The sequence below is a fragment of the Bifidobacterium sp. LH_512 genome (genome assembly GCF_056356435.1).
In genome coordinates this window covers 1,326,080-1,383,750 of sequence record NZ_JBKEUE010000001.1, presented here as the reverse complement: position 1 = coordinate 1,383,750, position 57,671 = coordinate 1,326,080, and the positions used below count along the sequence as shown (strand labels likewise).

The window sequence follows — 57,671 nt, the reverse complement described above, 5'->3', positions numbered from 1 at the left end:
TTGACCGTTCAAACTGTGTCCTCACGCTTTCCGCGACTGCACGTGGATCCTCCAACATGTCGCCCGCTGCGGAATCGGCATTCAAGTCTGCATTCAAATCTGCGCTCAAGTCAGGCATAGGCCCAATCATTGCAGCCAATTCTTCATCTGAAATATTCATTACGGCGCCGCTGCCAACGTTGCCAGCATCATCGCCCGCAAGGCCGCCAAAAGCGGGGTCGGCAAGCAGTGCATCCATCGTCGCAAGCGCCTTATTCAACGCATCATATGCGAACATGCTCGTATCATCCCATTGCGCAAACGACAGACAGCACGACAGCAATTCGATCATCTGCATCGGATTGAGGCGGAAATCCTCATTGCAGGCAACCTGTGTGATCGTGCGTAATGCGGCCTCGCCGGTCATCGGATCCGCATGACAGGCCACTGAATCCAAGTACAGACGCGTGTTTTGAATCAGTTCTTTCAAATAATCGAAGCCCTCATTGTCGCGGTCGGCGACATTACCAACGAATTTCGCGGTCAAGGCAATGGCCGTCGCCAAATTTGCGGCCGCTTCCGTCCAACGCGTGCTCATCAGCGCATTGCCGACGACGGCGTCCACGCCGGATAACGCCTGTGAATCCATATGAAATGTCGGCATGTCGATACGCGGCATTTCCACGCCGTCTTCGGTTCGTACAGCCGTCGGCACAATGGACGTCATCGAATCGAAATACCATTGCATGGGCAGACGAATCACCATTTCGGCATCGTGCGGGGAAGCAACAGGCATGTCCTGCCGGTCTGCGTTCGTCTGTTCGGATGTTTCGCGAATCAGATGATGCCATAGGAACGTCGGACCATCGAATTCACAGGATGCCAGCCAGCCATTATTGATGAAATCATTCAAATCATCGAATTCTTGGCGCAGATTCACATGTTGCATATTGTCTGTCATGAGGTTCCCGACTGATTGTGAAATTGATGGCTGTGGATTGATGCTTCTGTCGATATTTCGGATGTCTCCAACATCATTGCGGATTCATTGTATACGTGGATGCATATATGCCATATACGCCGGCAGGGGATTGCGAATACGCAAATACAGAGCGGCCTCATGACGGTGAACCATCGGAACCGTCATGAGGCCGCTCTGTCCGGGGCGTCGATCCGAGGATCCGGGAACCGCGCATCTGCGAATCCCGGAATTCGCGATCACTCGAACGGGTAACGCATGCCCCAGGTGTCGCGAATCGAATCCATCAGACGCATAATGCGCATCGTGTCGGCATGAGGCATCTCTTCGCATTCAAGACGGCCATCAAGAATCGCGTTCGCAGCGGAGGCGACTTCATATTCGTAGCCGGTCAGCTGTTCCGGCACATCGTAATGTGCGACGACCTGATGATTGACGTCATACACGTCAATCGCTTCGACGTTATTGATGTTCTGGCAGGCGATATAGCCCTTCGGACCGTAAATAAAGCCGTAACGGTCCGATGCGTTCATCATCGAGCTGTAAGCGACGGCGGTCGTGCCGTCCTCATAGTAGAACGTCATGTTGTTCTGCGCGTCCACGCCGGTTTCATACGGAATCATTGACGTTGCGAAATGGTCGAGCTTGCGGTTTTCCAACACCATGTCGATGAAATTGATCGGGTACACGCCGACGTCAAGCAGAGCGCCGCCAGCCAGCTCAGGATCATACATGCGCTGCTTCTTCCACACCGGATAGCACAGATTTGCGTTAACGGCCTGGACTTCGCCGATCACGCCGGAAGCGACAAGATCGTTGATTATCCTGCGCGACGGCATATAACGCGTCCAAATGGCCTCGGTGCACAACAAACCGGTTTCATGCGCGACCTTCAGCAGCTCTTCGGCCTGCTTGGCGTTACCGGTGAACGATTTCTCAACCAGAACATTCTTGCCGGCCTTCAAGCAGGCGATGCCTTGTTCGGCATGCATGGAGTGAGGGGTGGCGATGTACACGAGATCCACGTTCGGATCGGCCATCAACTCATCATAGGAGCCGTAGGACACCGGAATATTGTATTGTGCGGCAAAGGCTTCGGCGCGCTCGCCGTCGCGGGCGGCGACGGCGTATAACGCCACCAGATTCTCATAGCGTGGGTCGGCTTCCATCTTGACCAGCGTTTGCGCCATCAGATGGGCGATGCCGCCGGCGCCCAGAATCGCGACGTTGACTTTGAGACCGTCGCGTTCGGCCTCGGCACGCTTGCCGTTCAGTCTGCTCATGCGTTCCTCCTTGCGTCTGCTCTTCCACAGTATGTTTCACATAATGTTTCACATATGATGCCGCGTGAAGAGCGTATATACGTGATTATCAGATTACGCGCATCGGCGCCGGGCGCAAACGCATCGGCTGTGCTTCGGCCGTCGTTTGCGGCGACATAGGGCGACATATGGCATCGCATGGCGTATTGCGATGTCATCGCCTATCATGATGTCATCATGACGGTAAGGAACGGACAGGACGCGACGAGCAAATACGAGCGCGGTACGCGCAGCTACACGATGTCGCGCATTCGCGGCAAAGACACCTCCATCGAAATGATGGTGCGACGTTACTTGTTTTCGCGAGGATTGCGGTTCCGTAAGAACGACAAGCGGTACCCGGGGCATCCTGATGTGACGCTGCCGAAATATCATACGGTTGTGTTCGTCAATGGATGCTTTTGGCATATGCATGAAGGTTGCTCGAAACACTCCATGCCGAAGTCGAACGTCGAATTCTGGAGCGCGAAATTAATGCGTAACCATGATCGCGACATTCGACAGCATGCCGAATTGGAGGCGATGGGCTGGCGCGTAATCGTCGTATGGGAATGTGAACTCGCTAAAGCGACGCGCCAGGATCGTCTGGAACGCCTTTACCATCAGATCGTCGACACTGATACGTCCACCCGCGACTGAATGCGGAGGATGTGGGCAGTGTGGCCTCCGCAAACCGTCGCGAATGGGCTGTTTTGCGATGGAACGGGGAGGTCAGGTGTGGTGTGGCCTCCGCAAACCGTCGCAAACAGGCATCTTCGCGACTGAATGCGGAGGGCGCAGACGTTGTGACCTCCCCATTCAGTCGCAGCCGGTCGCATCTCCGACGGTTTTCGGAGGCCAGGTGCGGTGTGGTCTTTGCATTCAGTCACAAACCACGTGCCTCCGCACGTGCCCCGCGTCCCTACGCCTTAAGCGCTTCAAGTTGCTGCTTTGCTTTGTGGAGTTTGGCGAAGATTTCGTTACGCTGTTCCGTGCTTTTCGCGCGCTGATGATTCGCGGTGAGTTTGGCGATTTCCGCTTCCAACTTGCTGATTTGCATGCTGCGTGTGATGCGGGCATCCAAATTGGCCGGATCTGCATAGTCGACGCCGAAAATGATTTGAGAACAGAAGGATTCCCATAAATCATCAATACTGGCGATTGCACCCTGATTGCTGGTATCGCCCGCGGCGTCACAGGCAACACCAGCGGCACCGTCACCAGCCTCACCAACCGCATCCAAATCCGGGAATCGCAGCATCGCTTCAGATGCGGGCTTCCATGCAGATGTGAAAATCGTATATGTCGGCGTGTGTCCGGGGCGGCAGGGGAGCGCACGTCGTACGGCGAACGTGCATTCTTCCATGCCGTTAATAATATTGCCTTCCGCGTCACGGGCATCACGAACACAAACAAATATGATGCCGGATTTACGCTGCATCGCAATCAATTCAATGATTTCGCGCGGAATTTGCGAGGATTCAGCAGACAAACGCAATCCGATAATAAGAATTTCAGGAATACGTTTTCCGTTTTGCAGTCCGGTATTTGCAGGACGCAGCAGCGATAGCATAGTGATGCTGCTGATGTCATAGGTGAGATGTTGCTTGATTTTGGCGGAAACGGGTATTTTTGCGACGAATAATCCTTTCGGCAGCGTTGCCTTTTGAGCAGGAACCGAGGTTGCTGCAGGCAGGGACATGGTCAGCGCATTCACGGATCCGCATGAAGCAATGGTCATCGTCGACTTCCTTCCACCAGTATCGGTTTTGCTTCGCACTGTAATCAATATGGAAAGCAAAGTCCAGCATTATAAAGCTGCGGCAATAAAAATTACGAATGCAATTGTTCTTTGCTGGGGGTCTCATAGCCTTCCGGCTCCAATTGGAATGTGGTATGAGGCACGGAAACGGGAAAATGTTCACGCAGACAATCCTGCAGACAAGCGAGAATCTGCGCCGCTTCCTCCATATTCAATCCACGCTCCACCACAATATGGGCGGTCAAAATCGGCATTCCTGTCGATACAGTGCTTGCATGCAAATCATGAACGGCAATCACATGCTCAACCGATTCCAAATGCGCGCGCACTTCATCCAAATTCAAGCCTTCCGGCGTCTGCTCCAACAGCACTCGCATAGCCTGAATAAGTAAATGAATTGCGCGAGGAATCATGAGCAAAGCAATCAGGCCGCCAGCGATGGCGTCAAATCCTTGCCAGCCTGTCAACATCATTACACTTGCGGAAATGACGACGGCAACCGATCCGAGCGCATCGTTCAACACTTCCAAAAAGGCGGCGCGCATGTTCATATTGTCATGAGACTGCGCGGACAACACAAGAATCGAAATAATATTTGCGGCAAGACCGAGAATACCGAAAAACAGCAGCAGATTCGGGCTGTGGATATCATTGCCAGGATGATTGGTGAATAGACGCGCCACCGCTTCGATAAGCGCATAAATGCCGACCATTAGCAATACCAGCGCGCCTCCGGCAGCGGTAATGACTTCCAATCTGGCCCAGCCCCATGTGCGTGTGGTGTTTGGCTTGCGCCGCATCAGAATCGCGGTGATGGCGGAGGCGGCCAATACGGACATGTCAGTCATCATGTGACCGGCGTCGACCAGCAACGCCAACGATTCTGTGACAACGGCGCCAATGACCTCAGCCAAAAAGACGGTGACGGTTGCACATAACGTAAGCAGCAGTCGGTTTTGATGCTCCTTGCCGGTTTGCGTTGCGGTTGCATTGTGATTGTGCGTCATTGTGTTTTCGCCTTCTTTGTGTACCGCGTCTAAGCTGATGAACGACTCCGACTATATCCCGCAAAATGCTGAAACATCAACGTTGTCAATCTGCCGGCTGAATGTTTGGCGGGGCTCGTGGAATTGTTCGGTTTTATGTCGGACTCGTCATGGGAGATGGTTTGGTTTGCTCCGGTTTGTGCCGCAAGATAGACGACGGCGACGTAAGAATGGGAAGCGTGAACGGAATCAGCGGCGGGAAGAGGAGAGGATGAAGGAAAAGAAAAGTGCCCGAGACGCGATTCGAACGCGCGACACCCGCTTTAGGAGAGCGGTGCTCTATCCACTGAGCTACCCGGGCAACGACGTTTTATTGTACACGCTTTTGTATGTTCTCCGCCATTCGCGTCGTGTCGATTCCGTGCATAAGTCTCCGTGAGCCCTGTGGATTCACGCTTTCGTCAAACGAAATGCGCTATGGTAGGGGGCTTATCGGCAACTTCAATCGTATGAAAGGCGGGCGTGATGTCGAGAGCAGCATCCGCGGCGAGAAAGGCGGCTTCACCTGCCGCACAAGGGCGAAAGTCTGGAGCGGGCCGTAAACGTCACCGTATTGCCGGCGCACTTGCGGGAATCTTCGGACTTACCGCGCTGCTGTGCACATTGTGCCGTGCGCTGCCGTCTGAATTGCAAGCGTTACCATACATTCCGATTATTGTGTCGGCGACGCCTTGGTTTACGCTTTTGTCGGCTGCCGCTCTGATTTTGGCGTTCGTTTCACGCCGCTGGTTTATCGCGTTGACGGCGATTCTGGCGATTGGCTTGCAAGCATGGTGGCAGTATCCGTTTTTCGCCATGCAAGATCAACTTTCGGATGAGGCGATTGCCGCAGTGGGCGGCGCGTCCGCGAATACGGGCGATTCGTATGCGCGCGTGATGACCTGCAATGTGTATCGTGGCGCGGCCGATGCACAGTCGATCGTCGACGCTGTGCGTGATGAGCGCGTGGAAGTGCTGGCATTGCAGGAAACTTCCGACGAGTTTATTGATGCGTTGAATGCTGCTGGAATCGGCGATTATCTGCCATATGCGCAAGTGTCGAGTTCAGACGGCGTGTATGGCAACGGGATTTGGTCGGCGACGCCGTTGTCTGACCCGTCGGATGATGACGTCGATTCAAGCGCGTCCTTTATGCCGGGCGGTACGGTCGCGTTCGAAGATGGCACGAAGCCTGTGCGTTTTGTGTCGGTGCATACGACGGCGCCGGTGCCGGGGTATTGGAAACAATGGAAGCATTCGCTGGATGAGCTGGCGCGGATGCGTTCCGATACGAGTACGCGATACGTGTTTATGGGCGATTTCAATGCGACGGATGACCACACGCCGTTTCGCATGTTCTTGGGAGATCGTTTTCAGGATGCTGCGAAGGCGTCGGCGCATGGTTTCGCTTTTACTTGGCCGGCCGATCGTGCTTGGACGCCCGCTTTTGCCGGCATCGATCATGTGGTGATTGATCAGGGCATGCAAGCCGGACAGACGAAAACATTGGAGATTCCTGGCTCTGATCATAAGGCGTTGCTGACGACGGTCGCAGTGTGACTGGGGCGACAATAAAAAATATGAGGAAACAAGAAAGAGGACGGCATCTTCGTAGGGTTGCCGTCCTCTTTGTGCGAGGTCGCCTCCTGTAGAATGCTGCAAAGCGTTGAGCCAAGATTAGTTCAAGTTGATCGGACCATTCGGACCATTCGAACCAGTCATAACCTCAGTCGAACCAGGTGCAACCAGTGAAACCGGTTGAGCCGGTCGAACCAATTAAGCCGATCAAACCGGTTATGCGATGCAAGTTGGGTCGGACTGTGAATCAGTCGAGATTCGACTGGGTCCCTGCGGTTTCTGCGGCGCCAGCCTGTTCGGCTTGCGCCGCGTCAAGCTTGGCCCGCACTTCGCCCAGCAGTGACTGCGCGCGCTTGGCGAGGGCTTCGCCGATTTCCCATTGACGCATCGACTGGTCGAGATTCAGTCCGCCGGCCTCCAACGCCTGCACGGCCTGAATGAGCTTGTCGCGAGCCTCCTCGTACGGCATCTGTGCGATGGCTTCACGCTCTTTGTCGGTCAGGCTGGATGCTGCGGTGGTTTCGGTGTTGTCTGCCATGATGTTTCCTTTGTTGTGCTGCTGCTTATATGTTGTACGTATTTGATTATTTGCCTTGTCGAGCTTTTTCGTCATATCAGTACGGATATGACATTTTTCGGCTGACTGCAGTTCATGCGGCTTGTGTTCACTGTTATGCATCCACTGTTATGCGTCTACGTTTTTCGCTTCCGCGACGATGACGCCACGCTTCAGCGTGACGGTGATGCTGTCGCCGGCTTCGATTGCGCCGGCGTCATCCAATACGTGCCCGTCGGCGGTTTGCACGACGGCGTAGCCGCGGTTCAATGTCGACTGCGGGCTGAGCGCGGTCAGTGATGCATGTGATTTTTCAATGGTCAGGGCGGCGTCGTCAAGAATGCGCGTCAGGCCGATGCGCATTCGCTGGATGGAATCGTCGATAAGTCGCTGATGCGGCTCCAACATGGTGTGCGGCTGCGTGAGGCTGGGGCGATTCGCGTAGCCTTCGATAAGTCGGGTTTCGTTGCTGACTCGAGCGTCGATGCGCATACGCATGCGCTGGAGAGCATTATCGACCAGTTGCTGTTGTTCGCGCACGTCGGGCACGACTTTTTTGGCGGCATCCGTTGGCGTGGATGCGCGCAGGTCGGCGGCCAGATCGATAAGCGTCCAGTCGTCTTCGTGTCCGATGGCGGAAATGATTGGCGTTTCGCATGCGGCCGTAGCGCGTACGACGCCTTCGTCGGAGAATCCGATGAGATCCTCGAAGGCGCCGCCGCCGCGTGCCACGATGATAACGTCGACGTCGGGATCGGCATCCATTGTTTGGATTGCTTTGATGACGTCGCCCGGGCACTGTTCGCCTTGTACGTGAACGTGCATGATTTTGAAATTGACAACTGGCCAGCGCAGTCGTACGTTGGTGACGACGTCGCCTTCGGCGCGGGCTTGCGGCGCGCAGATAAGGCCGATGCATTTGGGGAATTCCGGCAATGGGATTTTGTTTTCCGTGTCGAACAGGCCTTCGCCCTTGAGCTTTTTGCGCAGTTCGTCGATCATTTCTTTCAGACTGCCGCCTCCGCCGGCACGTACGATGACATCGCCGCGCAACGATAGGGAAGTGCGTTTCATCCATAGATTCGGTTTGCCGTGGATGACGACGCGGTCGCCTTGGACGAAGTGCGTAGCGGTTGCTGCGAATTGGCCGAAGCCATTGACTTCCATGGCGATGTCTTGGAAGTCGTCACGTAGCGTGATGTATGCGGAGCCTGCACGTCGTGTGTTGATCTGGGTGATCTGGCCTTCAACCCACACGGAAGGCCAGCGTTCCACGGCGTTGTAGAACTTTTCGCTCAGTAGACTGACCGGCCATGGATTATCCACGGTGGTTTCGCCTGCCATGCGAGGTAGTTGGTCAAGGGGCTTTGGCACTGTATTCATGCATTCCAGATTCTCCCACGAGACGGACAAGAAGTTGCGCGGCAAGGTTGTGGGATAACGATTGTCGGTGGAACGTCAAACGACTCGCCGAAGCTTGCTTTTGTGGTGTAGCTCACATAATTATTTTTTGGCGAAATCAAGCCGAAAACACCATATGTAGTTTCTTTTCGGCGTGGCGACCCTAAATATAGTGGGGTGGCTGGCGTACAGTACGCTAAGAAGCTCGGTGCGGCATCGTGGTGACGATGCCGCACCGAGTGATGAGACGAGGAAAATATATCGGTCGGACGTTGCGACATTCGGCCCGGAAAGGAAACGAAATGGACACTCTGGTTCTGGATGAAGCTAGTGTCGACATCGCCTCTGGCAAGGTGATGGTCGAGAAGCGTGACGGCCGTATTGTCGATTTCGATCCGATCAACATCATCAACGCAGTCAAGTCCGCTTTCGCCGATCTTGACAAGAAGGTCGGTCCGGAAGAAGAGCGCATGATCCGCGAGCTTGCCGACCAGGTGGAAGGCGAGATACGCGAACGTTACAACGGACCGGCCAAAATCGAAGACATTCAGAATCTTGTGGAGCATGGCCTGATTGACAATCACCTGTATGAGGTCGCCCGCACCTACACCAACTATCGTCTGAACAAAGACATCGAACGCGCCAAGGCCACCGATATCAACGAAGCGGTGAGCCGACTGATCAACCGTGATGAATCCCTCGTGCGCGAAAACGCCAACAAGGATTCCAACGTGTACGCCACGCAGCGCGATTTGCTAGCCGGCGCCGTGTCAAAGGCGTCCGCCTTCTCCATGCTGCCGGAGGTCGTGTCCAACGCCCACATGAAGGGCGACATTCACTTCCACGACGCCGATTATTCGCCGTTCACTTCCATGAACAACTGTTCGCTGCCTGATTTCGGTGACATGTTGAAGCACGGTTTTGCATTGGGCAATGCGATGATGGACTCCCCGAAGTCCATCGGCACTGCCTCCACGCAGATCACTCAGATCATCAAGGATATTGCCGGCGCCCAGTATGGCGGACAGACCGTGAACCGCGCCGACGAAATGCTTGAAGAGTATGCCAAGCGCGACTATGTGAAGAACATGGACATGGCCCATGCCATGATTCCGGATTCCACGCCGGTCGAAGTGGCCGAAGCCATGGTGAGCGGGCTGAAGGCCCAGGAGCCGCGTTGGCTGCATTTCGAAAACCGTGATCCGCTGCCGGCGGACGAGCCGTTCGACGAGAATCTGCCGGAATTGGAGCAGCTTCGCGAGGTTTATGCGAAGATCATGACCCGCAAGGCCATCTACGATGCCATGCAGACCATGGAATACCAGATTAACTCCAACCGTGTGTCCAACGGCCAGACCCCGTTCGTCACCGTTGGCTTCGGCTTGGGCACCAGCTGGTTCGCCCGCGAAATCCAGCGTGCCATTCTGCTCAACCGTATTCGTGGTCTGGGTAAGGACCGTCACACCGCCATCTTCCCGAAGCTGGTGTTCACCATCAAGCATGGCGTCAACGCCGATCCGGGTGACCCGAACTACGATCTGAAGCAGCTTGCACTCGAATGCGCCACCAAGCGCATGTATCCGGATGTCGTGTTCTACGACAACATCGTCAAGATCACCGGCAGCTTTAAGGCTCCGATGGGCTGCCGCTCCTTCCTGCAGGGCTGGATTGATCCGAAGACCGGCGAGGACGTTGAAGACGGTCGTATGAACCTCGGCGTCGTCACCGTGAACGTGCCGCGCATCGCGCTGGAATCCCACGGCGACAAGGACCGTTTCTGGCGAATCTTCGAAGAGCGCATGGAAATCGCCCATCAGGCGCTGCAGTTCCGTATCATGCGCTGCAAACAGGCTACCCCGGTCAATGCCCCGACTCTGTTCCGTTACGGTGCGTTCGGCCGTCTCGGTGCCAACGAGAACGTCGACCAGCTGTTCCGCAACGAGCGTGCCACTGTGTCGCTGGGCTATATCGGCTTGTACGAGACGACCGCCGTGTTCTACGGCAAGGATTGGATGCGCGACCACAGCTGGGATGAGGACGGCAAGGAATTCGCCCTGTCTATCGTCAAACGCATGAACGAGCTGTGCAAGGAATGGAGCAAGGCCGAAGGCTACCACTATTCCGTGTACTCCACCCCGGCCGAATCCCTCACAGACCGCTTCAACCGCATGGATCACGAGAAGTTCGGCGAAGTCGAAGGCGTCACCGACCACGACTTCTACACCAACTCCTTCCACTACCCGGTGTGGCTGCAGCCGACCCCGATGGAGAAGCTCGACTACGAGAAGGACTTCCCGTACTACGCGTCCGGCGGCTTCATCAACTACTGCGAATTCCCGTGCCTGCAGGCCAACCCGAAGGCGTTGGAAGCAGTGTGGGATTACGCGTACGGCATCGGCATCGGCTACCTGGGCACCAATACGCCGATTGACCACTGCTTCGTCTGCGGCTTCCAAGGCGACTTCGAACCAACCGACGAAGGCTTCAAGTGCCCCGAATGCGGCAATGCCGATCCGGACAAGTGCAACGTGACCAAGCGCACCTGCGGCTACTTGGGCAATCCGGTGCAGCGCCCGATGGTGCACGGTCGTCACGAGGAAATCGCGCACCGCGTCAAGCATATGGCCGGCGAGACCGGTCATGTGACGCTGTCCGACGGCGAGACCCGCGAATGGTTCGCCGAAACCAAGTGACAGCCGAACATACCGTAATACGCAACAATTGAGGGCGGACGCCTGCAAGCCTCTCGTTGTCCCATCAGGACACGAAAGACGCCTGCAAGGCGGCCGCCCTCAACGTTGACAATTTTCAGGATTTTTCGTGCCACCAGCCGCGCTGCCACGACAAAACGCCCCTGCGCGATGTGATTGCTGCACGTGGACGGCATCAGAATCTGCTCGTCGACATCAGACGTGATCCCGATGTCGTATTCCGCACTCTCCTTCAGCCAGTCAATCAGCGTCTGAATATCTCCGTCGGAAAGGTCACCGACGGCGTTGTAGTAGCGAAAACCATCCTCGTCGACATTCAATATCCGCGTCTTCACCACGGCGAAGACCTGATAGGTCCGGCGCTCGCCGCCGGTGTAGATGTTGAGTTCGGAATGGGTCTGCCAGAAATCCTGCTGTCGGTAATAGTCAGGGGATCCGAACATGGTTCCGTCGAGCGTGTCATGCCCGTAGATGATGAAATAGTCGATGCCGTAAGCCGCCATTGGGCTTACGGCATCGCGTCCAACGTCAGCGCGGACACCAACAATGTGAGCGTCTTGCGTCTTGTCTTTTCCATTTTGAGTCACCTCAATAAAAATCGTGCTGTTGTAGAAATCCCGGCATCATTGCCTGTATCTCCTGAAAGTTGAAGAGACGCTCCCCGTTGAAAATGATACGGAAGCGTATCCTCAATCTCGAAGCGTAGATAAGACGGACAGAACGGCCCTGTTTGCGTCTTTACAGAGTGACGCCATTCTTACTTACTTTGATATGCCAAAATATCAGCAATTCAACTGCCTCTGTCGAGTGTTCCTTGCTATAAGTTGTCGTATTTATATAGCGCATTTTAAAAATATTTCGATTTTTTAGGCATGTTTTAAATCAGATATTTATATAGGAAATGGTTAATGATTTTCTTTTTTATTGAAGACGTAAATCGGGTATGCTAATTCAGCTATAATTTGCCGTAGTCGAAGTTGCTATTTTCGTGGAATCGTTTGTAAAAGGGGAAGACCATGGCATTGTCGATGACCATTCGTGATTTTGCGCGGGGCGAAGAAGGACGCGGCCCGTCTGTGCCAAGTGGATTGTGCAATGATCCGCGTGCCGGGCAGTGGGATAACCGCATGAGCCACAACATGATCGCCGACTACAAGCGGTTCCTCATGACCGATGGCGAAGGCATCCGATGCTCGCTGTATGTTTCCGGATGCCCATTCCATTGCGAAGGCTGTTTTAATTCGTCCATCTGGGATTTTCGTGCCGGTCACGAATACGATGACGCGCTTGAAGCGCGAATCATGGATGATCTAAGCCAAAGTTTCGTGCAAGGCATCACCTTCCTTGGTGGCGAACCCATGCTCAATACTGGCGTGCTGCTGCCGCTCGCGCGCAAAATTCGCGAACGATTCGGCCACAGCAAAGACATTTGGTGCTGGACGGGCTACACATGGGAAGAGCTGATGCGCGAAGGGGAGACGCAAGACAAGCTCGACCTGCTGCAGGTGATTGACGTGCTCGTCGACGGTCGGTATATCAAAACATTGCATGATTCGCTGCTGCAATTCCGCGGCAGCTCCAACCAGCGCATCATCGACGTGCAAAAATCATTGGAAGCCGATAAGCCCGTCATTTGGGGGCGTCTGCACGATCAGGAACGATTCATTCCGGAAATCTACGGCAATGAGCGCGCCGCCGGTGAAGGCGCCGCCAGCTGACATACCACGATATCGGACTTCCATGCGGCATTGAATGGCATATAAAACTGTGATATTTCACCCTTCGCCATATTCTCGCTATGCGGGGAATTCCTGACAAGGTCGGGTCCTGTGACGGGACTTAGGACTACATTACGGTATGGGCAGCCGGGCGAAGCGGAGCAATACGCGCCATATGATCACGTGTTCCGTCCCGGAAAAGAGATGATAGAGGTTTGTGCATGAGCGACGCAGTTCATACCGTGGCAGCAAGCTACGATACGAAGCCGTTACGTGTAGGTCTTGACATTGGTTCGACCACCGTCAAAGCAGTGGTCCTCGACCAGACGGATTCTCTGAACGATGTACTGTTCTGTGACTACCGCCGTCACCATGCCAACGTTCGCGCAACCGTCGAAGGCCTGCTCAAAGACATTCATGCCGAACTGGAATCGCGCGGCCGCGGCGAACAGCCGATTCGTCTCGCTATCACCGGTTCCGGTGGTCTTGCACTCGCCGACAGCATTCATGTACCGTTCGTGCAGGAGGTCATCGCCGAAACCCGTGCTATCGACCAGGAATACCCGCAGGCCGACGTCATCATCGAACTTGGCGGCGAAGACGCCAAAATCACGTATTTGAAGCCGACGCCGGAACAGCGTATGAACGGATCATGCGCAGGCGGCACCGGCGCGTTCATCGATCAGATGGCAACGCTGCTCGACACTGATGCTTCCGGCCTGAACGATATGGCCAAGCAGTATCAGACGCTGTATCCAATCGCGTCACGCTGCGGCGTTTTCGCGAAAACCGATCTGCAGCCGCTTATCAACGACGGTGCCGCCAAGCCTGATCTGGCCGCATCCATCTTCACCGCCGTCGCAACACAAACCATTGCAGGCCTCGCATCAGGACGCCCCATCCACGGCACCGTCATCTTCCTCGGTGGTCCGCTGTTCTTCATGTCCGAATTGCGTGAGGCCTTCCATCGTGCGCTTGAAGGCAAGGTCGACGAATTCATCGTCCCTACCGACGCGCACCTGTATGTCGCATACGGCGCTGCCCTGATCGCCGGCGAGCCGGACGGCATCGACATCGACGGCGAACACTTCGGACCGCGCCCCTGCGCCAGCATTCTCGCCGATCTCGAAAATCTCAACAATCTGCCGGCCAATACCGCTTCCATGCCGCCGCTGTTCCCCACCGAATCCGACCGCGAAGCGTTCAACGAGCGTCATCATCGCGAACACGTGCATATCGGCACGCTGGAAGGTGCGCGCGGCCCCCACTTCCTCGGCATCGACGCAGGCTCCACCACCATCAAGGCGACACTGGTCAACGACGATAGGGAAATCGTCTGGTCCAGCTACGCCACCAATGAAGGCAGCCCACTGACCGCCGCCGTCAACATCGTCAAGCGCATCCAAAACGAACTGCCTGCCGGCGCATATATCGCACGATCGTGCGCAACCGGCTACGGCGAAGGCCTCATCACCACAGGCCTGCACTTGGATGAAGGCGTCGTCGAAACGATGGCGCACTACCGCGGCGCCGAAATGGTAAGCCCCGGCGTCACTGCCGTCATCGACATCGGTGGGCAGGACATGAAGTATCTGGCCATCACCGACGGTGTCATCGATTCAATCGCCGTCAACGAAGCCTGCTCGTCCGGCTGCGGCTCCTTCCTGCAGACCTTTGCGCAATCCATGGGTCTGACCATTGAAGAATTCACGCAGGCCGCCTTGAATTCGACGCATCCGGTCGACTTGGGCTCGCGTTGTACGGTGTTCATGAACTCCTCCGTCAAGCAGGCGCAGAAGGAAGGTGCGACGATGGAAGATATCGCCGCAGGCCTATGCTATTCCGTCGTGCGCAACGCCTTGTATAAGGTCATCAAATTGCGTGATTCCGGCGAACTCGGCGATACCGTCGTCGTGCAGGGCGGCACCTTCCTCAACGATGCCGTGCTGCGCGCCTTCGAACTGCTGACCGAACGCGAAGTGACCCGCCCGAATATTGCAGGCCTGATGGGCGCGTATGGCGCCGCCTTGACGGCCCGCATGCATTATGACGATATCGCTGATGATACCGTCGTCGATGCGGATGGCAATGGTGCTGCTACCGGTGCTGCCGACAGCGCCGCCCGCACCGTCGTCGTTGATGGTGTTTCGCATACGGTTTCGAATATTCTTTCCGGCGAAGAGCTTGACAATCTGTCGATGACGTCCGAACGCGACGTGTGCAAGCTGTGTCAGAACCACTGCAAGCTGACCATCACCACCTTCCAGGATGGCTCCCGCTATGTGACGGGCAACCGCTGCGAACGCGGCGGCGACGCGAAAAAGCAGCGTTCCGACCGACCAAACCTGTACGACTACAAGTACAAGCGTTGCTTCGCGTATCGCCGACTGACCGACAAGGCCGCGACCCGCGGCGAAATCGGCATTCCGCGCGTGCTCAACATGTACGAGAACTACCCGTTCTGGTTCACTCTGCTCACCAGTCTCGGCTTCAAAGTCGTGATCTCCGGCCGAAGCAGCCACGAACTGTTCGAAACAGGCATCGAATCGATCGCATCCGAAAACATCTGTTACCCGGCCAAGCTTGTGCACGGCCATATCAAATGGCTGCTCAACAAGGGCGTCAAGACGATCTTCTACCCGTGCGTCTCCTATGAGGAGAATCTGGTGGAGAACGCCGACAACCACTACAACTGCCCGGTTGTGGCCAACTACCCGGTCGTCATCGGTGCGAACATGCCCGAACTGCGCGAAGAAGGCATCCGCTACATGCGTCCTTATTTCAACATGGCCAATCATGAGCTTATGGTCGACCGCATCGTTGAGGAATTCGCATGGGCGAACGTCAGCCGCGAAGAGGCTGAACAGGCCGTCAAAGCCGCGTACGCGGAAGACAAGGTGTTCAAGTATGACGTGCAGCAGGAAGGTCTGCGCGCACTGGCGTACATGAAGGAGCACGATTGCCGTGGCATCGTGCTCGCCGGACGCCCATACCATATCGACCCGGAAGTCAACCACGGCATCCCGGAAACCATCTGCTCCCTGGGCATGGTCGTGCTTTCCGAGGACTCCATCTGCGAACTGCAGCCGGGGCAGAAGCTCAACCTGAGCGAATTCCTCTCCGAAGGCGAAAAGGATCCTCGCGCGAAGAACTCCAACGGATTCCGCCACGTCGGCGATCGCAACGTCACCAAGATGCCGCTGCGCGTCACCAACCAGTGGGCGTACCACTCCCGTCTGTATGCGGCCGCCAACTTCGTCGCATCCTATCCGGGCCTCGAATTGGTGCAGCTCAACTCATTCGGCTGCGGACTTGACGCCATCACCACCGACCAGGTCGCCGAAGTCCTCGCCGACAAGGCCGACGTGTACACGCTGCTCAAAATCGACGAAGTCTCCAACCTGGGCGCCGCCAAGATTCGACTGCGCTCGTTGAAGGCAGCTGTCGAAGAACGTGAAGCGAATCGTGTGCGCATCGCCGAATCCAACGCGGACAAAACAGACGCTCGTAAAGCGCAGGTTTCTTCTACGGATACCGCCATCGAAAACGCACAGGCTGAAGTGGATGAGGCCAAGGCGCGCCTCGCTGCCGCCGAAGCCGCCCTCGAACAGGCGCGGCGTGATTCGGATGAGTCGAACGGTTTCCGTAAGACAGGCACCGAAGCGCCGACCCCAGGCCGCCAGGTTTTGCTTGACACCGTCATGCGCAATAATCCGAAGCTGACGGCATCCGTGCAGAATGCCGCACGCCTCGCCGCAGAAAAGGCGGGCTTGCAGGCTGGCGATATTGCCAAGACCGCCGAAAAGACCGTGAAACACAAGGTTTCCGCGCATAACTCGGCCACCATGTCGAAGTATGCGAACAGGGTGCCGTTCGGCAAGTCCATGAAGAAGGATTACACGATCGTCGCTCCGCAGATGAGCCCGATTCACTTCTCGCTCGTGGAATCGGCCATCCGCTCCGCTGGCTACAAATTCGAAATCATCGAGCACGCCAGCCGTAAGGACGTCGAAGTCGGCTTGAAATACGTCAACAACGACGCATGCTATCCGGCCATCATGGTGATCGGCCAGTTGGTGGGTGCGATTCTGGAAGGCAAATACGATCCGGACAAAACCGCGCTTGCCATTACCCAGACCGGCGGCATGTGCCGTGCGACGAACTACTTCGGCCTGATCCGTAAGGCGCTGATCGATGCCGGCTATCCGCAGATTCCGGTGTTGGCGATCTCCACGCAGGGACTGGAAGACAATCCGGGCTTCACGCCGACGCCCGCGCTGCTGCATCGTGCCGTCAAGGCGCTGATCGTCGGCGATCTGCTGATGAAATGCCTGTACCGGGTGCGCCCGTATGAAGCGGAGCCGGGAAGCGCGAACGCACTGTACAAGCAGTGGGATTCCATCGTGCGCGAAACGCTGGAACACCATGGCTTCTCGAAAACCGCTGCGAAGAAGATCGGCAAGGGGTACCTGCCATACGGCACGCTCGTGCACGAAATCGTCAAAAGCTTCGACGCATTGCCGTTGAAGGACATGCCGCGCAAGGTACGGGTCGGCGTCGTCGGCGAGATTCTGGTCAAGTACCATCCGGATGCGAACAATCATGTGGTCGACGTCATCGAATCGCAGGATTGCGAGGCCGTGGTGCCGGGCATCATGGAATTCATGACCACGCGCCCGTACATTTCCGATTGGAACGAGCATTATCTCGGCATGGGCGGCAATCCGCTGACCTACGCCGTGATGCGATGGGGATTGAACCGTTATTTCGCCCCGGTGCGCGATGCTCTGGCCAAATCGAACGGCAAATTCCAGCAGGACGAGCCCATGGAGGAATTGGTCAAGAAGGCCGGCGAAGTGACTTCGATCGGCGTGCAGGCCGGTGAAGGATGGTTGCTGACCGCGGAAATCCTAGAGCTCATCGAACAGGGCTGCCCGAATGTGATCTGCGCACAGCCGTTCGCCTGCCTGCCCAACCATGTGACCGGCCGTGGCATGTTCGGCAAAATCCGCCGCCTGTATCCGCAGGCCAACATCGTCTCGATCGACTACGATCCGGGTGCTTCCGAAGCGAATCAGCTCAACCGCATCAAGCTGATGATCGCCGCCGCGAAGAAGGTGCATAATGCGGGCCTGGATGATGGAACTGGTATGACCGACGAAACCGGCGGTGCCGGATCCTGCTGATTTCGCCTCCAATTTTCGTAAAAACCCTAGGGATTTTACGTTTTAGGGCTTCTGGGTAGCCTGAGAATGTAATTCCCCTAGGGTTTTTACGATGTGAAGGCTTGATGGAGCTGAATCGTAAAATCATATGGTTGTAGCGGATTGAAGGCCTGCAGGATTCTGAACCGTCATATCAGTACGGATATCATGGTTTTCTTTGTTTGGGGGCCGGAAGTGTCACATCAGTACTGATGTGACGGTTTGGACGCGGTAGACTTTCGGGTATGCCGATGAATGAACCTGCCGCCTTGGCCAAACGTGTACGCAAAACGCCCGAAGAGCGACGCCGTGAGATTTTGGGCGCGGCGGTTCGGCTGATTTCCGAACGCGGGTATAACGGCATTTCCATTCAGGACGTCGCCGATGAGGTAGGTATTACGAAGCAGGGGCTGCTGCGGTATGTCCGCAGCAAAGACAACATGCTGGCGATGGTGTATCAGAATAATTACAATGTCGCAGCCACGGTCGAGGAGTTCATGCAGTCCGGTTTGCCGGGCAGCGCTGCCGATGATTTGCGATTCCCTGCGTATCTGCGGTATCTGGTTCATCATAATTCCGGCAGGCGCATGCTGGTGCAGCTGTTTTCCATGCTGCAGGTTGAGTCGTTCAATCCGGCGCATCCGCTGCATGACGAATTTGCGGGGCGCATGGAAAACATTTGGCGATACTATTCGTCGTTCGATTGGCGCATTCCGCCGCAGATCGGCGACTGGGCCGACAATATGCGCCCGATCGTGCGCCGTGCTTTGGAAATTATGGATGGTGTGCAGCTGTGCTGGCTGAGGGATGACGGCGTTGACCTCAATGAGGAGTGGCATGATCTGGAGCCGATGATTTTCCCCTCGCCGGTTTGGGATGATTTTCGCTGAATCTTCGTGTTGCGCTGAGTCTTCTGTGTTAAACTACCGATTGGTAATTAGAATCAATCTTCAGTGAGGAAGGCGAAGACATGCCGGACGAAACCCTGCCATACAAAAATCCCGACCTGCCGGTCGATGATCGCATTGCCGATCTGCTTGGCCGTATGACCTTGGAGGAAAAGGTCGGCCAGATGATGCAGCTCGATGCGCGCAGCGGCGAATTGGAAGATCTGATCGTCAACAGGCATGTCGGTTCGATCCTGCACACCAGTCCGGAAGATCTGCCTCGCGCAGTGGACATGGTCAACACCAAGACGCGTCTGAACATTCCGCTGGTTATCGGCGACGATTGCATTCATGGATACTCGTTCTGGCCGGGTGCCACCATTTTCCCGGAACAGCTCGGCATGGCCGTCAGTTGGGATTCGGAAAAAATCGAAGCCGCAGGTCGTGTGACGGCCGAAGAGGTCTCCTGCACCGGCGTGCATTGGACGTTCTCCCCGGTTCTGTGCATCGCGCGTGACACTCGTTGGGGCCGTGTCGGCGAAACGTTCGGCGAAGACCCGTATCTGATCGGCGAACTCGCATCCTCCATCGTCAAGGGCTATCAGGGTGGGGCCAAGGCCGGCGAACCTCTCGCCAAGGACGCCATTCTCGCCTGTGCCAAGCATTTCGCCGGATATTCCGAAACCCAAGGCGGCCGCGACGCATCCGAAGCGGATCTTTCGCATCGCAAGCTCGAATCCTGGTTCCTGCCGCCATTCGAACGCGTCGCTAAAGAAGGCTGCGGAACCTTCATGCTCGGCTACGAATCCATTGAAGGCGTGCCGGTCACCTTCAATAAGTGGCTTCTGAGCGACAAGCTGCGCGGCGCATGGAACTATCAAGGCACCCTGATCACCGACTGGGACAATGTCGGCCGTTCCGTGTGGGAGCAGAAGATCAAACCCGACTATGTGCATGCCGCTGCCGACGCGGTCAAGGCCGGCAACGACCTGGTGATGACCACGCCGCAATTCTACGAAGGCGCCATCGAGGCGGTAAAGACCGGCCTGCTTGAAGAAAGCCTGATCGATGCCGCCGTCTCCCGCATCCTCGCGCTGAAGTTCCGCCTCGGCCTCTTCGAAGATCCACGCCTGCCTGACGCCGATCGCATCAAGGCCGTCATCGGCTCCGAAGCGCATCGCAGCGTCAACATTGACCTGACCCGCGAATCCGTTGCGCTGCTCGCCAACAATGGTGCACTGCCCTTCAACGCGACGGCCGCCAAGCGCATCGCCGTCGTCGGTCCGCTCGCCGACGATGCGCAGACCCAGCTTGGCGATTGGGCCGGCAACTCCGGACAGGTCAACTGGATGCCGGAAGGCCATCCGCGCAACATGATCACCACCGTGCTCGACGGATTCAAGCAGCTTGTCGGCGATAATGCCGAAGTCACCTACGCCCGCGGCTCCAACATCGTCGATCTCGTGCCCGATCCGGAAGGCGAATTCTACCCGGACGGCCAGCTGCGTCCGCACGTCGCCATTCCGGCGGCCGTCGACCAGAAGCTCATCGACGAAGCGGTCGCCCAGGCCCGTGAATCCGATCTCGTCGTCGCCGTCGTCGGAGACGTCGTCCAGCTCGTCGGCGAAGGCTGCTCCACGGCGACGCTTGACCTGCAGGGTGGCCAGAACGTCATGCTTGACGCGCTTGGCCAGGTCGCCAAGGAAACCGGCAAGCCTCTGGTCGTCGTCCTCATCAGCTCCAAGCCGCAGATTCTGCCCGTATCCGTCATCGGCGAAATGCCGACAGCCGCCAATGTGCGCGCGGACGGCAGCGTCATCGGACGTGGCGCAGGCGCGCTCGCCAGCGCATTGCTGTGGGCTCCGAGCCCGGGCATGGAAGGCGGTCGCGCCATCGCCGAGATCATTCTGGGCATCACCGAGCCGAGCGGACGCCTGCCGATCACGTTCCCGCGTCACGTCGGACAGCTGCCCGTGTACTATAACCAGATTCGTGGCCAGCATGGCAACCGTTACGCCGACCTGACCCAGGATCCGGCGTTCGCGTTCGGCGAAGGTCTGAGCTACACCACTTTCATGTATGGCGAGCCTGAAATCACGAACGGCCCGACCTTCGGCGAAGAAGATACCGTGCATGCGCGCATCGAACTGACCAACACGGGCGACCGGCCGGGCACCGAGGTCGTCCAGGCGTACATCAGCGACGTCGTCACCTCCTACAGCTGGACCGACCGCGAGCTGAAGGCGTTCAAGCGCGTCACGCTGCAGCCGGGGGAGAGCATGACCGTGGAATTCGACATTCCGGTTTCCGCTTGCACGATCGTCGACCCGCAGGCCGACCGCATCGTCGAACCGGGCGAATTCGAACTGCTGATCGGCCATTCGAGCCGTCCTGAAGATCTGAAGGCCGCGACCTTCACCGTCAAGTGAGATTGGTCGTTGCAAAACCGGATGTCGTAAGGCAGGACCTCATGTGATGTTCGCTGATGCCTGCGCATGACCGACGGATGGTGCGACGCACGACCATAAGGCGCATGACTCCCGCGAGTCATGCGCCTTTTCATATACGCATCCGCTAGGATGGGCGCTGTCGAAGACGATATGGTAAAAGCCCGCACTGCGGTGCCGCAGCGCGGCGGGCGATGCGGCATTAAGGAAGATGTGCATGTCAGAACACGATGAAGCGTACAGCGTCGAACAATACCGAATGCTGGAATTGGATTTCCAAGGCCCCACCGGGGGCAACCCCTATGCCGACGTCGAGCTGACGGCGGAATTCACCAGCCGGGCTACGGGCGAGCAAGTGCGTGTGGGCGGCTTCTACCGCGGGCATGGGCGTTATGCAATACGCTTCATGCCGTCCGTAACCGGCGAGTGGACGTACGCCACACGTAGCAACAGCCAGGATTTGAATAGTCAAACCGGAAGCATCACCGTCACACCGGCTGCCGGCAATAATCACGGCAGGGTATTGCTCGCCGGCGACGTACTGCGGGGCGAAGCCCGACGCGCATATGGCGCCGAACTGCGGTACCGCTTCTGCTACGAGGACGGTACGCCATACCAGCCGTATGGCACAACCAGCTATGCATGGGTCAGCCAGCCTGCCGACGTGCAGGAGCGGACGCTGGCAACGCTTGCACGGTCCCCGTTCAACAAAATTCGTATGTGCGTGTTCCCGAAATATTACGATTTCAACACCACCGATCCATGGGCCTATGCATATCAGGGCTCCAAGGAAACAGGCTTCGACCGTACGCGCTTCAATGAGGAATTCTTCACCAATCTGGATCATCGCATCGAACAGCTCGACGAACTGGGAATCGAAGCGGACATCATCTTGCTGCATCCCTACGACCAGGAGGAATGGGGCTTCAGCATGATGAGCGAAGCCGAAGACGACCATTACCTGCGCTACATGGCCCGCCGCTACGGCGCATGCAAAAACGTGTGGTGGTCGTTGGCCAACGAATACGATATCCTGCTTGACCGCAAGCCGCTTGAAGCCTGGCGGCGCTACGCGCGCGTCATTATGGCAAACGACGCGTTCAATCATCTGCGTTCCATCCACAATTGCGTCACCGTATATGACTACAACGAGCCATGGTGCACGCATTGCTCCATGCAACGCACTGAAATGACACGTGTCACGGAGCTTACGGACGAATGGCGCAAGCTGTACGGCAAGCCCGTCGTCTACGACGAGGTCGGGTACGAAGGCAATATTTACTGGGGCTGGGGAAACCTGACCGGCGAGGAAATGACGCGTCGTTGCTGGGAAGGCATGATGCGTGGCGGCTACGTGACGCACGGCGAAACCTTCATAGATCACGGCCCGCAAATTTGGTGGTCGCATGGCGGTGAACTATACGGCGATTCGCCGGATCGCATCGGTTTCATGCGCGGCATATTCGCGGATGCGCCATGCGATGCAGCGCCCTTGGGGGAACAGTGCCCATCGAAATGGACGTGGCCGGTCTCAAATTCGGAAGGCACGGTCATGCCGGCAACGCCAGTGCAAGAGAAAAACGCGCAATATTGGGATATCCCAATATTGCGCGCCGACGGATACCAGTTGGCGTATTTCGGAATTCTGCGTCCCGCCTATCGCGTTTTCACATTGCCTGATGACGGCGAATACACGGTCGATGTGATTGACACATGGAATATGATGGTGGAGACAATGCCCGGCACATACAAAGACCGGGTGCGCGTGCCGTTGGGACTCCAGTATATGGCCGTTCGCATTCGACGCGTGTGAAACGCTCATCGCGGCGCGGCGTCATCGCGGTCGTGATGCGATCGCAATGACGCCGCAAGGCCGGCAATCGATGAGCAGACCGCTTCGATATTGGAAGATGCGTCGGCAAGCAGTGTCGGCAAATCAGCCGCTCCGGGCGCAATGCCGAATACGGCTTGAATGCCGGAATCACACAATTCATCGATGACGTCGATATCGCGGGTGACCTTGCCTCCAATCGCAACGACCGGCACGCCGCAGGACTGCGCAAGCCTTGCAATGCCTGCGGGAGCTTTGCCCCGCAGCGTCTGCACATCAATGGAACCCTCTCCGGTAATCACAAGATCAGCCCAATCGCAGGCTTCATGTGCATGGGACAGTTCAAGAACAAGTTCAATCCCCGACATGATTTCGGCGTCGAACAATCCCAACATGCCGGCGGCGGTGCCGCCGGCCGCCCCAGATCCCGGAATATCGCGAATGTCGCTGCCGTTGTATCGCATCACGACATCGGCGAAATTCTGCAAGCCTTTATCCAGTACAGCCATTTGTCGGGCGTTTGCGCCCTTCTGCGGGCCAAACACGTAGGAGGCGCCCATCGGGCCCGTCAAAGGATTCGTCACATCGCACGCCAACGTGAAACGTGTCGAACGAACACGCTCCGGCACAAAACCGCCGTCAATCCTCGCCAGATGAATCAACGAGCCGCCGCCCAACGGCAAATCTTCACCATACTCATTCACCAAACGAAAACCCAGCGCACGGGCCAGCCCGGAGCCGCCATCCGTCGTCGCGCTGCCGCCCAGACCCAACACAATATGCCACGCACCCGCGTCGATCGCTGCGCGAATCAACTCACCCGTACCGAAGGTAGACGCGGCCAACGCGTCGCGCTCGCCGTCGGCGATCCTCTCCAGACCGCTGGCCGCAGCCAATTCGACAACCGCCGTGCGTGTGCGGGGGCTGGTGAAAACGTGGAGATTGTCAATCGCGCGAGCGGTTGGGTCGTCATCGGCTGCGAAAAGGTTATTATCTGCGAATGTGTTATCGTCGGTGTAATCCTCACCAAGAAAACCGAATTTTGCCTGAATCGGCCTGCCTAACGCATCATGCGCGTTGGCAAAACGAAACTCGCCGCCCGTCGCATTGACCAGCGCATCCGTTAACCCCTCGCCGCCATCCGACAATGGCAGCAGGCGGCACTGCGCCTTCGGGTCGGCACGTTGTATACCGCGTTCCATCGCCTCGGCAACTTCAGAAGCCGACAGCGATTCCTTAAAAGAATCCGGAGCAAGCAAATAGCGCATAATTCATCTATTCTGCGTGCGATGCGGCGGACTGGCCACATCGTCGAACAATGGTTGCAATGATAACCCGATTTGCGACGGATTGGGGAGGCGAAGACAATGGTTGCCTCCGCAAAACGTCGCGGATAAGTAGTTTTGTGACGTTTTGGGGAGGCGAGGAGGGCGGTTGCCTCCGCAAGGCGTCGCAAAAGGGCGGTTTCGCGACGGAATGGGGAGACTGAGAAGGTGGTTGCCTCCGCAAAACGTCGCGGGCGGCAGGCAGCCTACCGATACCTGTCCCACTGCGGCAAGGGGAACAGCGTGTTTTCGCAAGCCGACCATAAGGCCATCAAATCCTGGCCGGGGAAGCGCAGCCAGCGCAATTGCACGCCATCCATCGCGCTCCAACCTGTATACAACACCTGGTCGATATTGACACCATCAGGAACCTCCCAGCGAATATTGTTCGTATATTCGGCGGCAGTGCGCTCGCGCTCCTCGAAATACGCGTGTGCGGGGTGGTCGGGATTGAGCGCTTCGGCGCTGAGTGTGGAGAACATGTGCACTAATGCTGGGCGCTGCGCGTTAACGGCGACGATGTGACGAAACATTTCACTGATGAGAGGATGCTGTTCGACGGCCATATCGACGATGATGCGTTCGGTCGCTTCGTCGTACATTTCGTTGAGGACCAGTTCAAGCAGGCCTTCTTTGCTGCCGACGTGGTGCAATACGCCGGCTTTGGTGAGTCCCACTTTTGTGGCGATGCGTTGCAGCGATGTGCCGTAGTATCCCAGTGCGCCAAAGGACTCGACGGCTGCGTTGAGTATGGCTGTGCGACTATCAATCTCCTCGGCGGACATGTCGGCTCCTTCGTTGCTGTTGACCTGGGTTTACTGTATGGATGGTTCGTTTATTTCTCAAAGTGCTTCGATGTGTTTTTTGCAGTGCTTCTGATAAACTACCTACCAATCGGTTAGTAAGGTTTCGGAGTTGAATCCTGCCGACAATATCGGAAACAAGGCGTAATGAGCGAGAACACGTATCCTTCCGTCAAAGATCTGACTTTGGAAGAGAAGGCATCCCTGACTTCCGGCGGCGACGCCTGGCATCTGCAGGGAGTCGAGAGCAAGGGCATCCCGGGCTATATGATCACGGACGGTCCTCACGGACTGCGCAAGTCGTTGGCGTCGGAAACCGGCAACACCGATCTGAACGATTCCGTGCCCGCCACCTGCTTCCCGCCGGCCGCCGGCCTTTCCAGCTCCTGGAATCCCGACCTCATCCACAAGGTCGGCGAGGCTATGGGAGAGGAGTGTGTTCAGGAGAAGTCGCTGTCATCCTCGGTCCCGGCGTGAACATCAAGCGCAACCCGCTTGGCGGTCGCTGCTTCGAATATTGGAGCGAAGACCCGTATCTGGCCGGTCATGAAGCGGTCGGCATCGTCGCGGGCGTGCAGTCCAAGGGCGTCGGCACGTCGTTGAAGCATTTCGCCGCCAACAATCAGGAAACCGATCGTCTGCGCATCAGCGCCAACATCTCCCAGCGTGCGCTGCGCGAAATCTACCTGCCGGCCTTCGAGCACATCGTCAAAGAGGCTCAGCCGTGGACCATCATGTGCTCCTACAACAAGATCAACGGCGTGCACTCCTCGCAGAACCGTTGGCTGCTCACTGACGTGCTGCGCGACGAATGGGGCTTTGACGGCATCGTCATGAGCGATTGGGGAGCGGTGCATGATCGCGCCGCCGCGCTCAACGCCGGACTGAACTTGGAAATGCCGCCGAGCTTCACCGACGAGGAGGTGGTCTACGCCGCAAAGGACGGGCGTATCCAGCCGGAACAGCTTGATCGCATGGCCCAAGGCATGATTGATCTGATCGACAAGACCCGCGCTGCGATGAGCATCGAAGGCTACCGCTATGACGTGGACGCCCACAACGAAGTCGCCCGCCGGGCCGCCGTCGAATCAATCGTCATGCTCAAAAACGACGACGCCATCCTGCCGGTCGCCAAGGATGCGAAGATCGCCATCATCGGCGAATTCGCGCGCACACCGCGCTACCAAGGCGGCGGCTCCTCCCACATCACGCCGACGAAGATGACCAGTTTCCTCGATGCCCTCGACGTGCGTGGCATCAAGGCTGATTTCGCACCCGGATTCACGCTGGACCTCGAACCGGCCGATCCGGCTCTGGTCGACGAAGCCGTTCGTGTCGCGGAAGGCGCCGATGTCGTCCTCATGTTCCTCGGCCTGCCGGAGGCGGCGGAATCCGAAGGATTCGACCGCGAAAACCTCGATATGCCGGCCAAACAGATCGAATTGCTGAAGGCTGTCGCCGCCGAAAACAAGAACGTCGTCGTCGTGCTGTCGAACGGCTCGGTCGTCACCGTGCATCCGTGGGCGGCGCAGGCCAAGGGCATCCTGGAATCCTGGCTGCTTGGGCAGGCCGGCGGCGCCGCGTTGGCCGATGTCGTGTTCGGTGAGGTGAGTCCGTCCGGCAAGCTGGCGCAAAGCGTGCCGATGGATATCAACGACGATCCGAGCATGATCAACTGGCCGGGCGAAGAAGGTCACGTCGATTACGGCGAAGGGGTGTTCGTCGGATACCGCTACCATGATACGTACGGAAAGGCGGTCGATTACCCGTTCGGCTATGGCCTGAGCTACGCGACCTTCGCAATCAGCGACGTGAAGGCCATCAAGACCGGCGCAAACACCGCGGCGGTCACTGCGGTGGTCACCAACACGTCCGATGTGGATGCCGCCGAAACCGTGCAGGTGTACGTCGCGCCGGGCAAGGCTGAGGTGGCTCGTCCGAAACATGAGCTCAAAGGTTTCAAGAAGGTGTTCCTCAGGGGCGGTGAATCCGTGGAGGTCCGCATCGAATTGGATGAACGCGCCTTCGCCTACTGGTCCGAGCGTTTCAATGATTGGCATGTCGAAGCCGGCGAATACGGCATTGAAGTCGGTGTTTCGTCTCGCGACATCGCTGACACGGTGACGGTTGCGCTCGATGGCGACGGCAAGGCCATGGACTTGACCGAATGGTCCACGTTGGGCGAATAGAAGACCGATGCAATCGGCGCAAAGGCCGTTGCGGAGATGCGGGCCAAGGGGAAGTCCGGCGAGCTGCCGGTCCTGCCCGACAACGACATGGTGAATCTCTTCGCCGATTCCATGCCGATCAACAGTCTGACCACGTTGCTCGGCAAGCCCGGGAAGTGCATCACCGAATTCCTGATCGAGGAGTATGCGCGACTGCGTGACTGATCGTTGATTTTGTCGTAACGGCATCGCCGATGTGATGCGATTGAGGACGCGGAACCCGTCGTGGTGCGGGGCCGCGTCCTCAATCGTATGGTCTGTTTGGCGCCGTTGAGTATAAGCGACACGCCGATTGTTGTATCTACAACTGTTGTATATGGGACGTATTAGCATGCCATGTTGCATATACAACTAAGAGAGGTAGTGTGGATCGACATATTCTCAGCCTCGAAATAAGGGCCTTGACCCGGGCCGTGGACCGTTACCTGACGGAAAGCATGCCGGGCTCCGCTCGAGCCGCCACTGGCGGGAATGCGCATATCATCATGTTCCTGGCGCGTAACCGCGATGTTGATATATATCAGCACACCATCGAACAACGATTCGACATTACGCGTTCCACGGCTTCGCGCGTCCTGTCCCTGATGGAGGAAAAAGGGCTGGTTACCCGGGAACCGGTCGCCCATGATGCGCGGTGCAAACGCATCGTCCTCACCGACAAGGCCGATGCGATCGTATCCGGCCTCAGGGAAAACGGTGAACGCGTGGAGCGACGGCTCGTCGAAGGATTCAGCGAACAAGAGCAGGCGATGGTACTGGAATACGTGCTGCGCATGCGGGACAACATCGCTTTGGCACAACGAGAAATCGCGGCTGAAAAAAAGACGGGGCGTATGTTCGAAACGGCCGACGCCAACATGAACGACAACAAGGGAAACAATACGAAGAAGGAGGAAGACAAGTGACTAAGACCGCTGCCGCCAAGCAGAGTCGGCGCGACGATGAACTGGCGCGCCCGCAACATATCGTACGTACACTCGGCAAATCGTTGCGAGAATACAAGAAGGCCAGTCTGCTGGCCCCTGCTTTCGTCACCGTCGAAAGCATCCTGGAAATCCTGATTCCGACCATCATGGCGACGCTGATCGATGAAGGCATCACTGGTAAAAGCATGCCCGCCATCGTCAAATTCGGCATCATCCTGCTGATCTGCTCGGCCATTTCGCTGACAAGCGGCTTCTTCGCCGGAAAGTTCGCGGCGATCGCCGGCGCAGGTCTGGCCAAGAACCTGCGTCACGATCAGTTCAAGAAGGTACAGGAATACAGCTTCACGAACATCGACCGATTCTCCACGGGTTCCATCATCACGCGTCTGACCACCGATGTGACGAATCTGCAGAACGCGTATTCGATGATGGTCCGTATGGGCGTACGCGCCCCGATCATGGTTATCGTCGCATGGATCTTCTCCTTCCGCATCAGTCCGTCGATCTCGCTGGTGTTCCTCGCCTGCATCCCGATTCTCGCCATCGGCCTGTGCGGCCTGGCGGCGCTGGTCCATCCGGTGTTCGAACGCGTGTTCCACACATACGATGAGCTCAACAACGTGGTCGACGAAAACCTGCAGGGCATCCGCGTGGTCAAGTCCTACAACCGCGAAGCGCACGAGATAGGCAAGTTCGACGCCATCTCCCAGCGCATCTTCAAGGACTTCATGAAGGCCGAACGCATCATGAGCTTCAACAGCCCGATCATGATGGTATGCGTGTACGGATCGATGATCCTGATCGCATGGATGGGCGCACAGCAGATCGTCGCCTCTGGCAACAACGCCGCCTTGGGCCTGACCACCGGCGACCTCACCGCTTTGGTCACCTACGCGATGCAGATCCTCATGGCCATGATGATGCTGTCGATGATCTTCATCATGTTCATCATCTCCCAGGCGTCTGCCGAGCGAATCTGCCAGGTGCTGCAGGAACAGAGCACCGTCGTCAATCCGGACGAGCCGGTCATGGAAGTCAAGGACGGATCGATCGACTTCGACCATGTCAACTTCCGCTATTCCGACAGCTCCGAAAAGCCCGTGCTGGACGACATCGACCTGCACATCGCATCCGGCCAGACCGTCGGCATCGTCGGCGGCACCGGCTCTGCGAAGTCCAGCCTCGTGCAGCTCGTGCCCCGCCTGTATGACGTCAGCTCCGGATCGTTGAAGGTCGGCGGTCTTGACGTGCGTGAATATGACATGGAGACGCTGCGCGATCAGGTCGCCATGGTGCTGCAGAAGAACGTCCTGTTCTCCGGAACCATCGCGGAGAACCTGCGCTGGGGCAATCCGAACGCCACCGACGAGGAGCTGCGTCACGCATGCCAGCTCGCCCAGGCTGACGGATTTATCCAGGAATTCCCGAAGAAGTACGACACGTACATCGAACAAGGCGGCACCAACGTCTCCGGCGGCCAGCGCCAGCGCCTGTGCATCGCCCGCGCATTGCTGAAGAAGCCGAAGATCCTCATCCTCGACGATTCGACCAGCGCGGTCGACACCAAGACCGACCAGCTGATCCGATCCGCGTTCCGCAATGAGATCCCGGACACCACGAAGATCATCATCGCCCAGCGCGTCGCATCCGTGCAGGACGCCGACATGATCCTCGTCATGGACAACGGTCGAATCATGGCGCGCGGCACGCATGACGAACTGCTCGCCACATGCGACGAATACCGTTCAATCTACGAATCCCAGACTAAGAACCAAGGAAAGCCGGAAGAGGAAGGAGAGGCCCAATGAGCGACAAGCAGTCATTCAACGGACGCAAGCCCGACATGGGCAAAGCCGCACCCGGCACCACCAAGCGTATTTTCGGATACATTTTCCAATACAAGGTGCATGTCGCACTCGTCGTGATCTGCATTCTGGTCGGCGCCGCCGCACAAGCGGGATCCGCGCTGTTCCTGCAGTCGCTCATCGACAACTACATCCTGCCGATGGTCGGTGCGGACAATCCTGATTGGGGACCGCTGCTGCGGGCCATCACCCTGATGGGATGCCTGTATGCAGCAGGCATCATCTGCGGCTGGCTATGGCAGTGGCTGATCGTCGCCGTCGAACAGGGCACCCTGAAGAAGATCCGCGATGACATGTTCGCGCATCAGCAAAGTCTGCCCATTCGCTACTTCGACACCAACGAACACGGCGACATCATGAGCCGCTACACGAACGACACCGATACGCTGCGCCAGGCGATCAACCAGTCGTTCCCGCAGATGTTTTCCGCCGCGATCTCCGCGGTGGCCGCGCTTGTCTCCATGCTCTGGCTGTCCGTGCCGGTCACCCTGTTCGTGCTCGTGTTCACCGTGCTGCTGTTCGTCATCGTGCGCAAGGTCGTATCCCGCTCCGGACGCTACTTCGTCAAGCAGCAGATCGAGCTCGGTGACGTCAACGCCTTCGTGGAGGAAGCCGTCAACGGCCAGAAGGTCATCAAGGTGTTCAATCACGAAGACGCCACGCAGAAGACCTTCGACGACAAGAACGAAGCGCTATTCGAAGCCTCGGCCGAAGCAAACACCTGGGGTAACGTCACGATGCCGATCGTCGGCAACATGGGCTACCTGCTCTACATTCTTCTGGCGATCGTCGGCGGAGCCATGGCGTTGGGCGGCGTCGGCAACTTCGGTCTGTCCGGTGCGGGACAGCTCACGCTGGGTACACTGATCTCCCTGCTGACTCTGAGTCGTTCGTTCATCAACCCGCTTGGACAGGTCTCCATGCAGTTCAACATGGTGATGATGGCCCTCGCCGGTGCCTCGCGCATCTTCATGCTGATGGATGAAGCCTCCGAAAGCGACGGCGGCACCGTGACGCTCGTCAACGTCGAACTCGGCGAAGACGGACGCACCATGACCGAAGTGGACCACGAAACCGGCCACTGGGCATGGAAGCGCGAAGCCGGCGACGATGGCACCCGTTCGCTCAAGGCCGCCGAAAAGCTCAAGGGCTCCGCACGAGAAGTCGCCATGAAGGCCAGGGAACAGGCCATCACTTCGCCGGACGGTCGCCTGACCCTGCTACGTGGCGATGTGCGTTTCACCAACGTGACCTTCGGATATAATCCGGACAAGCCCGTGCTGCACGACATTACCTGGTTCGCCAAGCCGGGACAGAAGATCGCACTCGTCGGCGCGACCGGTGCAGGCAAGACCACGGTGACCAACCTGATCAACCGCTTCTACGACATTCAGGAAGGCCAGATCCTGTACGACGGCATCTCCGTGCGCGGCATCCGCAAGCCGGACTTGCGTCGCTCCCTCGGCGTTGTGCTGCAGGACGTGAACCTGTTCACGGGCACCGTTATGGACAACATCCGTTACGGTCGTCTCGATGCCACGGATGAGGAATGCATCGCCGCGGCGAAGCTGACCAATGCGGACGGCTTCATCCGCATGCTGCCCAAGGGCTACCAGACCGTGCTCGAAGGCGACGGCTCCGGCCTGTCCCAAGGCCAGCGTCAGCTGATCTCCATAGCGCGCGCTGCAGTGGCCGATCCGCCGGCATTGATTCTGGATGAGGCGACCTCTTCGATCGATACCCGTACCGAGGAAGTGGTGCAGGCCGGCATGGATAACCTCATGAAGGGACGTACCGTGTTCGTCATCGCACACCGTCTTTCCACCGTGCGCAATTCCGACGTGATCATGGTGCTCGATCATGGCCGCATCATCGAACGTGGCTCGCATGATGAGCTGATCGCGCAGAAGGGCGAGTACTACCAGCTGTACACCGGAGCGGTGGAGCTGGAGTAGTTTGCCGGTCGAGACGTTACCGACTGGCCGCCTCGCATTTGATTAAAGGCAGGGAGTCTCCCGCATTGAGTTGTGGGAGACTCCCCTTTTGCGTTGATTAAGAATGGGTATACTGTGGATTTGTTGTTTTCCGCATGCGCGGAAGTGATCCGGTATTCCTACTATCATTCAGGGCGCTGCTGATGTTTTCCCCGCATACGCGGGGATGATCCCCAAGGCGGTGGCGGTATGAATGCAATCAATCCGTTTTCCCCGCATACGCGGGGATGATCCGGCATGGGTGTCGTAGTCGCCGCTGGTGCCTGTCGTTTTCCCCGCATACGCGGGGATGATCCGACGGTGCGGGCGGACGTGCGCGTCCCGGCCGACGTTTTCCCCGCATAGGCGTAGTTGATCGGTGTGAGGACGTGATGATCGAGGACAATCGTCGTATCGCTCGCTTTTCGCTTTGCATATTGATGCTGGCGTTTACCGATTATGTTTTCCGGCATATCATTAGCGGTTGGTTTATGGGCGGTAAGGACAAGGTGATGGCATCATGGTGAATGGGGTGAATGGGAACAGGCATGAGAGCAGTCATGGGCATGATGGCCACCGGCTGTTCTTCTACATCCTGGTCTCCGGCTCGCAGACCATCATTGAGTATGTGACGTTCGCGGTTCTTCAGCTTATGATTCCTGCGGTCATTGCGAACGCTGTCGCCGTCATATGCTCTGCATCCTACAATTTCGTGATGAACCGTAACGTGACGTTCAAGGCGTCTGGGAATATGATGCGTTCCATCATTCTGTTCATTCTGCTGTGGGTATGGAATCTGCTATTCAGCACTACCGTCATAGGGGTGATTCCGGCCATGACTGGTGTGGATCCCATGCTGGTCAAACTTGGCTGCATGGCTTGCCAGTTCGCATGGGGGTATCCGTTATGCCGGCATGTGATCTTTAAATGAATGTGTGACGGCCGATTCGGATTTTATTGTTTTCTATTCGGGGGAGGTGCGGATCGGAGTAGGCGCCTGTCGAATCAATGATTCGAACGACTCATTGTATACGGTTGTGGCAGGACTCGGCCACTGGTGAGTCACTTTGGGTCGGAATCCGCTTCCGTCCCGATTTGCATCGTCTCCCCGCATGCGAAGAACATCGGTCGCCTCATCCCATTCCGTTATCCACATATCCCCTCCTATTCTTCAATCCCATTCACGCCCAAAAATCGGACCTACACTGGAGGTACGCGTCTGTACAGACCGTGCAGACCGCGCAAAAGCGCCCTGCGAAACGCGCATCGGTGCACGCAGGATTCTCTGCGATTGGAGGCGATGGCAATGACGCTGCAACATCGGGCATCATCGTATTCGATGGATGAGGTCAGCCGCATGTCGGCAGACGCCGTCTACAAAGCCATGAAAACAAGCGAAAACGGACTTTCCGCATCGCAAGCGCAGATTCGTCTGGACACGTACGGTCCCAATGCGATTGAAGAAGAGCGTAAAACACCCACGATCATCGTGTTTCTGAAAAGTTTCACCCATCTGATGGCCATTCTCCTATGGGCGGCTGGGCTGGTCGCCCTGATCGCCGGTTTGCCGGAGTTGGGCATCGCCGTGTGGCTGGTGAACATCATCAACGGTGTGTTCAGCTTCTGGCAGGAATACAAGGCCGGCAAAGCTGCGGAAGCGTTGAAACGTATGCTGCCGCAATACGTGACGGTAATTCGTGATGGTCAGGCGGATCGCATTCTCGCGGAAGACATGGTGCCTGGCGATGTGTTCATCATCGAAGAAGGCGACCGTATTTCCGTCGATGCACGTTTGGTCGCTGCGAGCCGTCTGCAGATTGACCAGTCGACCTTGAACGGTGAATCCACGCCGGTACGTAAACATGCCGACGCTGCTGACACGGAAGGCCTGCCCGCGGCGGAAATGCCGAATCTGATTTATGCGGGCACGTCGGTCGTCGGCGGTACGGGCAGCGCCGTCGTCATCTACACCGGTATGAACACGCGCTTCGGCAAGATCGCGCGCTTGACTCAGAATACGCAGGATAACGGCAGCCCGTTGCAGCGTGAGTTAAATCATGTGACGCGGCGTATCACGGTGTTTGCGGCCATTATCGGTGCCGCATTTTTTGTTTTGGACGTGCTGTTTGTGAAAAACGCGGCCGAGCAGGCGTTTATTTTCGCGCTCGGCATGATGGTCGCGTTCATTCCTGAAGGACTGTTGCCGACGGTGACATTGTCGCTGGCGATGGCGGTGCAGCGCATGAGTAAGCGCAATGCGTTGGTGAAACGCCTGTCAAGCGTGGAATCGTTGGGTTGTACGTCGGTGATTTGCACGGATAAAACCGGCACGTTGACGCGTAATGAGATGACGGTGGAACACTTGTGGACGCTCGGTCATGAATACGTGGTCACGGGTACGGGCTATGCACCGGAAGGCAATATCACGGTGGATGGCCTGCAGCATAGTGCGTCTGATGATGCTGATTTGCGCTCGCTGGTGTTGGGTGGCGCGCTGTGCTCGAACGCTCATGTGATTCGTTGTGACGACACTACGGCTGACAATACGTCTGTTGGTGATACTGCTATTGACGATGCGGGCAATACTGGCATCGCCGCTGACAATACTGGCAGTAATGCTGTCGCTGTAGGCATCGCCGCCGACGGCAGCACCTCCTGCGTTCACTGGCGCGTTACCGGCGACCCCACTGAAGCTTGCCTGTTGGTCGCCTGCTGCAAGGCCGGCATCAATCCCGACGAAGCGACCAAGCAGCTGCCGCGCGTCGCCGAACTGCCCTTTGATTCGCGTCGCAAAATGATGTCCGTCGTCGTACGCGATGATGGCAGTATGGAAGACAACGATGCCGGCAAACTGATCGCCGTCACCAAAGGTGCCCCCGGCGAGGTGGCTCGCCTGTGCACGCATGCGCGCATCAATGGCAGGAAGGTGCCCCTCACCAACGACATGTTGAATGCCATCAATCAAACCAACGACATGTACGCCGACCAAGGGTTGCGCGTTCTCGCCGTCGCCTGTCGGCACGTGAGCCTCACCGAGGAGACCCTGCAAGACTGCGCGCCTGAAGACGTTGAACGTGATCTGACTTTCTTGGGGCTTGAAATCATGGTCGACCCGCCTCGCGCGGAAGTCGCTGACGCCGTGCGCACATGCCGCGAAGCGGGCGTGCGCATCATCATGATCACAGGCGATTACGGCCGCACTGCAAAAGCGATTGCCCGCCGAATCGGCATCGTCACCAGTGATGACGCCCGCGTCATATCGGGCGCTGAACTGGCCACGATGAACGACGCCGATCTGACCGAAGCGTTGCGCGGCGAAGTCATTTTCGCCCGCATGGCGCCTGAGCAGAAGCTGCGTGTCGTCGCATGCCTGCAGACGATGGGCGAAATCGTCGCCACCACCGGCGACGGCGTCAACGATGCGCCGGCGTTGAAAAAGGCGGATGTCGGCGTCGCCATGGGCATCACCGGCACTGATGTGGCGAAAGAGGCCGCCGACATCGTGCTGACCGACGATAATTTCGCATCTATCGTCTCCGCAATCGAAGAGGGGCGCGCCGTTTACGCGAATATTCGTCGTTTCCTGCTGTACATCTTGAATTCCAATATGCCGGAGGCTGCGCCGTCGGCGGTCTACCTGTTTTCCGGCGGCGCTGTGCCGCTGCCGCTGACCACCATGCAGATTTTGACCATCGATTTGGGCACTGACATGATCCCCGCGCTGGGGTTGGGTACGGAGCCGCCTGAAAAGGATGTGATGAAGGAGCCGCCGCGCAATCCGAACGAGCGCCTGCTGACGGGCCGCATTATGGTAAAAGCCTTCCTCTGGTATGGCCTTGTCGCCGCAGTGCTGTCGATGCTCGGCTATTTCTTCGTCAATATGTTGAACGGCTGGCCCGCGGTGCCGTTGGCTGGCCTGAGTGACGACAACGATGCCGTCTACCGGCTCGCCACGACGATGACGCTCGCTTCGATTGTGTTCGCGCAGATCGGTGCGGTGTGGAATTGCCGTACGGAAACGGAGTCCGCGTTTTCGGTGGGGCTGTTTTCCAATAAGACGATCAATTTGGGCATCATTACTGAAATTCTTTTGCTGATTGCGATTGCGACGGTGCCGGCATTGCAGGCCGTGTTCCATACGGCGATGCTGAAGCCTGCTGATTACGCGTACCTGGCGATGCTGCCTTTTGTGACGCTCGGCATTGAAGAATTGCGCAAATATATTTGGCGTAGGATGCGTCGGCGGCGTGAGATGCGGTGACGTTTGTGATGTCGATGATCGTGTTCCTACCGATGGGAGCCTGAGAAACGTCCCGGCTGGGGTGTTAATATGGGCGGCAGCGTGGCGATGATCCGTTATCAGCGGGGAGTCATCGGAAGAACGGCGATTATTCGGTGAAATGATCGCTTATTAGACCCGACGGGACCGGCCCGAAACAGCCGGACACAAGCGGTCGTTCGTGCGATTGTGCCGCATCTCGGAATGTGGCGTGATATCGGACGGCAAGCGAGGTGGTACCGCGGTGGAATCGTGGCGTATGCGATTTCGTCGTCCTCGTGGCAGTAGAAAAGTAGCGAAACACCTGCACGAGGAGACCAACGGTGAGCGAATCCGCCAATCATGTGTATCCGAAGGCCGCTGCTGGCGAGCTGAGCGCCAACGTCGCGCCGAATCCCAGCTTCCCGAAGCTTGAGGAATCCATTCTCGAATATTGGGACGAAAACGATACGTTCCAGAAATCCATCGACCGTCGTGAAACCGGCGACCACAGCCAGAATGAATTCGTTTTCTTCGACGGCCCGCCGTTCGCGAACGGCTTGCCGCATTACGGACACCTGCTGACCGGCTATGCCAAGGACGTGATTCCGCGTTATCAGACCATGAAGGGGCACAAGGTCAATCGCGTGTTCGGTTGGGATACGCACGGCCTGCCGGCAGAGCTCGAAGCCCAAAAGGAACTCGGCATCGACTCCGTCGACCAGATCGAGCAGATGGGCATCGAAAAGTTCAATGACGCCTGCCGCGCCTCCGTGCTGAAGTACACGAACGAATGGAAGACCTACGTGCACCGTCAGGCACGCTGGGTTGATTTCGAACACGGCTACAAGACCCTTGATATTCCGTACATGGAATCCGTGATGTGGGCTTTCAAGACCCTGTATGACAAGGGCCTGGCCTATCAGGGCTACCGCGTGCTGCCGTACTGCCCGAAGGATCGTACGCCGTTGAGCGCACACGAGCTGCGCATGGACGCCGACGTGTATCAGGATCGTCAGGACACCACCGTTTCCGTCGCCGTCAAACTGCGTGATGAAGAAGACGCGTACGCAGTGTTCTGGACCACCACGCCATGGACAGTTCCGACCAACTTCGCCATCGTCGTCGGCGCCGACATCGACTACGTCGAAGTCAAGCCGACCGAAGGTAAGTTCGCCGGCAAGAAGTTCTATCTTGGCAAGGCCCTGTTGGGTTCCTATGCCAAGGAACTCGGCGAAAACTATGAGATCGTGCGCGAACTCAAGGGCGCCGAAATGGAAGGCTGGCGCTACTGGCCGGTGTTCCCGTACTTCTCCGGCGAGGAAGCCGAAACCGAAGGCAACGTGCCCGGTCCGAACGGCTACACGATTTTCACCGCCGACTACGTCGACACCGTCGAAGGTACCGGCCTCGTGCATCAGGCACCATACGGTGAAGACGATATGAACACGTTGAACGCCAAGGGTATCAAGAGCACGGACGTGCTCGACGCCGGCTGCCGTTTCACTTCGCTGTGCCCGGAATACGAAGGCATGTTCGTATTCGAAGCCAACCTGCCGATTCTGCGCAACCTGCGTGCAGGCGACGGTCCGCTGGCCTCCATTTCGGAAGAACGCCGCGCCATCCTCTTCCAGGAGAAGAGCTACGTGCACTCCTACCCGCACTGTTGGCGCTGCGCAACCCCGTTGATCTACAAGCCGATCTCCTCCTGGTTCGTGTCCGTCACCAAGATCAAGGATCGACTGCTGGCCCACAATCAGGAAATCAACTGGATTCCGGACAACGTCAAGGACGGCCAGTTCGGCAAGTGGCTTGCCAACGCCCGCGACTGGTCCATCTCCCGCAACCGTTTCTGGGGATCCCCGATTCCGGTGTGGGTCTCCGACGATCCGGCATATCCGCGCGTCGACGTGTACGGCTCTTTGGAAGAGCTAAAAGTTGACTTCGGCGATTATCCGCGTGACGACAAGGGCGAAATCAACATGCATCGCCCGTGGATCGACAACCTGACCCGCGTGAACCCGGACGATCCGACCGGCAAGAGCCATATGCACCGCATCACCGACGTGCTCGACTGCTGGTTCGAGTCTGGCTCCATGCCGTTCGCCCAGTACCATTACCCGTTCGAAAACAAGGAAACCTTCGAACAGCACTTCCCGTGCGACTACATCGTCGAATACATCGGCCAGACCCGCGGCTGGTTCTACCTGCTGCATGTCATGGCGACGGCCCTGTTCGACAAGCCGGCCTTCAAGAACGTGATCTGCCACGGCATCGTGCTCGGCTCCGATGGTCAGAAGATGTCGAAGCACCTGCGCAACTATCCGGACGTGAACGGCGTGTTCAACGACTTCGGCTCCGACGCGATGCGCTGGTTCCTCATGTCGTCCCCGATCCTGCGCGGCGGCAATCTGATCGTCACCTCCGAGGGCATCCGAGACACGGTCCGTCAGATCATGCTGCCGGTGTGGAGCTCCTACTACTTCTTCACGCTGTACGCCAACGCCGCCAACAACGGCGCCGGCTATGACGCACGCATGCTCAAGGCCGAAGAAGTGGCCTCCCTGCCGGAAATGGACCGTTACCTGCTTGCCCGCGCCCGTCGCCTGATCGAAAAAGTCGAACATTCGCTCGACGAATTCCTGATCTCCGACGCTTGCGATGCGGTGTCCGATTTCATCGACGTGCTGACCAACTGGTACATCCGCAACACTCGTGATCGTTTTTGGAACGAGGATGAGAACGCGTTCAACACGTTGTACACCGTGCTGGAAACCTTCATGCGCGTACTCGCTCCGTTGGCTCCGATGGAAGCCGAAGCGGTGTGGCGTGGTCTGACAGGCGGCGAATCCGTGCATCTTGAAGATTGGCCGTATCTGACTGCCGAAGGTGCTGCAGACGGCGAAACCACCGAGCTGGGCGCCGTGCTGGTCGACGACGAAGCTTTGGTCTCCGCCATGGAAAAGGTGCGTGAAGTCGTCTCCGCCGCTCTCTCGCTGCGTAAGGGCGAGCAGATTCGCGTGCGTCAGCCGCTGGCCCGCATGACCGTCGTCGTTTCCGATCCGGAAGCCGTCGCCGCCTATACGGAAACCCTGAAGAGCGAGCTCAATATCAAGGATGTGGAATTCTGCACGCTCGAAGACGCTTCCGAGTATGGTTTGAAGATCGTCAACGAGCTGAAGGTCAACGCTCGCGCCGCCGGCCCGCGTCTGGGCAAGCAGGTGCAGTTCGCCATCAAGGCTTCCAAGTCCGGCGGTTGGTATGTGGGCGCCGACGGTGCTCCGGTCGTGTCCACGCCGAACGGCGACATCGCACTGGTCGAAGGTGAATACGAGCTCGTCAACCGTGTTGAGGAAGCCAATCCGTCCGACAGCGACAACATCGTGTCCGCAGCCCTGCCGACCGGCGGTTTCGTGATTCTCGATATCACTCTGAACGACGAGCTCATCGCTGAAGGCTTCGCCCGTGACGTGATTCGTTCCGTGCAGGACGCCCGTAAGGCCGCCGGTCTTGACATCGCCGACCGCATTACGCTCAACCTGACCGCTCCGTCCGCAGATGTTGCCAAGGTCGAACAGTTCCGCGAACTCGTGGCAGGGGAGACCCTCGCCACCACGCTGAACATCACCGCAGGCGACGAACTGCAGGTTCAGGTAGCAAAAGCTTGATTTCGTTCCCGTCGTGAGATGGGAGCGGAATCACCGCGAATGGTTCTCAGGATCACCCATGTGAGTCAAGCACACAGATGAGAAGCAGTCGCAACAGATAGGCCGTAGGCGGTCGCCCTCATGCAGGGCGCTCGTCTACGGTCTTTCAATATTTTGTAAATCTGCAACTGTCTGTAATGTCTGCAGCGATTTGCAATCAATCGCGAACATCTGTAATCATCCGCAAAAATCGTCCTTCATAATCAGCTTTATAATCGCCATCGCATCGGCATTGATATGGCAACGTCGTCAAAAGGAAGAAACATGCAACATATCGTCACCGGCATCCTCGCCCACGTCGACGCCGGCAAAACCACCCTGTCGGAAGCGTTGCTATATTCCAGCGGCGCACTGCGAAAAATGGGACGCGTCGATCATGGCGACGCCTTTCTCGACACCAATGCGATGGAGCGGCAGCGTGGCATCACCATTTTCGCCGAACCGGCCGTCATCCAAACCGACGACGTGACGCTCACCCTTCTCGACACTCCAGGCCACGTCGACTTCTCCGCCGAAACCGAACGCACACTGCGCGTCCTCGACTATGCGATCCTTGTCATCAGCGGCAGCGACGGCATCCAAGGTCATACGGAAACGTTATGGCGACTGTTGAAACGCTACAACGTGCCCACATTCATCTTCGTCAACAAGATGGACGCTCCCGGTGCCGACAAAGCCGCGCTGCTCGCACAGCTGCGTCGCCGACTGGGTGACGGCTGCGTCGATTTCGAAGGTGACATCGCGCCCGAAGAGCAGGAAGACGTCGCCATGCAAAGCGAGTCGGCGATGGAAGAATTCCTGGAATCCGGTAGCATCAGCGTCGATACCATACGCAATATGATTGCCGTGCGTGCGATTTTCCCCTGCTATTTCGGTTCGGCGCTCAAAATGGAAGGCATCGACGCATTCATGACGGGCTTCGGACGGTACGCGCGCACACCACAGTACGGTGATGATTTTGGTGCGCGCGTATATAAGGTGTCGCATGATTCGCAAGGCAACCGTCTGACATGGATGAAAATTACCGGTGGCGTGTTCAAGGCGAAAACCATGCTGTCTGGCGTGATGCGGGGGAGTGCGGACGCTGGCGAGGGGTCTGGCGGTGTCGCTGCTGGCGGCGGTGTCAGTGGCGTAGCGGCCGGTAGTGGTAACGCTGGCAGTGTCAACACAGTCAGCATATGGCAGGAGAAAGCCGACCAGGTGCGCGTCTACTCCGGCGCGAAATTCACCACGGTCGACGTTGTTCCCGCCGGCACGATCTGTGCGGTGACGGGCTTGACACACACCTTCCCCGGCGAGGGACTCGGATGCGAACGGAACGCTGAAAATCCCGTATTGCAGCCCGTCCTGACGTATACGCTGTTGCCGGGCGATAACGACATTCACAAGTGCCTTATGGCATTGCGCCAATTGGAGGATGAGGACCCGCTGCTGCATGTCGTCTGGCAGCCTCGCCTGCAGGAGGCGCATGTGCAGTTGATGGGCGCTGTACAGCTGGAAATCATTCAGCAGATGATGCTGGATCGTTTCGGCTTGGACGTTTCTTTCGGGCAGGGCGGCATTCTGTATAAGGAGACCATTACGGCGCCGGTGGAAGGCATCGGCCATTTCGAACCGCTGCGGCATTATGCGGAGGTGCATGTGCGCTTGGAGCCGCTGCCGCAGGGCAGTGGCATGCAATTTGCGACCGCGTGCAGTGAGGATGTGCTGGACCGCAATTGGCAGCGTCTGATTATGACGCATTTCGCCGAACGTGAGCATTTGGGTGTGCTGACGGGTTCGCCGCTGACGGATGTGAAAATCACATTGCTGACAGGTCGTGCGCATGTGAAGCATACGGAAGGCGGTGATTTCCGACAGGCGACCTATCGTGCGATTCGACAAGGCCTGATGGAATTGCGGGCTGGTGTGCCGACGGATGCTGATCCGTTTGATATTGCGCAGCGTTTTGCGGGTGATGCAGTTGATGAGGATGAGCGCGCTGCCGCTGGTGATGATTTTTCTGATTCCGTGAGGGGGAAAGCGTCTTCGTCTGCGGCTTCGTCGTCTGATGATGCGACGCAGGCGGCGCCGCGCGCTTCGCGCATCGCAGGTGTCGGCAACTGTCGTCTGTTGGAACCTTGGTATCGCTTCCGCTTAGATGTTCCGCAGGATATGTTGGGGCGTGCAATGAGCGACGTGCAGCGTATGGGCGGTGCTTTTGACGCGCCTTCGTCGGATGGTGAATATGCGGTGTTGACAGGATGCGCGCCGGTTGCTGGTATGCGTGATTATGCGATGGACGTAAACGCCTACACGCATGGTCGAGGCCATGTGAGTTGCGTATTCGACGGATACAGGCCCTGCCATGATGAAGACGCTGTCGTGGCTGAGGCGCAGTACGATCCGGAATCCGATCTGGAAAACACACCGGATTCGGTGTTCTGCGCCCACGGTGCCGGCTACCCCGTCAAGTGGTACAAAGTCCCCGAATTCGCTCACCTGAATTATGCGGAATAGGGCCCGTCGTCTCTGTAGTCGCATTTCTCCTGCAAGTGTGACCGTTTTTGGGTGGTTTTTCGGTCACACTTGCTGATGCGGTTGGTTGGTTTCAGCATTTGTGACCGTTTTGGCGTTCGGTTGGAATGACGATTGGACGACGAGATGAAGGCGGATACGCAAAAGGCCTCCGATTGGGAGGCCTTTTCAGTGGAGCGGACAACGGGACTCGAACCCGCGGTCTCAACCTTGGCAAGGTTGCGCTTTACCAACTAAGCTATGTCCGCGTGAGGATTCTCGCCGTGAGAAGCGAGACTCCAGTGGGTGATATAGGAATCGAACCTATGACCCCTTCCGTGTGAAGGAAGTGCGCTAGCCGCTGCGCCAATCACCCGCAGAATAACTCATGCCGTCGCATGACCTATTCGCGTTCGTGGGCGATACAAGATTCGAACTTGTGACCCCTTCCGTGTCAGGGAAGTGCGCTACCACTGCGCCAACCGCCCGAAGCGAGTGCTAACTTACCGGCGTTTTCCTCAGCAAGCAAATCCTTCGGCGTGTCGTGTTTGAAAACGTTGGAATTCCAACGTTTTATAAAAATCGGCAAAATCGCCGAAAATGGGTCAAACTTAGCTGCGATAGGCCAAAAAGCAATAAAAACCCTGTTTCATCGGCGTGTCGCGAAGGCGGTCGCAATGATGAAGCAGGGGAAAGCATTGCGTTATATCAGCGTGTCGCAATCATCAACATCAACGCAGCGTCAAAAATTTTGGCGCGCTGCAATTATCGAGTCGCAGATAATAGTCGCCATCAGAATGTCAATCGCATCTGATGCCACACGACATCGCCGTGCGTCGAATCGGAAATGCCTTCATCTTCGAATCCGACATTCGCGTAAAAGCCAAGAAGGCGTTCCTTGCATGTCAACACCAGTCCCCGGCGCCCTCGCGAGCGGGCTTCCTCGATAACATGTTTCAGTAAATTCGTCGCATATCCGCGATGCTGGTATGCCGGCGCAGTGTCAACGCCGAAAATCATCTGCCATTCACCACTCGGATTATGCAAGGACGCGTCATCATACATGTCGTCCAACAAATCAGCGGTATTGGTTGCCATTCCGTTGACGAAACCGATTAGCGGGCCTTCCGTGACGCAAGGCGTAGTGGGAAGGGCGGCATCAGCCTGCGTAACGCCGTCATCCTGTATCGCGTCGTTGGCCTGCGAAACGCCATCGTTCTGCACGTCGTCATTCTGCATGTCATCGTCAATCATCAGCCAAAAGCAATCCGCAAACGTATTCAAACGTCGTTCAAACGACGTCTTGTCTGCGGCCTCCGCGGCGGGAAAGCACATCGCTTCCACACCTGCGATCGCATCGAGATCATCAATAGTCGCATGTCGTATCATCATGCGTCCAATCTTCCCTCATCCCTACCCAAATTCAAACCTCGCAGCAACAAGAATTGGGGCGAGCAATACGGGGAAGGGGAGTTCGCTGCTGATATTCTTGACGTAGGATTCGGCATGGACGCCGAGACCGGTATGTGTAAAGGGGAAGGCCATGATTGTGATTCTCATCATCCTTGCGCTGGTCATTTTGATTCTTATTCCATGCGTATTCATCGTGCCGCAGCAGCAGGCGTACATCATCGAACGATTCGGCAAATTCAAGGATGTGCGCTTCGCCGGCATCCATGCGAAGATTCCGTTCGTCGACCGCATCGCGATGAAAACGAATATGCGCGTCTCCCAGTTGAACGTCCAGCTGGAAACGAAAACGCTTGACAATGTGTTCGTAACCGTCGTCGCGTCGACGCAGTTCCGCGTCAATCCGAACGATGTTGCCACGGCGTACTACGAATTGCGCGATCCTGCCGGTCAGTTGCGTTCCTACATGGAGGATGCGCTGCGTTCCGCCATTCCTGCATTGACCTTGGACGACGCGTTCGCGCGTAAGGATGACGTCGCCGCTGACGTGCAGAAGACGGTCGGCGCCGAAATGGCGCGCTTTGGCTTTACCGTTGTGAAAACGCTGATTACCGCCATTGATCCGAGCCCGCAGGTCAAGAACGCCATGGATTCCATCAATGCCGCGCAGCGTGAGAAGGAAGCCACCCGTCAGCGTGCGGAGGCGCAGCGTATTCAGATTGAAACGCAGGCGGCTGCAGAAGCCGAAAAGACTCGTCTGCAGGGCGAAGGACAGGCGAACTATCGTCGCGAAATCGCCAACGGCATCGTCGATCAGATCAAGAGCCTGCAGGCGGTCGGCATGAATATCAGTGATGTCAACAATGTTGTGCTGTTCAATCAGTATCTTGACGTGATGCGCGAGCTGGCCGATTCGAAGAACGCGAAAACCGTGGTGCTGCCGTCGGCGACGCCGGGCGGATATCAGGATATGTATGAGCAGATCATGAATGCCATGCTGACCGCCAACGAGGCCTCCGGCACACCGTCGAACATCGATCGGACGCCGGGGACCAAGTGAATCTGATGGACTGGAACGGTGGCCCGATTGATGCCGTCATTCAGCTGTTCAGGAAGCCTTCGATCTGTGCGGCTGCGGCGTATCCGGCGCGATACATGCGTTCCAGTCCTTCAAAGGTCTTGCTCAACGTATTAAGCCCGTACAGGCTTTCCGGCGCCAAAATCAGCACCTTGCCTTCGCGTTCGAGACGCTTGGCCAATGCGACCTCATCGTTATACGTCTTATAGCGCTGCATCAGCCGTTCCGCCGCTTCAGGATAGGAATGACGGAGAATGCGAGCCGGTGCTACATCATGGTTCTGCTTGCGCAGCGCGTCTTTTGGCCGCGTCAGCACCAGCACGATACGGTCGTGGCCATCATCCAACGCCTTCTGCACCGGCACGGGATCGGCGATGCCGCCGTCGAAATACGGTATGCCATCAATCGCATATGGTTCGCATGCCACCGGCACGGCGGAGCTGGCCTTGACCACATCGAAATTATCGAAGGAAATGTCGGACTTGTCGAAATATTTGGTCGACCCATCGCGCGCGTCGCAGGTGACCACGGTAAATCCGGTGGGATTCGCTTCGAAAGTCGCATAGTCAACCGGATATTCGCCATCGTGATTCGACAGCGTGCTGTACACGTAGTCGAGGTTCGCATAATTATGATTGCGAATGAAGCTGTCCAGGCTTGCATACTCCTTGCGGAATGCGTATTCGGTGTAGAATTTGTGATTGCGCCCATGCTGTTTGGCGATGAACGACACCATATTCGCGCTGCCTGCGGAAACGCCATAGCAATGGTCGAACGCGATGCCGTCTTCCAAACAACGATCCATCAAACCGCATCCGTAAATCGCGCGGAATCCGCCGCCTACATCAATCAATGCCGTTTTATGCTGTGCCATGGCAAACCTCTTTCCATATATATGGCGTCGAGCTTACTCGTTTTGCCGGGACATTGGGGAGGAATTTCGACGGAGGCGCAGTGTGGGAGCAGTCTGATTGCAGCTTAGTTGTGATGCGGCTGCGGTGTGGTTGTAATGTGATTGCGTGTGGCTGAGCTGCAGCCTGGTTACAGTGTGATTGCGATTCTGCAGTTTATCGATTCAGCAGCGCGCTCGCCAGCTGTGCCATGCGCGTGCTGCCGTCGGAATTCGACAGTGTGACGCCGCCTCGCGCATCTTCGGGAGCGAGCTTGCCGAGTGATTCGAGCACGACGCGCAAATGACGTACGGTGCCTTCATTGCCGTCGATGATTGCGGTGGTGTCGGGCAGCAGTTCGCGGAAATAGTCGCGGTAGAACACAAAATGTGTGCAGCCAAGCACGACGGAATCAATAGTGGACAGGTCGTAGCGGTCGAAATACCCGTGCAACGTGTCCATAACAAGATCATGGTCGTCCAGCTGCCCGCTTTCCACGATGTTGACAAGGCCGGGGCAGGGTTCAGGGAAAATCGTGTGGTCGGCGGTGAAACGGTCCATCAGTGCGGCGAATTTGTGTTCGCGTAATGTCAACGGGGTGGCTGCGACGATGACACGCTGGCGCTGTCCGTGCCCGCGGTCGCAGGCGACTTTCAAGGCCGGCTCCATGCCGATAATCGGAATATCGTAGGTTTCGCGTAAATCGTTGACGGCAGCCGATGTAGCCGTATTACAAGCAATCACAACAGCTTTCACACCTTGTTTCACGAATTGTTCCACGATATTGAAGGATAATTGCCGCACCTGTTCCGGCGTTTTCGTACCATATGGCGCGTGCGCGGAATCACCGAAATACAGCACTTGCTCATTCGGCATGGCGCGTCTGATCTCGCGGGCCACGGAAATACCGCCCAAACCCGAATCGAAAACGCCGATCGGTGTAGTAGAAGCCATTATTCCTCCCGTGAAGCAGATGCAAGTGGTGTCTGTGATCCTGCCATCAGATAATCCGTCTTTAGCCTACTCACTGTAATGCCGATTACACGCAATTCATCACCCGGACGAAAACCTCGGCGAAAACCTCGGCGGAAACGCAGGCGAACATCTAGACGAACACCTAGTCGAAAGCCTAAATGAAAATCGAGCGAAACCTGGAAATCCGCACAAGCAAGCCACTCCACGGTACAGTTAGTGCCATGAGCATTCCGAACAAGGTGTATAAGGCGCATGCGACTGGCAATGATTTCGTGGTGTATGCGGATCCGGATGGCGTTTTTGAACCGACCGCGGACGAAGTCCGTTTCCTGTGCGACAGGCATTTCGGCATCGGCGGCGACGGCCTGATTCGCCTAACCCCGCCGGATGCGGTGTCCGACATAGATGAAGCTACGGTCGACGCCTGCATGGAAGCGGGTGCGCACTGGTTCATGGATTACCGCAATGCCGACGGCAGCCTCGCGGAAATGTGCGGCAATGGCACGCGTGCGATTACATTGTTCGCGCAGAAGCAGGGCTATGCCGAAGGTCCTGGCGGTGAGCCGTTCAAGTTGGCGACGCGCGCCGGCATCAAGATCCTCACATCCTTGGGTGATGTAGAGCCGTATGGCCGTGACGTGTTCCAAGTTGACATGGGCGCGTGGAAGCGCGGCGAGGTCGGCGCTTTCGAAGTGACGATTCCCGGCACGGATGGCGCCGCGCGTGGCACTTTCGTTGATATGGGCAATCCGCATGTCGTCTCGATTATCGGCGGCCTTGAATTCGTCAGTGAAAGCGCAGACGCGGTTAAGAGCGATTTGCCGGATGTCGAAAAACTTGATTTGGTGACGAAGCCAATTGTTGCGCCGGTTTTGGAATCCGATCAGAATGTCGAATTCGTGCGGATTGACGCGGTGCGGCAGACTGCTGCTGACGATGATGCCGCAGTTGGTGATGCCACATATGATGATGCTGCAAAGGGTGGCGTCACACATGATGCTGTCACAAATGGTGACGCCGCAAATGATGGCGTCGCACATGACAATATTGCGCATGATGGCAGCGCCGAATCCGGTGAGACGATTGGCTATGCGACGATGCGCGTAAACGAGCGCGGCTGTGGTGAGACATTGTCGTGTGGCACCGGCTTATGTGCAACTGCAATCGTGCTGCGTGCCCACACCGGCATCGATCATTGGAATATCACTGTTCGTGGCGGCACGCTGCGTGTTGACGTCACCGATGACGACGTCAAACTGACTGGCTCCGCCACCATCGTCGGCGCCATTACCCTGCAAAACTAACCGATCCCAGGCAAATGTGACCGTATCCCATCCCTGTAACGGTCACATTTGCTGAAGGAGGACGTTTAAACCAGCAGGAGTGACCGAAAGGCGTGATTGCAGGACTTGCGTGAGAGCGAAGATAAGGCGAAGAGAGCGAAGGTCAGACGAATAATGCCGGACCGTCCTTGACCAGAATCAGCGTCACTAGGGCGACGATCCACAGGACGTCAATCATCAGGTCATAATTCAGACGGTAGTACGTGGCCAGTCGGCCTTCGCGTGACGGCAGTCCTTGCACTGCGACCGTCGCATGAGACAACGCCATGAATTGAATCGTAGTCGAGAACATCAGCGCCAAGCACCACGGGCACAGCGCGTTGATCACAAACAGCGACTGCGACGTCAGCCAATACGAGTAGGCGAGTGCTGCCAATCCGCCCAACCACGTGCATGTGGCGAACCAGCGCGGTACAGCGATGCGGGCGACGCCCAATACTGCGATGGTGACGAACACTGATTCGGCGGCGATGCCGAAGAATGCATTCGGATAGCTCAATCCGCCGAATTTGATGATTTCCGCCTGCCAGGATTGTGCCACAGACGAGCAGGAGAGCATCGCGTTGATGTCACAGTCCAGCTTGCCGCCAGGATTGCGTGCCAATTGCAGCGTCTCCGCAGACAGCACGAACGAAACCACCAGCGCCACCGCTGAAGCAAGCAGCATGATCAGATATGTCCAAGTTGCGCCGTGACGCCACCCTCGCAATGTCGGCATCGCGGTGTCGCCGTCGTTTATGTTACCGCCGCTCGCGTTACCGCCGCTCACGCTGTCGTCGATGCTGCTGCCGTCTGCGTATGCCGTGTTGCTGATGTCGTTGCCATTGTTGCTGTCGCCGCTGTTGCTGATGTTGCCGCTCATGCGTGCCCTCGTTTCGTGAGCCTGTCGGGACGTGCCTTGTGGCATGCCCTGTGTGAACGTTTCAGCGCGAAACGTCATATTCCGTTGCCAGTATACGTGCGCGCATCGCCGTCGCATACGCGTCGTGGCGAAGACACGATGATGTCGCCGGTGCTGGCGCCGCCCGCCGATGTCCGGTGTCGCGACCACCGTTTCTCGTCTACGATAGAATCATGATCAGCATTGATTTTCCTGTGACCGTGCCCGTTGAAGGATGGGACATTCATTGCCATACCGTGTTTTCGGATGGCACGGAAACGCCGCAAACACTGGTCAGGCAGGCGAAAGCCGCAGGATTGCGAGGTGTCGCGATCGCCGATCATGACACGACTGCCGGCTGGCAGGAGGCGCAGGAGGCCGCGTGCGAGGAGGGACTGCCGCTGCTGCGCGGCACGGAGGTCACCGCGGTTGACGATGGTATTTCGGTGCACATGTTGGCGTTTCAATACGATCCCGACAATCACCGCATTCGTGATTTGTTCGCCCGCACACGCGAGGCTCGTCTGAAGCGCACGAAGCTCATGGTCGAGCGTATCGCGCAGGATTATCCGATCGACTGGGACGCCGTGCAGGCACAAGTTAAGAAGGGTGGCCGTACTACGATTGGGCGCCCGCATATTGCTGATGCGCTGGTGGCCGCAGGCGTGTATGAGACGCGTTCGGAAGCATTCGCCGACGTGGTGAGCGCTTCCAGCAAGTATTACATTCCGACGCCGTCGCCGACGACGCATGATGTGGTACGCGCGGTGCGTGAGGCTGGTGGTGTGACGGTGATTGCGCATGGCGGCGATCCGAGCCGCAACAGGCGTCTGCTTTCCGACGAGCAGATTCGCGCATTGGCCGATGAAGGATTGGGCGGCCTTGAAGTATGGCATCGTGGTAATCCTGAAGCGCAGCGCAGTCGTTTGTTGGATTTGGCGAAGCGGTTTGATTTGCTGGTGACCGGTGGCTCTGATTGGCATGGGAAAGGCAAGCCTAATGGGCTGGGGGAGAACCTGACCGATGAGGCCACGGTGATGGAAATAGTAAGGCGCGGTGCAATCCCATTGTGGCGCTGACTTTTGCAGCTGATTATTGCGTCACCTCGGATTACGCCGCGCCAAAACACGCTGCACGCTGTTGCGGCGCCGTCTTTGCCGCAGTGCCGTCTTTATTGCGGTGCGGCCGCGACTGCTGCGCCGTCACTGTCGCGTGTACTGCGTGTGCGACGTGCGTTGTGTCAAATGCGTCGATTACATGGCGCCGAAACCGACGGCATGCTTCGTTTCAGAACCGACGATGGCGTAGCCGAGCGCACCGGCCGGCACGATGATGTCACGGCCCTTGTCGTCGGTGAGCTTGATTGACTGCTTGTCGTTCAACGCTTTCGTGATGATGGCGCTGACTTCCTCGGCGCTGGCGTCCGTACGGAAAGTGACGGTACGGGCGACATTCTGAATGCCCAATTCGATATCCATGAATTCCTCCTTATAGTGCCTGATGTTGCCTGTAGCCTGACATTGCCTGTAATTGTCGCATTACCGATAGCGTTACGCCTGTGGCGATTCGTTCGTATGGTCTGCGTCAGCCGCGGTGTTGCCATTCGAACCATCCTGCACATGACGATGTACGCCGGTTCTGGTGGCTGTCAATCCCAACTGTGCATCACGCATGGCGCGTTCTTCGCGTTCCAACAGCGGAATCAGCATGGTCGCCACGTCGCCAGACGCCTGTTCTGGAGCCTGCGCCTCGCCGGTGTGATCATCAGCATGATCGGCATCGACATTGATGGTCGGACGCATACCATTGGCGTCATCCGATTGCGCTGCGTCCGTGCCTGAATTGGCGATCAGCATGGTCGCGGACGATGACGGCGACGCATTGCGATAAGCCGCAGGCTGCGCGCCGGAAGCGGTCTGATCGGCGACGTCATAGCGTACGGTAGCGCTGAGCGGACGGTCCGCTGTGAAATCGGAAGACGCTTCAGACGTGAAACGAATCTCTTTCGAGCCGGTTTTATCGGTTTCACCGGTCGCGTCGGTTTCACCGGTCGCGTCGGATTCACCAGTATTGTCGGCAGCTTGATTTGCGGCATTCATACGCTGCTGGGATTCGTTCAACAGTGTGCCTACGGTAATGGTATGCGGCGAAGAATTTGTTGAATCAGACAATCCGGACGATGATGCAGTCGAATGTGACCGGGACTTGGTCAGGCTCAACTGGTGGGCGAGACGCTCAACCTGCGCTTTAAACTGCATGATCTTCGCATTATCCGCCGTATTGATCGCCTGAATGAAATCGCCGACCTGCTCCATCTGAAGCCACAAATTGGCGCGCAGCATAATCAAATCATCCAAACGTGATCCCAACATGCGCGCATATGCCGACAACACCGCATTACGATGCGACTCATCCAATTTTGCGAAAATCCACGCCAAATCGCGGGCGGGATCATTCATCTGCATTTCCTGCCAATTCGTCACCGCCGTAATAGACGAACCGGAAAACAGCAGGTCACCATCCTGAAAACCGCCATGTACCGTGCACGTATTAAACGACCACAGGCCGTCGGTTTCCAAGATATTCGCCCAACTGGATGTGATTTCCGAAGGAATATGGCCAGCCTGGCGCAAACGTTTGATCCAAGCGGTCAACTGTGCGCGAATCTGACCGGTGACGAACATTGGATACTGATTCTCTTCCAAAAACGTGGGACGCAGACGATGAATCGCACCAATCGTCGTGCCGACGCTAGCGCAATCATCCAACGTCAACAAATCCAATTGGCGGGCCTGCCCATCATGATGCAACGTAATCAGCACCGCCATATTGCCGGTGGCGCCACGCGCATTCGAGCCGTCATTGAACGCCATCACACGATCCGTACCAAAACCAAGTCCGGCCAATTCTCGCGCCTGTTCAATCGTGCGTGCCGCGCGAGCCCTGCCGGTAAGACGCTTACGCCCAGCCTCACTGCTGGCGGCGAACACGTCATACGATTTGCCCAGCGAATCCTGCACGACGGCATACTCAATGCCGCAACGTTCATCAGTGGAATTCCTCTGACCGCCGTCACGCACTCCGGATACGACAACGGAAGGCAATGCCGCGCTGGCCAATGCCGCCAATTTAAGCTTGCTACGTTCAGTCACAGTTCAACACTAATACACGAAAAACGGCAATACCATGCCGACGTGCCAGAAAACAGGCGATTTTTAGGCTTTCGGACTCGCCTCGAATAGCGGATTGACGTTTGGGCTGACACAATGGAAGGCATGGAATCATCGGCTCAGGCAATTCTCGAAGGACTGGACGATGCGCAATCGGCCGCGGCGACCACACTGGACGGGCCGGTGCGCATCGTCGCCGGCGCAGGCGCGGGAAAAACCCGCACCGTCACGCGCCGCATCGCCTATGCCTGCGCCACAAAAACATGGAATCCATCGCGCGTGCTCGCCGTCACCTTCTCCGTCAAGGCAGCAGCGGAAATGCGTTCGCGGCTGGCCGACCTCGGCATCGGCGACGACGTCAATGCGGCGACCTTCCATTCCGCGGCGCTCCACCAATTAAGACGTGTCTGGAACGATATCTGCGAAGCGCCATTCCCTCATATCAGCCGCGATCCACGCGATCTCGTTGCACGATCGCTCAAAAGGGTCACTGCGGCGACCCACATCGACGACGCCATCATCCGCGACCTGCATGCCGAAATCAATTGGGCGAAAATCTCCCTAATCGCGCCGGCCGACTATGCGCGCGTATACGCCGCCGGATACCGCAAGCCGCCGGCCGGCCTTGAAATCGGACAGTTCATGGACATATACCAGGCGTATGAGCAGGAAAAGACGTCACGCGGCGAAATCGACTTCGACGACATTCTGCTCATGACCTGCCACGTATTAAACGAATTCGAAGATGCCGCCGCTGTTATTCGATCCTCGATCGGATGGCTTACCGTCGACGAATATCAAGACGTTTCGCCCCTGCAGCATCGACTGCTCACCTTGTGGCTTGGCGACAACCGCAATGTGTGCGTCGTCGGCGACCCGGCGCAGACCATTTACTCCTTCGCAGGCGCCAGCAGCTATGATCTGCTGAACTTCCCCAACGAATTCGCGCCCGTCAGCGCAGACATCAGTCTGAATCGCGACTACCGTTCCACGCCGCAGGTCATCGCCTGCGCCAATCGCGTGCTTGCCAAAGCGCCCAATCGTGACGATTATCTGAAATTGGAGGCAGTACGCGAGAACGGCGCGAAAATCACACGAACCGTATACGGCAGTGATATGGAAGAAGCACAAGGCGTCGCACAACGCATAGCAAGGCTGATCGCAGACGGCGTCTCACCGTCCGATTGCGCGGTGCTGACACGCATCAACGCGCAACAGGCCGTTATATGCCAAGCACTTCGCGCGCAAAACATACGATTCCGTGTAAAACGCGACACCGGATGGGAGAATTCCGCGCTCGCCGATGATGCGCAGATGAAGCAGGCGATGCTGGAGACGCTGGGCGTGGGGCCTGCCGGTACTGCATTGCAGGGCGTTACGATTACCACAATCCATGCCTCGAAAGGCCTGGAATTCAAACATGTGTTTCTGATCGGATGTTCGGAGGGGCTCTTGCCATACGGTTCCCCGCAGGGCGGAGAGCTGTTGGAAGAAGAGCGACGATTGATGTATGTAGGCATTACACGAGCCGAGGACTCGCTGCATCTGTCATATGCGCGCAGCAAGGACGGCATGGGCGGCATACAGCGCTCGCCCAGTCGCTTTTTGAATTGAGCATTGCTGTTCTTGCTGACTGCATGACGCTTTGCGGTGGCTTCATTTTCTGACTCCTGCCGGTATTGGATGAACCGTGTGGAGGCCCTGCTTTTGGTGATGTCTTCCGGTATGCATGGAGGTATCCGCGCGCGATGTCGTGCGCCGGACGTGCGGCTGGCTGCGTCGCGGAAAGGCGGATTTGACATGATGCTTTCCCGCGGTCTGTTCAGGACAGACGGGGATAAGTCTGTCCTTTTCGTGTTCTGACGTCCCGCTTTTTCTTTTCGGTGGCGGGTTTCCCCGTGCGAACGCACGGGGAAACCCGCCCCTTTTTTTGCGTTGTCCGTGTGCCTTCCGCGTCGGGAGGGAGTATATGGAAAGGGGATTCTTGTGAGAAAACGAATATTCGCGGCGCTTGTCGTCTTGTGTACTCCTACTACCGACAACGGCTTTCGCTGAAGCAGGAGTGCAGGACAGTAGCGGCATGACCGTCGACACAAACAGGCTGTGCGAACACCGCATTGGGCATAGCGAAAGTTGTCACTACATCGAGGAGACAGCGGAAACTTCTGTTCCCATAAACAGACAGCGGAGTACTGCCCGGCAGAAAGCGTGTCGGAGAATGCTGCCATCTCGTCTGTTCTGTGGAGGGAAGCGGATTCGACTGTCCATAAGGAGATGGCTTCCATGCCTTTGGGTGTGTCACGGAATCTAGAAAACATTCTCTATCTGGACGAGCGCGGCAGTCCAAAAACTGCTGGTAGCGCTGCACAGGTTACAGAAAACGATACCGGCTGAACAGGAGGTTGGTATGTGGCACAGGGCGACACCACCATCGCCGGTATAGTTATTGTAAGCGGTGATATGTACCTGATTTTAGAGGATGGCTGCAACCTTACGGTTTCGAAAGGTATTCAGTTAGCATCTGGCAGTCATCTGTATATCTATGCGCAGTCTACCGAGAAAGAGACAGTGGGCTTTCTGACCGTCACGGATACTGGTATCACAGAACTATCAGGGGTGCCAACTTTGACGATTGTCGGCGGCAAGATATCAGCAAGCGGCAGATCAGGGATCTCCGCTGGCTATCTCACTATTATGGATGGTTATGTAAGTGCTTCAGGAATCTCAAATAGTATCGCTGTTATAATCGCTACTATTTCCGGCGGATTTGTGGATCTCCATGGGGCCTTTACTGGAAAACTTTCCACTGGCGAAAACGGTCATGCAGTGATTTCTTCCACTGTCGAGATTAACAACATGGCAGGCGATTGTAAAGGTTTCTTTTTAATACAAAATGAGGGGGAAAATCTACGGAGATACATTTACTCTGACACAGGACCTCAGCATTGCGAATAGTAACATTGTGGTGATTGTGAAGGAAAGCCAAACCCTGACGCTCAATGATGGAGTGACCTTAACTATTCCCTCTATTGCAACTTTAACGAACAATGGCACTCTGAATAACAGTGGAACCATTATCAACTTCGGCACCCTGAACAACACCAGCGTTCTGAATAATGCTGGCTCCATTATCAACAAGGGAACTTTGAACGGTGAGGTTGGTGGCAAGGGAACGGTTACTCCGAAGATTACCACCGATGGTCTGCCCGAAGGAACGGTGGGCACCGCGTACAGTCAGACCTTTAACGCCACCAACAAGACCGTGACTTGGCAAAGCAGCAATACAGGCGTCGCTACGGTAGACGAAAACGGCAAAGTGACCGCCGTAAGGAGTGGAACTGCGGACATCACCGCCACCGCTGCGGACGACAGCGGACAATCCGCCGCCTGTACCGTAAAGGTCAATGAGAAGGCCGAACCGCAGCCGCCGAGCTACTCGTATTACACGGTCGCGCTGTACCGCCTGTACAACACGAATAGCGGCGAGCATTCCTACACGGCGAGCCGGACGGAGCGCCTGCATCTGGTCGGTCTGGGCTGGCGTGACGAGGACATCGCCTTCGGCCAAGGCGCTCCCGCAGTCTGATTTCTATGTCTTTCAACGAGCCTCGTTGATCGAATCTTTCGTCCGGCGGGGCTCGTCTGTTATCCTCCCCATCTCTCAGCGAGCTAAACCTGTAGGTAAAATCCGTTTACCATCTCACTGAGCCGCCGTCACGTGATGCTAAACGGAATTTACCTACAGATTCGCACGCTTTGGAAGCGAAAGTTGCCACCTGTTTCCATATTGTCGATTATTTGAAGCCGTTAATTATTTTCGGCGTCGCCGTTTTCCTGATCGAGTAGCTTGTTCAGCTCGGCATCCCAATCAATGGAAGAGGTGACGGCACCAGCGCCGGCCTCGCCATCAGCTGGCAAGCCAGCTGCAGCTGTAGCGGCGTCACCAGCGGCGTCACCAGCAGCGGAATCGCCGGCACCAGCGTCATCAGCCGGCAAAACAGGTAACAAATCAGGATGCGACCACTTCGCATCACGCGCTTCGATGCCTTCCGAAGCACCAATGCGTTCCCACAAAGCGGCGGCCTCTCGCATACGTTTCGGTCTCAGCTGCATCCCCAGAAGATTCTCGAACGTACGCTGCGCTGGGCCACCGACGGCACGCTCGCGGCGCATCATCTCACGAAGCTGCTCAATATGCGGCAAATGCGCCATACCGGCGCGCCACACCACGCAATCAACCCAACCTTCAACCAAAGCCAGCAGTGTTTCCAATGAAGACAACGCCTGCGTCTGCTCCGGCGTATCCGGAATGCCGACCTTCGTCAAATTCACGGCGTCAGACAGCGAATCCGGATCCATCGCGCCGGCATCGCGCAGCTGTTCCTCCATCGCATCCAAATCAATATCAACGCCGCGCGCATACTTGCCGATCAACGCTTCAAAACGCGGCATCAGCCACGGCACCGACGCATATAGGCGAGCATGCGCCAACTCCTGCAAAGCAAGGAACGCCGTCACCTCTTCCACGTCAATCTCCAACGATTTCGCGTATTCGACGACGTTCTGTATAATCAGCGCGCCCGCCGGATTCGACAGCAGCGCAATGCCCTGATCGAAACTGCCTCGCACTTCATGCGACAAATTGCCGGCGGCACGGCCCAACTGCATCGCGAACGACGTGTTGCCCAGCAGCTTGATCATCTGAGCCGGATTCTGCATACCATCCGGAATCGGAATCGGCACAGGGCCGGCGAACATGCCGGAAATCTCACCCTGGAACGCATCACCAAGACGGTCGGCAAGCACCGATGTCAGTGCATCGTTCATCGACTGTGCGACAGGCGCGGCAAACTGCGCCCACGCGTCGATCGTGCCGTCAACCCAGCCGTCGCGCGTCAACACCTGCGTTTGTCCGTCAACAGGGTTGAATTCGCAAGCCGTATCCAGCCACAGATTCGCTTCGCT

General features: G+C 57.0%; 37 protein-coding genes, 4 tRNA genes and 3 pseudogenes (2 of these 44 running past the window's edge). 24 read left to right on the top strand and 20 right to left on the bottom strand.

All coding sequences use genetic code 11. The features are described from left to right. Positions 1 to 940, bottom strand: partial view of a hypothetical protein gene (locus AC1AWD_RS05895; protein WP_476564476.1) — the 5' portion only. Its footprint begins 371 nt before the window's first position; only the first 940 of its 1,311 coding nucleotides appear in the window; the start codon lies at positions 938 to 940; its stop codon lies off the left edge, out of view. Positions 941 to 1,197: 257 nt separating this feature from the next. Next, positions 1,198 to 2,241 (bottom strand): Gfo/Idh/MocA family protein, encoded by a 1,044-nt coding sequence (locus AC1AWD_RS05890; protein WP_476564474.1) that lies wholly within the window; start codon positions 2,239 to 2,241, stop codon positions 1,198 to 1,200. Between the two features lie 216 nt (positions 2,242 to 2,457). Here AC1AWD_RS05890 and AC1AWD_RS05885 point away from each other — a divergent pair, with 216 nt between their 5' ends. Further along, entirely contained in the window at positions 2,458 to 2,919 is a 462-nt protein-coding gene (locus AC1AWD_RS05885; RefSeq protein ID WP_476564646.1) for a very short patch repair endonuclease, read from the top strand. A gap of 262 nt (positions 2,920 to 3,181) precedes the next feature. Here the strand turns inward: AC1AWD_RS05885 and AC1AWD_RS05880 are convergent, their stop codons facing one another. The 3 genes from AC1AWD_RS05880 to AC1AWD_RS05870 form a co-directional block, all read right to left on the bottom strand. Continuing rightward, a complete protein-coding gene (locus AC1AWD_RS05880; RefSeq protein WP_476564472.1) occupies positions 3,182 to 4,000 on the bottom strand; it encodes a DUF4391 domain-containing protein in 819 nt (272 codons plus the stop codon). Between the two features lie 92 nt (positions 4,001 to 4,092). Next, entirely contained in the window at positions 4,093 to 5,028 is a 936-nt protein-coding gene (locus AC1AWD_RS05875) for a cation diffusion facilitator family transporter (protein ID WP_476564470.1), read from the bottom strand. Between the two features lie 267 nt (positions 5,029 to 5,295). Continuing rightward, positions 5,296 to 5,368, bottom strand: a tRNA-Arg gene (locus AC1AWD_RS05870). Between the two features lie 164 nt (positions 5,369 to 5,532). Between AC1AWD_RS05870 and AC1AWD_RS05865 the strand changes: the two genes are divergently transcribed. After that, a complete protein-coding gene (locus AC1AWD_RS05865) occupies positions 5,533 to 6,606 on the top strand; it encodes an endonuclease/exonuclease/phosphatase family protein (protein ID WP_476564468.1) in 1,074 nt (357 codons plus the stop codon). 265 nt (positions 6,607 to 6,871) lie between these two features. Here AC1AWD_RS05865 and AC1AWD_RS05860 read toward each other — a convergent pair whose 3' ends face one another. Next, complete coding sequence (locus AC1AWD_RS05860) at positions 6,872 to 7,162, bottom strand: exodeoxyribonuclease VII small subunit (RefSeq protein ID WP_476564467.1); 291 nt, start codon at positions 7,160 to 7,162, stop codon at positions 6,872 to 6,874. A 147-nt stretch (positions 7,163 to 7,309) separates the two neighbouring features. Next, positions 7,310 to 8,563 carry an exodeoxyribonuclease VII large subunit gene (gene xseA, locus AC1AWD_RS05855; RefSeq protein ID WP_476564465.1) on the bottom strand — a complete coding sequence of 418 codons (1,254 nt, stop codon included), beginning with the start codon at positions 8,561 to 8,563 and terminating at the stop codon, positions 7,310 to 7,312. Between the two features lie 320 nt (positions 8,564 to 8,883). Here xseA and nrdD point away from each other — a divergent pair, with 320 nt between their 5' ends. Next, the gene (nrdD, locus tag AC1AWD_RS05850; RefSeq protein WP_476564463.1) at positions 8,884 to 11,274 is read left to right on the top strand and encodes an anaerobic ribonucleoside-triphosphate reductase; all 2,391 of its coding nucleotides are present in this window, start codon (positions 8,884 to 8,886) and stop codon (positions 11,272 to 11,274) included. Here the strand turns inward: nrdD and AC1AWD_RS05845 are convergent. Next, positions 11,220 to 11,879 (bottom strand): class B sortase, encoded by a 660-nt coding sequence (locus tag AC1AWD_RS05845; protein WP_476564461.1) that lies wholly within the window; start codon positions 11,877 to 11,879, stop codon positions 11,220 to 11,222. The two genes, nrdD and AC1AWD_RS05845, sit on opposite strands and share 55 nt — an antisense overlap. 429 nt (positions 11,880 to 12,308) lie before the next feature. Here AC1AWD_RS05845 and nrdG point away from each other — a divergent pair, with 429 nt between their 5' ends. From nrdG to AC1AWD_RS05815, 6 genes and pseudogenes are all read left to right on the top strand, one after another. Then, on the top strand, positions 12,309 to 13,010 hold the full coding sequence (gene nrdG, locus AC1AWD_RS05840; protein WP_476564459.1) for an anaerobic ribonucleoside-triphosphate reductase activating protein: 702 nt from the start codon (positions 12,309 to 12,311) through the stop codon (positions 13,008 to 13,010). A 221-nt stretch (positions 13,011 to 13,231) separates the two neighbouring features. Further along, positions 13,232 to 15,097: pseudogene (locus tag AC1AWD_RS05835) on the top strand (acyl-CoA dehydratase activase); the annotation flags it as partial. A 39-nt stretch (positions 15,098 to 15,136) separates the two neighbouring features. Further along, positions 15,137 to 18,196, top strand: a pseudogene (locus tag AC1AWD_RS05830) (acyl-CoA dehydratase activase-related protein); the annotation flags it as partial. Between the two features lie 263 nt (positions 18,197 to 18,459). Beyond that, entirely contained in the window at positions 18,460 to 19,104 is a 645-nt protein-coding gene (locus AC1AWD_RS05825) for a TetR/AcrR family transcriptional regulator (RefSeq protein WP_476564457.1), read from the top strand. Positions 19,105 to 19,184: 80 nt separating this feature from the next. Then, positions 19,185 to 21,530, top strand: coding sequence for a glycoside hydrolase family 3 N-terminal domain-containing protein (locus tag AC1AWD_RS05820; RefSeq protein ID WP_476564455.1), 2,346 nt, complete (start codon positions 19,185 to 19,187; stop codon positions 21,528 to 21,530). A gap of 235 nt (positions 21,531 to 21,765) precedes the next feature. After that, positions 21,766 to 23,361 carry a DUF5605 domain-containing protein gene (locus AC1AWD_RS05815; RefSeq protein WP_476564454.1) on the top strand — a complete coding sequence of 532 codons (1,596 nt, stop codon included), beginning with the start codon at positions 21,766 to 21,768 and terminating at the stop codon, positions 23,359 to 23,361. Between the two features lie 5 nt (positions 23,362 to 23,366). On the opposite strand, the gene AC1AWD_RS05810 is transcribed toward AC1AWD_RS05815, so the two are convergent. Both AC1AWD_RS05810 and AC1AWD_RS05805 read right to left on the bottom strand, forming a co-directional pair. Further along, complete coding sequence (locus AC1AWD_RS05810) at positions 23,367 to 24,647, bottom strand: glycerate kinase (protein ID WP_476564452.1); 1,281 nt, start codon at positions 24,645 to 24,647, stop codon at positions 23,367 to 23,369. Positions 24,648 to 24,910: 263 nt separating this feature from the next. Next, complete coding sequence (locus AC1AWD_RS05805; protein ID WP_476564449.1) at positions 24,911 to 25,489, bottom strand: TetR/AcrR family transcriptional regulator; 579 nt, start codon at positions 25,487 to 25,489, stop codon at positions 24,911 to 24,913. A gap of 165 nt (positions 25,490 to 25,654) precedes the next feature. Between AC1AWD_RS05805 and AC1AWD_RS05800 the strand changes: the two are divergent. From AC1AWD_RS05800 to AC1AWD_RS05760, 9 genes and pseudogenes are all read left to right on the top strand, one after another. Next, positions 25,655 to 27,900: pseudogene (locus tag AC1AWD_RS05800) on the top strand (exo-alpha-(1->6)-L-arabinopyranosidase). Positions 27,901 to 28,100: 200 nt separating this feature from the next. Continuing rightward, the gene (locus AC1AWD_RS05795; RefSeq protein WP_476564447.1) at positions 28,101 to 28,640 is read left to right on the top strand and encodes a MarR family winged helix-turn-helix transcriptional regulator; all 540 of its coding nucleotides are present in this window, start codon (positions 28,101 to 28,103) and stop codon (positions 28,638 to 28,640) included. After that, on the top strand, positions 28,637 to 30,469 hold the full coding sequence (locus tag AC1AWD_RS05790; protein ID WP_476564445.1) for an ABC transporter ATP-binding protein: 1,833 nt from the start codon (positions 28,637 to 28,639) through the stop codon (positions 30,467 to 30,469). The genes AC1AWD_RS05795 and AC1AWD_RS05790 overlap by 4 nt, the downstream gene beginning before the upstream one ends. Further along, a complete protein-coding gene (locus AC1AWD_RS05785; protein WP_476564443.1) occupies positions 30,466 to 32,481 on the top strand; it encodes an ABC transporter ATP-binding protein in 2,016 nt (671 codons plus the stop codon). Before AC1AWD_RS05790 ends, AC1AWD_RS05785 begins: the two co-directional genes overlap by 4 nt. A gap of 410 nt (positions 32,482 to 32,891) precedes the next feature. After that, positions 32,892 to 33,026: a hypothetical protein gene (locus tag AC1AWD_RS05780; RefSeq protein WP_476564441.1), complete on the top strand. Its 135-nt coding sequence runs from the start codon at positions 32,892 to 32,894 to the stop codon at positions 33,024 to 33,026. Beyond that, entirely contained in the window at positions 33,020 to 33,430 is a 411-nt protein-coding gene (locus AC1AWD_RS05775; RefSeq protein WP_476564439.1) for a GtrA family protein, read from the top strand. The genes AC1AWD_RS05780 and AC1AWD_RS05775 overlap by 7 nt, the downstream gene beginning before the upstream one ends. A gap of 375 nt (positions 33,431 to 33,805) precedes the next feature. Continuing rightward, positions 33,806 to 36,760 carry a cation-translocating P-type ATPase gene (locus AC1AWD_RS05770; protein WP_476564437.1) on the top strand — a complete coding sequence of 985 codons (2,955 nt, stop codon included), beginning with the start codon at positions 33,806 to 33,808 and terminating at the stop codon, positions 36,758 to 36,760. Positions 36,761 to 37,101: 341 nt separating this feature from the next. Then, positions 37,102 to 40,425, top strand: coding sequence for a mupirocin-resistant isoleucine--tRNA ligase (gene ileS, locus AC1AWD_RS05765; RefSeq protein WP_476564435.1), 3,324 nt, complete (start codon positions 37,102 to 37,104; stop codon positions 40,423 to 40,425). 303 nt (positions 40,426 to 40,728) lie between these two features. Continuing rightward, positions 40,729 to 42,963 (top strand): GTP-binding protein, encoded by a 2,235-nt coding sequence (locus tag AC1AWD_RS05760; RefSeq protein WP_476564433.1) that lies wholly within the window; start codon positions 40,729 to 40,731, stop codon positions 42,961 to 42,963. Between the two features lie 190 nt (positions 42,964 to 43,153). On the opposite strand, the gene AC1AWD_RS05755 is transcribed toward AC1AWD_RS05760, so the two are convergent. From AC1AWD_RS05755 to AC1AWD_RS05740, 4 genes are all read right to left on the bottom strand, one after another. Next, positions 43,154 to 43,229: transfer RNA gene (locus AC1AWD_RS05755), tRNA-Gly, on the bottom strand. Positions 43,230 to 43,263: 34 nt separating this feature from the next. After that, a tRNA-Val gene (locus AC1AWD_RS05750) sits at positions 43,264 to 43,336 on the bottom strand. Positions 43,337 to 43,376: 40 nt separating this feature from the next. Continuing rightward, positions 43,377 to 43,448: transfer RNA gene (locus tag AC1AWD_RS05745), tRNA-Val, on the bottom strand. Between the two features lie 304 nt (positions 43,449 to 43,752). Continuing rightward, complete coding sequence (locus AC1AWD_RS05740; protein ID WP_476564431.1) at positions 43,753 to 44,352, bottom strand: GNAT family N-acetyltransferase; 600 nt, start codon at positions 44,350 to 44,352, stop codon at positions 43,753 to 43,755. A gap of 151 nt (positions 44,353 to 44,503) precedes the next feature. On the opposite strand from AC1AWD_RS05740, the gene AC1AWD_RS05735 reads away from it, so the two are divergent. Continuing rightward, the gene (locus AC1AWD_RS05735) at positions 44,504 to 45,430 is read left to right on the top strand and encodes an SPFH domain-containing protein (RefSeq protein ID WP_476564429.1); all 927 of its coding nucleotides are present in this window, start codon (positions 44,504 to 44,506) and stop codon (positions 45,428 to 45,430) included. Positions 45,431 to 45,470: 40 nt separating this feature from the next. Here the strand turns inward: AC1AWD_RS05735 and AC1AWD_RS05730 are convergent, their stop codons facing one another. After that, positions 45,471 to 46,322 (bottom strand): patatin-like phospholipase family protein, encoded by an 852-nt coding sequence (locus AC1AWD_RS05730; RefSeq protein WP_476564427.1) that lies wholly within the window; start codon positions 46,320 to 46,322, stop codon positions 45,471 to 45,473. A 193-nt stretch (positions 46,323 to 46,515) separates the two neighbouring features. Further along, complete coding sequence (gene murI / locus AC1AWD_RS05725; RefSeq protein ID WP_476564425.1) at positions 46,516 to 47,292, bottom strand: glutamate racemase; 777 nt, start codon at positions 47,290 to 47,292, stop codon at positions 46,516 to 46,518. Between the two features lie 242 nt (positions 47,293 to 47,534). On the opposite strand from murI, the gene AC1AWD_RS05720 reads away from it, so the two are divergent. Beyond that, positions 47,535 to 48,617, top strand: coding sequence for a diaminopimelate epimerase (locus AC1AWD_RS05720; RefSeq protein WP_476564423.1), 1,083 nt, complete (start codon positions 47,535 to 47,537; stop codon positions 48,615 to 48,617). A 142-nt stretch (positions 48,618 to 48,759) separates the two neighbouring features. Here the strand turns inward: AC1AWD_RS05720 and AC1AWD_RS05715 are convergent, their stop codons facing one another. Then, the gene (locus AC1AWD_RS05715; RefSeq protein ID WP_476564644.1) at positions 48,760 to 49,374 is read right to left on the bottom strand and encodes a vitamin K epoxide reductase family protein; all 615 of its coding nucleotides are present in this window, start codon (positions 49,372 to 49,374) and stop codon (positions 48,760 to 48,762) included. 356 nt (positions 49,375 to 49,730) lie between these two features. Here AC1AWD_RS05715 and AC1AWD_RS05710 point away from each other — a divergent pair, with 356 nt between their 5' ends. Continuing rightward, positions 49,731 to 50,615, top strand: a complete 885-nt coding sequence (locus AC1AWD_RS05710; protein WP_476564421.1) for a PHP domain-containing protein — start codon at positions 49,731 to 49,733, stop codon at positions 50,613 to 50,615. 174 nt (positions 50,616 to 50,789) lie between these two features. Here AC1AWD_RS05710 and AC1AWD_RS05705 read toward each other — a convergent pair whose 3' ends face one another. Both AC1AWD_RS05705 and AC1AWD_RS05700 read right to left on the bottom strand, forming a co-directional pair. Next, entirely contained in the window at positions 50,790 to 51,014 is a 225-nt protein-coding gene (locus AC1AWD_RS05705; protein WP_476564419.1) for a DUF3107 domain-containing protein, read from the bottom strand. 72 nt (positions 51,015 to 51,086) lie between these two features. Further along, positions 51,087 to 52,688 carry a phosphotransferase gene (locus tag AC1AWD_RS05700; protein ID WP_476564417.1) on the bottom strand — a complete coding sequence of 534 codons (1,602 nt, stop codon included), beginning with the start codon at positions 52,686 to 52,688 and terminating at the stop codon, positions 51,087 to 51,089. 114 nt (positions 52,689 to 52,802) lie between these two features. Here AC1AWD_RS05700 and AC1AWD_RS05695 point away from each other — a divergent pair, with 114 nt between their 5' ends. The 3 genes from AC1AWD_RS05695 to AC1AWD_RS05685 all read left to right on the top strand — a co-directional run bounded on the left by AC1AWD_RS05695 (position 52,803) and on the right by AC1AWD_RS05685 (position 56,292). Then, positions 52,803 to 54,320, top strand: a complete 1,518-nt coding sequence (locus AC1AWD_RS05695) for an ATP-dependent helicase (RefSeq protein ID WP_476564415.1) — start codon at positions 52,803 to 52,805, stop codon at positions 54,318 to 54,320. 795 nt (positions 54,321 to 55,115) lie between these two features. Then, positions 55,116 to 55,661 carry a hypothetical protein gene (locus tag AC1AWD_RS05690; RefSeq protein ID WP_476564412.1) on the top strand — a complete coding sequence of 182 codons (546 nt, stop codon included), beginning with the start codon at positions 55,116 to 55,118 and terminating at the stop codon, positions 55,659 to 55,661. A gap of 7 nt (positions 55,662 to 55,668) precedes the next feature. Then, positions 55,669 to 56,292: an Ig-like domain-containing protein gene (locus AC1AWD_RS05685; protein WP_476564410.1), complete on the top strand. Its 624-nt coding sequence runs from the start codon at positions 55,669 to 55,671 to the stop codon at positions 56,290 to 56,292. Positions 56,293 to 56,513: 221 nt separating this feature from the next. Here AC1AWD_RS05685 and AC1AWD_RS05680 read toward each other — a convergent pair whose 3' ends face one another. Next, positions 56,514 to 57,671, bottom strand: partial view of a zinc-dependent metalloprotease gene (locus AC1AWD_RS05680; RefSeq protein WP_476564408.1) — the 3' portion only. 336 nt of this gene lie beyond the right edge of the window; only the last 1,158 of its 1,494 coding nucleotides appear in the window; its start codon lies beyond the right edge, outside the window; the stop codon is at positions 56,514 to 56,516.

Bases quoted from the DNA above. Each gene is read 5' to 3' on its own strand.
- AC1AWD_RS05730 (WP_476564427.1), bottom strand. From the start codon at position 46,322: ATGGCACAGCATAAAACGGCATTGATTGATGTAGGCGGCGGATTCCGC.
- AC1AWD_RS05805 (WP_476564449.1), bottom strand. From the start codon at position 25,489: ATGTCCGCCGAGGAGATTGATAGTCGCACAGCCATACTCAACGCAGCC.
- AC1AWD_RS05720 (WP_476564423.1), top strand. From the start codon at position 47,535: ATGAGCATTCCGAACAAGGTGTATAAGGCGCATGCGACTGGCAATGAT.
- AC1AWD_RS05760 (WP_476564433.1), top strand. From the start codon at position 40,729: ATGCAACATATCGTCACCGGCATCCTCGCCCACGTCGACGCCGGCAAA.
- AC1AWD_RS05885 (WP_476564646.1), top strand. From the start codon at position 2,458: ATGACGGTAAGGAACGGACAGGACGCGACGAGCAAATACGAGCGCGGT.
- AC1AWD_RS05735 (WP_476564429.1), top strand. From the start codon at position 44,504: ATGATTGTGATTCTCATCATCCTTGCGCTGGTCATTTTGATTCTTATT.
- AC1AWD_RS05710 (WP_476564421.1), top strand. From the start codon at position 49,731: ATGATCAGCATTGATTTTCCTGTGACCGTGCCCGTTGAAGGATGGGAC.
- AC1AWD_RS05865 (WP_476564468.1), top strand. From the start codon at position 5,533: ATGTCGAGAGCAGCATCCGCGGCGAGAAAGGCGGCTTCACCTGCCGCA.
- nrdG (WP_476564459.1), top strand. From the start codon at position 12,309: ATGGCATTGTCGATGACCATTCGTGATTTTGCGCGGGGCGAAGAAGGA.
- AC1AWD_RS05740 (WP_476564431.1), bottom strand. From the start codon at position 44,352: ATGATGATACGACATGCGACTATTGATGATCTCGATGCGATCGCAGGT.
- AC1AWD_RS05785 (WP_476564443.1), top strand. From the start codon at position 30,466: ATGAGCGACAAGCAGTCATTCAACGGACGCAAGCCCGACATGGGCAAA.
- AC1AWD_RS05880 (WP_476564472.1), bottom strand. From the start codon at position 4,000: ATGACCATTGCTTCATGCGGATCCGTGAATGCGCTGACCATGTCCCTG.
- AC1AWD_RS05695 (WP_476564415.1), top strand. From the start codon at position 52,803: ATGGAAGGCATGGAATCATCGGCTCAGGCAATTCTCGAAGGACTGGAC.
- AC1AWD_RS05815 (WP_476564454.1), top strand. From the start codon at position 21,766: ATGTCAGAACACGATGAAGCGTACAGCGTCGAACAATACCGAATGCTG.
- AC1AWD_RS05810 (WP_476564452.1), bottom strand. From the start codon at position 24,647: ATGCGCTATTTGCTTGCTCCGGATTCTTTTAAGGAATCGCTGTCGGCT.
- murI (WP_476564425.1), bottom strand. From the start codon at position 47,292: ATGGCTTCTACTACACCGATCGGCGTTTTCGATTCGGGTTTGGGCGGT.
- AC1AWD_RS05770 (WP_476564437.1), top strand. From the start codon at position 33,806: ATGACGCTGCAACATCGGGCATCATCGTATTCGATGGATGAGGTCAGC.
- nrdD (WP_476564463.1), top strand. From the start codon at position 8,884: ATGGACACTCTGGTTCTGGATGAAGCTAGTGTCGACATCGCCTCTGGC.
- AC1AWD_RS05860 (WP_476564467.1), bottom strand. From the start codon at position 7,162: ATGGCAGACAACACCGAAACCACCGCAGCATCCAGCCTGACCGACAAA.
- AC1AWD_RS05715 (WP_476564644.1), bottom strand. From the start codon at position 49,374: ATGCCGACATTGCGAGGGTGGCGTCACGGCGCAACTTGGACATATCTG.
- xseA (WP_476564465.1), bottom strand. From the start codon at position 8,563: ATGAATACAGTGCCAAAGCCCCTTGACCAACTACCTCGCATGGCAGGC.
- AC1AWD_RS05875 (WP_476564470.1), bottom strand. From the start codon at position 5,028: ATGACGCACAATCACAATGCAACCGCAACGCAAACCGGCAAGGAGCAT.
- AC1AWD_RS05825 (WP_476564457.1), top strand. From the start codon at position 18,460: ATGCCGATGAATGAACCTGCCGCCTTGGCCAAACGTGTACGCAAAACG.
- AC1AWD_RS05780 (WP_476564441.1), top strand. From the start codon at position 32,892: ATGATCGAGGACAATCGTCGTATCGCTCGCTTTTCGCTTTGCATATTG.
- AC1AWD_RS05705 (WP_476564419.1), bottom strand. From the start codon at position 51,014: ATGGATATCGAATTGGGCATTCAGAATGTCGCCCGTACCGTCACTTTC.
- AC1AWD_RS05890 (WP_476564474.1), bottom strand. From the start codon at position 2,241: ATGAGCAGACTGAACGGCAAGCGTGCCGAGGCCGAACGCGACGGTCTC.
- AC1AWD_RS05775 (WP_476564439.1), top strand. From the start codon at position 33,020: ATGGTGAATGGGGTGAATGGGAACAGGCATGAGAGCAGTCATGGGCAT.
- AC1AWD_RS05820 (WP_476564455.1), top strand. From the start codon at position 19,185: ATGCCGGACGAAACCCTGCCATACAAAAATCCCGACCTGCCGGTCGAT.